45 protein-coding genes and 3 pseudogenes (2 of these 48 only partly in view) are annotated in these 57,671 nt (G+C 48.4%); 15 read left to right on the forward strand and 33 right to left on the reverse strand.

The features are described from left to right. From AC58QG_RS25230 to AC58QG_RS25305, 16 genes are all read right to left on the reverse strand, one after another. A protein-coding gene (locus tag AC58QG_RS25230) for an extracellular solute-binding protein (protein WP_497364858.1) crosses the window boundary here: on the reverse strand, positions 1-582 show its 5' end (the start). 759 nt of this gene lie to the left of the window's left edge; the window shows 582 of its 1,341 coding nt (coding positions 1-582); the start codon lies at positions 580-582; the stop codon falls past the left edge of the window. A 252-nt stretch (positions 583-834) separates the two neighbouring features. Then, complete coding sequence (locus tag AC58QG_RS25235) at positions 835-3,135, reverse strand: DUF4962 domain-containing protein (protein WP_497364859.1); 2,301 nt, start codon at positions 3,133-3,135, stop codon at positions 835-837. An 80-nt stretch (positions 3,136-3,215) separates the two neighbouring features. Continuing rightward, entirely contained in the window at positions 3,216-5,285 is a 2,070-nt protein-coding gene (locus AC58QG_RS25240; RefSeq protein WP_497364860.1) for a heparinase II/III domain-containing protein, read from the reverse strand. Beyond that, a complete protein-coding gene (locus AC58QG_RS25245; RefSeq protein WP_497364861.1) occupies positions 5,282-6,049 on the reverse strand; it encodes an SDR family NAD(P)-dependent oxidoreductase in 768 nt (255 codons plus the stop codon). Before AC58QG_RS25245 ends, AC58QG_RS25240 begins: the two co-directional genes overlap by 4 nt. 139 nt (positions 6,050-6,188) lie before the next feature. Then, positions 6,189-8,042 (reverse strand): cache domain-containing sensor histidine kinase, encoded by a 1,854-nt coding sequence (locus AC58QG_RS25250; protein WP_497364862.1) that lies wholly within the window; start codon positions 8,040-8,042, stop codon positions 6,189-6,191. Then, positions 8,042-9,079: a response regulator transcription factor gene (locus AC58QG_RS25255; RefSeq protein WP_497364863.1), complete on the reverse strand. Its 1,038-nt coding sequence runs from the start codon at positions 9,077-9,079 to the stop codon at positions 8,042-8,044. Before AC58QG_RS25255 ends, AC58QG_RS25250 begins: the two co-directional genes overlap by 1 nt. An 88-nt stretch (positions 9,080-9,167) precedes the next feature. Beyond that, positions 9,168-10,748, reverse strand: coding sequence for an extracellular solute-binding protein (locus AC58QG_RS25260; protein WP_497364864.1), 1,581 nt, complete (start codon positions 10,746-10,748; stop codon positions 9,168-9,170). A gap of 149 nt (positions 10,749-10,897) precedes the next feature. Continuing rightward, a complete protein-coding gene (locus tag AC58QG_RS25265) occupies positions 10,898-11,779 on the reverse strand; it encodes a carbohydrate ABC transporter permease (protein WP_497256339.1) in 882 nt (293 codons plus the stop codon). A gap of 18 nt (positions 11,780-11,797) precedes the next feature. Beyond that, positions 11,798-12,730 carry an ABC transporter permease gene (locus AC58QG_RS25270; protein ID WP_497364985.1) on the reverse strand — a complete coding sequence of 311 codons (933 nt, stop codon included), beginning with the start codon at positions 12,728-12,730 and terminating at the stop codon, positions 11,798-11,800. Between the two features lie 2,116 nt (positions 12,731-14,846). After that, positions 14,847-17,957 carry an MMPL family transporter gene (locus AC58QG_RS25275; protein WP_497364865.1) on the reverse strand — a complete coding sequence of 1,037 codons (3,111 nt, stop codon included), beginning with the start codon at positions 17,955-17,957 and terminating at the stop codon, positions 14,847-14,849. Positions 17,958-18,022: 65 nt separating this feature from the next. Then, entirely contained in the window at positions 18,023-18,646 is a 624-nt protein-coding gene (locus AC58QG_RS25280; protein WP_497364866.1) for a TetR/AcrR family transcriptional regulator, read from the reverse strand. A 128-nt stretch (positions 18,647-18,774) separates the two neighbouring features. Continuing rightward, on the reverse strand, positions 18,775-19,812 hold the full coding sequence (desA, locus tag AC58QG_RS25285; RefSeq protein WP_497364867.1) for a Delta(5) desaturase DesA: 1,038 nt from the start codon (positions 19,810-19,812) through the stop codon (positions 18,775-18,777). A 230-nt stretch (positions 19,813-20,042) separates the two neighbouring features. Next, positions 20,043-20,654 carry a flavin reductase family protein gene (locus AC58QG_RS25290; protein WP_497364986.1) on the reverse strand — a complete coding sequence of 204 codons (612 nt, stop codon included), beginning with the start codon at positions 20,652-20,654 and terminating at the stop codon, positions 20,043-20,045. A 30-nt stretch (positions 20,655-20,684) separates the two neighbouring features. Beyond that, positions 20,685-21,293 carry an alpha/beta hydrolase gene (locus tag AC58QG_RS25295; RefSeq protein WP_497364868.1) on the reverse strand — a complete coding sequence of 203 codons (609 nt, stop codon included), beginning with the start codon at positions 21,291-21,293 and terminating at the stop codon, positions 20,685-20,687. Continuing rightward, positions 21,290-22,249, reverse strand: coding sequence for a ring-cleaving dioxygenase (locus AC58QG_RS25300; protein WP_497364869.1), 960 nt, complete (start codon positions 22,247-22,249; stop codon positions 21,290-21,292). The genes AC58QG_RS25295 and AC58QG_RS25300 overlap by 4 nt, the downstream gene beginning before the upstream one ends. A gap of 87 nt (positions 22,250-22,336) precedes the next feature. Further along, positions 22,337-22,780: a MarR family winged helix-turn-helix transcriptional regulator gene (locus AC58QG_RS25305; protein WP_497364870.1), complete on the reverse strand. Its 444-nt coding sequence runs from the start codon at positions 22,778-22,780 to the stop codon at positions 22,337-22,339. 241 nt (positions 22,781-23,021) lie between these two features. Here AC58QG_RS25305 and AC58QG_RS25310 point away from each other — a divergent pair, with 241 nt between their 5' ends. Further along, positions 23,022-24,221 carry an MFS transporter gene (locus AC58QG_RS25310; protein WP_497364871.1) on the forward strand — a complete coding sequence of 400 codons (1,200 nt, stop codon included), beginning with the start codon at positions 23,022-23,024 and terminating at the stop codon, positions 24,219-24,221. A gap of 1,066 nt (positions 24,222-25,287) precedes the next feature. On the opposite strand, the gene AC58QG_RS25315 is transcribed toward AC58QG_RS25310, so the two are convergent. Then, entirely contained in the window at positions 25,288-27,036 is a 1,749-nt protein-coding gene (locus tag AC58QG_RS25315) for an ABC transporter ATP-binding protein (protein ID WP_497364872.1), read from the reverse strand. Positions 27,037-27,054: 18 nt separating this feature from the next. After that, positions 27,055-28,797: an ABC transporter ATP-binding protein gene (locus tag AC58QG_RS25320; protein ID WP_497364873.1), complete on the reverse strand. Its 1,743-nt coding sequence runs from the start codon at positions 28,795-28,797 to the stop codon at positions 27,055-27,057. Between the two features lie 197 nt (positions 28,798-28,994). Here AC58QG_RS25320 and AC58QG_RS25325 point away from each other — a divergent pair, with 197 nt between their 5' ends. The 4 genes from AC58QG_RS25325 (at position 28,995) to AC58QG_RS25340 (ending at position 32,719) form a co-directional block, all read left to right on the forward strand. After that, complete coding sequence (locus AC58QG_RS25325) at positions 28,995-30,014, forward strand: copper amine oxidase N-terminal domain-containing protein (protein ID WP_497364874.1); 1,020 nt, start codon at positions 28,995-28,997, stop codon at positions 30,012-30,014. Positions 30,015-30,163: 149 nt separating this feature from the next. Beyond that, entirely contained in the window at positions 30,164-31,552 is a 1,389-nt protein-coding gene (gene thrC, locus AC58QG_RS25330) for a threonine synthase (protein WP_497364875.1), read from the forward strand. 350 nt (positions 31,553-31,902) lie between these two features. After that, positions 31,903-32,028: a hypothetical protein gene (locus AC58QG_RS25335; RefSeq protein ID WP_497364876.1), complete on the forward strand. Its 126-nt coding sequence runs from the start codon at positions 31,903-31,905 to the stop codon at positions 32,026-32,028. Between the two features lie 184 nt (positions 32,029-32,212). Further along, positions 32,213-32,719 (forward strand): hypothetical protein, encoded by a 507-nt coding sequence (locus AC58QG_RS25340; protein ID WP_497364987.1) that lies wholly within the window; start codon positions 32,213-32,215, stop codon positions 32,717-32,719. A 56-nt stretch (positions 32,720-32,775) separates the two neighbouring features. Here AC58QG_RS25340 and AC58QG_RS25345 read toward each other — a convergent pair whose 3' ends face one another. The 5 genes from AC58QG_RS25345 to AC58QG_RS25365 form a co-directional block, all read right to left on the reverse strand. Beyond that, entirely contained in the window at positions 32,776-33,129 is a 354-nt protein-coding gene (locus tag AC58QG_RS25345; RefSeq protein ID WP_497364877.1) for a hypothetical protein, read from the reverse strand. A gap of 1 nt (position 33,130) precedes the next feature. Continuing rightward, positions 33,131-33,379 (reverse strand): stalk domain-containing protein, encoded by a 249-nt coding sequence (locus tag AC58QG_RS25350; protein WP_497364878.1) that lies wholly within the window; start codon positions 33,377-33,379, stop codon positions 33,131-33,133. Positions 33,380-33,533: 154 nt separating this feature from the next. Beyond that, positions 33,534-34,616 carry a dual-specificity RNA methyltransferase RlmN gene (rlmN, locus tag AC58QG_RS25355; protein ID WP_497364879.1) on the reverse strand — a complete coding sequence of 361 codons (1,083 nt, stop codon included), beginning with the start codon at positions 34,614-34,616 and terminating at the stop codon, positions 33,534-33,536. A 182-nt stretch (positions 34,617-34,798) separates the two neighbouring features. Next, positions 34,799-35,644 carry an ABC transporter ATP-binding protein gene (locus AC58QG_RS25360; protein ID WP_497364880.1) on the reverse strand — a complete coding sequence of 282 codons (846 nt, stop codon included), beginning with the start codon at positions 35,642-35,644 and terminating at the stop codon, positions 34,799-34,801. A 160-nt stretch (positions 35,645-35,804) separates the two neighbouring features. Further along, the gene (locus tag AC58QG_RS25365; protein ID WP_497364881.1) at positions 35,805-37,589 is read right to left on the reverse strand and encodes a methyl-accepting chemotaxis protein; all 1,785 of its coding nucleotides are present in this window, start codon (positions 37,587-37,589) and stop codon (positions 35,805-35,807) included. Between the two features lie 225 nt (positions 37,590-37,814). Here AC58QG_RS25365 and AC58QG_RS25370 point away from each other — a divergent pair, with 225 nt between their 5' ends. Next, positions 37,815-38,483 (forward strand): HAD family hydrolase, encoded by a 669-nt coding sequence (locus tag AC58QG_RS25370; protein ID WP_497364882.1) that lies wholly within the window; start codon positions 37,815-37,817, stop codon positions 38,481-38,483. Positions 38,484-39,068: 585 nt separating this feature from the next. Here AC58QG_RS25370 and AC58QG_RS25375 read toward each other — a convergent pair. Together AC58QG_RS25375 and AC58QG_RS25380 are read right to left on the reverse strand one after the other, a co-directional pair. Continuing rightward, positions 39,069-39,437 (reverse strand): DUF4180 domain-containing protein, encoded by a 369-nt coding sequence (locus tag AC58QG_RS25375; RefSeq protein WP_497364883.1) that lies wholly within the window; start codon positions 39,435-39,437, stop codon positions 39,069-39,071. After that, entirely contained in the window at positions 39,434-39,850 is a 417-nt protein-coding gene (locus AC58QG_RS25380; protein ID WP_497364884.1) for a winged helix-turn-helix transcriptional regulator, read from the reverse strand. Before AC58QG_RS25380 ends, AC58QG_RS25375 begins: the two co-directional genes overlap by 4 nt. A 148-nt stretch (positions 39,851-39,998) precedes the next feature. On the opposite strand from AC58QG_RS25380, the gene AC58QG_RS25385 reads away from it, so the two are divergent. From AC58QG_RS25385 to AC58QG_RS25395, 3 genes and pseudogenes are all read left to right on the forward strand, one after another. Beyond that, positions 39,999-41,222 carry an MFS transporter gene (locus AC58QG_RS25385; RefSeq protein WP_497364885.1) on the forward strand — a complete coding sequence of 408 codons (1,224 nt, stop codon included), beginning with the start codon at positions 39,999-40,001 and terminating at the stop codon, positions 41,220-41,222. After that, on the forward strand, positions 41,219-42,061 hold the full coding sequence (locus tag AC58QG_RS25390) for an aldo/keto reductase (RefSeq protein WP_497364886.1): 843 nt from the start codon (positions 41,219-41,221) through the stop codon (positions 42,059-42,061). Before AC58QG_RS25385 ends, AC58QG_RS25390 begins: the two co-directional genes overlap by 4 nt. A gap of 162 nt (positions 42,062-42,223) precedes the next feature. Continuing rightward, positions 42,224-43,780 (forward strand): annotated as a pseudogene (locus tag AC58QG_RS25395) (catalase); the annotation flags it as partial. Positions 43,781-44,166: 386 nt separating this feature from the next. Here the strand turns inward: AC58QG_RS25395 and AC58QG_RS25400 are convergent. The 8 genes and pseudogenes from AC58QG_RS25400 to AC58QG_RS25435 all read right to left on the reverse strand — a co-directional run bounded on the left by AC58QG_RS25400 (position 44,167) and on the right by AC58QG_RS25435 (position 52,509). Further along, the gene (locus AC58QG_RS25400) at positions 44,167-45,120 is read right to left on the reverse strand and encodes an SDR family oxidoreductase (protein ID WP_497364887.1); all 954 of its coding nucleotides are present in this window, start codon (positions 45,118-45,120) and stop codon (positions 44,167-44,169) included. Positions 45,121-45,206: 86 nt separating this feature from the next. Continuing rightward, positions 45,207-46,052: a MerR family transcriptional regulator gene (locus AC58QG_RS25405; RefSeq protein ID WP_497364888.1), complete on the reverse strand. Its 846-nt coding sequence runs from the start codon at positions 46,050-46,052 to the stop codon at positions 45,207-45,209. Between the two features lie 295 nt (positions 46,053-46,347). Next, positions 46,348-47,364 carry an SDR family oxidoreductase gene (locus tag AC58QG_RS25410; RefSeq protein WP_497364889.1) on the reverse strand — a complete coding sequence of 339 codons (1,017 nt, stop codon included), beginning with the start codon at positions 47,362-47,364 and terminating at the stop codon, positions 46,348-46,350. 30 nt (positions 47,365-47,394) lie between these two features. Then, on the reverse strand, positions 47,395-47,886 hold the full coding sequence (locus AC58QG_RS25415) for an SRPBCC family protein (protein ID WP_497364890.1): 492 nt from the start codon (positions 47,884-47,886) through the stop codon (positions 47,395-47,397). A gap of 163 nt (positions 47,887-48,049) precedes the next feature. After that, positions 48,050-49,090, reverse strand: a pseudogene (locus AC58QG_RS25420) (sugar porter family MFS transporter); the annotation flags it as partial. Further along, positions 49,027-50,184 (reverse strand): response regulator, encoded by a 1,158-nt coding sequence (locus AC58QG_RS25425; RefSeq protein WP_497364891.1) that lies wholly within the window; start codon positions 50,182-50,184, stop codon positions 49,027-49,029. The pseudogene AC58QG_RS25420 and the gene AC58QG_RS25425, both read right to left, overlap by 64 nt. Continuing rightward, positions 50,066-51,526, reverse strand: coding sequence for a sensor histidine kinase (locus tag AC58QG_RS25430; RefSeq protein WP_497364892.1), 1,461 nt, complete (start codon positions 51,524-51,526; stop codon positions 50,066-50,068). The genes AC58QG_RS25425 and AC58QG_RS25430 overlap by 119 nt, the downstream gene beginning before the upstream one ends. Continuing rightward, positions 51,523-52,509 (reverse strand): substrate-binding domain-containing protein, encoded by a 987-nt coding sequence (locus tag AC58QG_RS25435; protein WP_497364893.1) that lies wholly within the window; start codon positions 52,507-52,509, stop codon positions 51,523-51,525. Before AC58QG_RS25435 ends, AC58QG_RS25430 begins: the two co-directional genes overlap by 4 nt. 470 nt (positions 52,510-52,979) lie before the next feature. Between AC58QG_RS25435 and AC58QG_RS25440 the strand changes: the two are divergent. From AC58QG_RS25440 to AC58QG_RS25465, 6 genes and pseudogenes are all read left to right on the forward strand, one after another. Beyond that, a pseudogene (locus AC58QG_RS25440) lies at positions 52,980-53,693 on the forward strand (ABC transporter ATP-binding protein); the annotation flags it as partial. A 10-nt stretch (positions 53,694-53,703) separates the two neighbouring features. Further along, positions 53,704-54,498, forward strand: a complete 795-nt coding sequence (locus AC58QG_RS25445) for an ABC transporter permease (protein ID WP_497364894.1) — start codon at positions 53,704-53,706, stop codon at positions 54,496-54,498. A gap of 71 nt (positions 54,499-54,569) precedes the next feature. Continuing rightward, positions 54,570-55,268, forward strand: a complete 699-nt coding sequence (locus AC58QG_RS25450) for a response regulator transcription factor (protein WP_497364895.1) — start codon at positions 54,570-54,572, stop codon at positions 55,266-55,268. A gap of 1 nt (position 55,269) precedes the next feature. Beyond that, entirely contained in the window at positions 55,270-56,205 is a 936-nt protein-coding gene (locus AC58QG_RS25455) for a sensor histidine kinase (protein ID WP_497364896.1), read from the forward strand. A gap of 14 nt (positions 56,206-56,219) precedes the next feature. Next, positions 56,220-57,155, forward strand: coding sequence for an ABC transporter ATP-binding protein (locus AC58QG_RS25460; RefSeq protein ID WP_497364897.1), 936 nt, complete (start codon positions 56,220-56,222; stop codon positions 57,153-57,155). Then, positions 57,136-57,671 carry the 5' portion of an ABC transporter permease gene (locus AC58QG_RS25465; RefSeq protein ID WP_497364898.1) on the forward strand. Its footprint extends 145 nt past the window's final position, so the window shows 536 of its 681 coding nt (coding positions 1-536); the start codon lies at positions 57,136-57,138; its stop codon lies off the right edge, out of view. The genes AC58QG_RS25460 and AC58QG_RS25465 overlap by 20 nt, the downstream gene beginning before the upstream one ends.

Below are 57,671 nucleotides of genomic sequence, written 5' to 3' on the forward strand. Positions count from 1 at the left end.
AGCTGCAACCATATCTTCGAATGTTTTTGGTACTTCAACGCCAGCTTGTTTGAACAAGTCTTTGTTGTAGTAAACAACAGCAATGTTGTTACCATCCGGCAATGCATAGATGTTGTTGTTGAATGTATACCAGTTTAGGATACCTTCTTGGAATGTACCTTTAAGTCCGTTTTGCTCAACCATGTCATTCAAAGGAGCGAATAGGCCTGCATCAACGAATGGTTGCATTTGAGCTGCTGGGTTCACGACAGTGATGTCAGGAACTTCTTTGGAAGCTGCTTGTGTTTTCAATTTAAGTTTTTGTTGATCCGTGTTCAAGGAATCAAGTTCGATCTTGATGTTTGGATTTTTTGTTTGATAGTCGTTTACGATTTTCTTCAACATACCGTTTTTCGGATCAGTAGGATCCGGATATATGTTTTGGAACGTGATAGTAATGTTCTTCCCTGTCGCTGGCGCCGTTGTCGCTCCTGCTGCTGGTGAAGTTGTACTCTTGCTATCTCCACCTGAACCACACGCTGTTAAACTAATGGCTAGCAAGCTTGCTGCAATGACTTGTAGTGACTTATACTTTTTCACCAATGTAAATCCCCCTCGTTTGAGTGAATGTCTTTATGTTCCTATTATGCCGTGTAATTGGCACCCCTTACAATGCGTGAACTTTAGGTATGATGTTTGATTTCTATAGATTTATCTACTCAAATAACCTTCCCAAGTGGTTGTTTTTTTATGAGTTACACCATACTACGATCCCTATTCCAGGTAAAAAGACACGAAAAAGCGATCCCTCCTCAGCTCACGCTGACTTGGAATCACTTGGTTAGAATGGGTATTTTAGTAGGCCTTTGGTACCTCTACACGGTTCGTAATCCCGTCTTCGGTGAAATAGATATGGACGTCAAAGCCTTGATCATCCATAAAATACGACACATATTTCGGTTCGCCGTGCTTGATCGGCACAAGAAGCGTCGCGATGCGGTGGCTGCGAGCTGATTGCGTGGTTGCCTTCAAATGATAATGCGGCGGTAACCCTTCGATCTCAGATTGATCAATGTCGGTGAAGCTTTGATGCTGTGAAAGTGCTAGTTCACCTGACGAGCAGTAGACGAAACGACCATCCATATCCGCTTTACGGCCTTGGACCTTGAACGTTTGTCCATTCAGCTTCATTTCATACAACGTCTGGAACAGCCAGTCAACAGTGCCCTCTTGTGTGAGATCTATATGATCGACGACCACAACGTAAGTACCGAAGAAGTACAGCTCCCGGACATACCGTTCCAAATACGGTACGTATTCTTGGTATGCCGCGGTTGCGTTAGCACGGGAATACCCGTAACCCTTGCGTTGTTCGGCAATCTCAACGAACCCATTGGCCGCCATATTCAGCACTTTATTTTTCTCCGCATATTGGCCTAGACCGTCGATCAAGATGTTATTCGTCGATCGCGTCTGCCTGCGCCAATTCATATGCATGGTGGAGCTAAACGCTACATAGTAGCCGCTCTCGATAGCCAACGGCTCACCATAGGCATGCAGCAAGAAGCCATTCTGGTCACCATGACTATGGCTGACAGAGCCATATTTGCTGCTCTTCGTGAGGAGCATGATGTGACGTTCGGGGTCCGCCATATTGGAATGGAAGGCTACCCAGTCGATGTCTCGGAACCATTTGACGGACTGAATGTTCGCATCTGTAGGTGCGATTGCTTCAACCTGCGGAAAGTCGTGACGGTACACCATTTCATCGAATCGGAAGTCCCACCAACCATAGTTGTAAAACTTCATTTCCGAATCAGTATCGATTTCACGGACACGCTCGAAATACCACTGATACAAACCGTTCCCAGTAACACCGGCAAATTGACGGATGTTGAAGCCTGTTTTCAGACTGACGGGATCCCCCAATGTCGACTGATCGCCAAAGCTTGCGCGTAGGGTATCTGGACTGAACGCATAGAGCGGGAAATCGCCTGTTTTAGCGAAAAATGGTCGTTTATAAAAGTTAATGCCTGTATATTTCTTCAGCAAATTCATCGCTTCCGTGACAAACGCCATTCCCGTCGTCCAATACATAGGACCTTCAGCCCAGCCTCCGTCCGGTCCGCCCCATGGCGAGTACAGACAAGCGTAATATTCAAGTGTATAGTCTAACCACTCTTGTACTTCCGGCTCTTCCTGCAAAAGCACAATACAGCAAGGCACAAGAACGCTGGATAAGGATCGCACGGCATGGCTATCGAACGGTACGTGATGGATTTTGGAGTGCTCAATGACGTGCTGCGCGATTTGACGTGTACGTTCGAGAAGAACGTGGCGAATTTGCTTGCGTTCATCTTCAGATAGTTGGTTATAGAGCCAGTCATAGCCCCAAGCGATTGCTCCCGCCATTCGGAAAGAAGCTTCATCGTTATAGTCGCGGCTTGTCGTGCCTCTAATGTCCCACGTACAGATGTGGAGCAACCAAGTTTTGGCACGATTTAATAAGGTTTCGTCATTTAAAAGCTGACCGGCTACGGCAAGATGACGCACCGCATAGACTGCTTCTTGCGTGTCCATATACATTTGACGCCACAGCTTGGCTACTCGCTTATTTCCTGGGTAATGAAGCGGCTCCGCAATGAGGTCTCGTTCGATCCATGGTCTAACAGACTTCTCAAAGAATACATTGAATTCGCAGTAGTTTGAATCACTCGCTAATTCGGAGCGGAAGGCTTCTACCTCGGAAGCTTGGAGCCATAATCTTGGATGCTGGGCTGAAACCTCTGAGTAACGCTTAGCTCTGCTTGGCAGTGGTGTTTCCGGCAAATCGGCCGGTACTTCGAAGCGGCGAACGCAGCTCCATGCCGTTTGCTCGCCATTTTCTTCGAGCAACGCATAGCGCCAGTAGTATGTTCCCGCCTCAAGTGCCGCATCAGGTGTATATAAATTATAAGGAATGGGTTGAATGGTTTGTGTTTCTGCCGGCGAGAAATACTCCGATTGCGCAATCTGCAGCACGTAACGATCATGCTCCAGCTGTGCCGGAATCCACGTAAAGCGTGGCGGGTTTTCCAGCAACACCGTCTTCTCATTCGGCTCGTATTGTACGGTTAACACACCGCTCTGCGGTTCGTAAAGTGGAGATAATGTCATGGGAATTTCCCCTCCAGGCTGGGTTCTGTAGTGAGTTCAACATCATTGCTGCGCGTCGCGTATGTCTCCCGAGTGACAAATTACAAGATTTGTAATCCTTTATCTGTCATTAGAACGCGGACAGAGGCACCTGACCGATCAGGCACGGTAATTCTGATCTCATTATCCGTATTCTGTGAAAGCTGAACAGCACTTCCCGCACGATATACATGTATGAAATCCGCCTTACAGTCATTCCTGCGATGAAGCATCGCTGTAAGTGAGCGACTAGGATCAATCGCATCGCCTGGTGTCTGTACGGCCACGACCTCGTCGCCTGGCTGAACAAGCGCGGAATGGAAAATGGCAGCATCAGAGTCATTGAGCTTGTAAGAAACCTGAAGATGTGCCGCTCTGTTAGCTTCAAGACCTTCATTCGGTACGTATTGGCCAACGATGGGCAGCTGTTGCTCCTTGAGTGTGGTTGTTTCCCCCACCTTCTCAGCAATAAGCAACTTGTACGCAGCTTCTGGGCTAAGCGGTTGTTGCTTAGCCTCTATCGCTACTACTGGGTGCATCCACCATTCAATCGCTTGTGGTTGTTCCCCGGCAAGCTCGACTTGGAACCAATCCAACATCCACTCACTTGTAAGCAGCAAATGGCGATTCATCGTACAGCCTTCATAGCCTTCTGTCGATTGAATCCACGCATACACCGAAGCTTCTGTTGCTTCGTGATGTTTCAGGCGCCCTTCATGCGGCGCTTGAGAATGACCAGCCAGCGAAACGGTGTTGTGGCTGGCTGTCTCTGCGAACCACGATCTGCGCATGGACGAGCCGTAAGGCACCATCCCGAGATCGGGCGTCAAGGTTTGATCCTTGTGCATCAACGTAAGATGCAGCTTGTCGTAGTGGCCATGGGAACCGCCGTGCTCGCCGAAATCGGCGAGGAACGACAGCGGGTTCCCCGCCATGCGGCCTATGACGAAGCCGGCATCCGGCCAGAGCCGCGAGCTGCGCGGCTCTGCCTCAGCAGCGCGGTTAGCGCCTCCGCCATAGAGCAGCGCTTCCAGCTGCTCGTCCCCGGCGGCGCCTAGCTGCCGGTACGCTTCGCGCAGCACCGGTGCGAGACCCGCGATGCCGTAGATCGTGAGCCCCTGCTCAGCGATCTCGGCGATCTCGCGAGCGTAAGGGCCCCGCGCAAGCGGCCCGTCATGCAGGGCCGGCAACGCGCCCTGCTCGTCGGCCAAGTCGGCCAACGCTTCGAGCATGCCGCGCATGGACTGCCCCTCTGCGCCAGTCGTGGCGTAGAGATCAATATGGAATCGCTGCGCCATTTCGGCAGCGATGAGATATGCACGAAGCACGAATACATGGTAATACGTGCTTCCTTCGAATTCGAATTGATCGGCTTTCACGCCGATGGACAGATGATGAATGAAGCCGCCTTGGCCTTCAATTAGCGCTTCTAGTGCAGCTTGCTCGCCTCGAGCCGCATATACACAAGATAAAGACGCATTCAGCCAAGCGGTATAGTTGTTCTCCGCATTATTCCGCTCATGAATTAAAATATGACGGTACTCTTCCATACTCCCCGCCAATAAACCTAAGAACACGTCAATCGCTACTTGCTCCTTCGCATCAAAGGTAATACCCTCATCGCGAAGAAGCAGATAGGCGCGTATCAATGTGGTAGACCAAATCGCCTCGGTTAGGGCTTGGTGGAACGTGCGTCCCTTCAGCATCCAGCTCTGCGCTTCCGGATGCACCGGATAGTGCGGGAACTGCTCCGCGTACTCGACAAGCAAGCGTTTACTAATCTCTGCATAGGATACGTTGCCCAGTGCCGCATAAACGGCAGCGGATTGCAACGCCACTCGCGCTAAGGACTGATGCTTGAACACGAGCCAAGCACCGCGATATGCTTCGCCTGTGATCACACAACCGTGCGGGCATAGAAATTCTGAAGCATCTACACGACTCTCGTCGAACAACAGTTCGGTATGATGGTGTGGACAAACATACTGGTGCCACCAACCCCCAGGTTCTTTAGGAATGACCAGGCTGCCTGCTTGCTGCAGCCTGTCGATTTCTTCTTTCAGCCTTTGGGCGGTTTGACCCGCCCACGACATTGTCTCTACTTTTGCGCCTAATGGAATCGCGGTAATCATCGCATCATCATCCCGCCGTTGATTTCGATCGTTTCACCTGTTACATAAGCAGCTAAATTGGAAGCAAGGTATAGAACTGCTCCCGCCACATCATCCGGTGTTCCTTCACGTTGTAACGGAATGCCATTGATCGTTGCTTGGCGCGCAGCATCTGTTGTGAATGTCGCATGGAACATGGTATTGCCGATAAAACCAGGAGATACGTTGTTCACTGTGATGCCGCTAGCAGCAACTTCCTTCGCAAGACCTTTGGAGAACGTTAGCACAGCTGCTTTACTTGCAGCATAAATGCTGGATCCTGGTCCGCCGCCGTTATGAGCTGCAACCGATGTCATGTTGATGATACGACCGCAGCCTTTCTCTTTCATGCCAGCAAGCACTCGTTTGGACACGAATACCGTGCTTTTCAAGTTCACATCCATGATGCGATCGTACATCTCTTCAAACATGTCAGCATTCGGTACACGCTGTACGAGGTGACCTGCGTTATTCACAAGGATATCGATCGTTCCGCCTAGCGCCTGCTCAACTTCAGTTACAAGTCTATCGATTTGCTCTACATTCGTTACATCGGCTTGTACAAGTACCGCTTGCCCGCCCAATGCTTGGATTTCAGCAACAACTTCCTGTCCTTGCGCTACATTGTTCAAACAATTCACGCCAACTTTCGCACCGTTACTAGCCAAAGCTAGTGCAATCGCGCGCCCAATCCCTGCATTAGATCCTGTTACAAGTGCAATTTTCCCTGTTAAGTTGATGTTCATTGTGATATCCTCCCATGGATGTAAATCTATTATTTTTATTTGAATCGCTGCTAGTGCAGCGTAACTACCTGTAGTTCTAATGGACACGAACTTCGCTATTGGTATCAGGTGTTCCCGCTCTTTGCATCCGCGTCACCACTCACCCACGCAGCCGTGGCCGCACCGTCTCCGGCATCGTCATCGTGACTCTGGTGCCGCGTCCCCACTCGCTGTCGACGGACAGCCCGTAGGCTTCGCCAAACACCATTTGAATCCGTCGGTGGACGTTCATCAGACCAATACCACCACCACGCTTGGTCCCGGTGCTCGCTTCTTCCGGCTCCGCCAAGCGGTTCTCCTCCAGCTTCCTGCGCAGTTCATCGAGTCGTTCCGGCAACATGCCTGTGCCATTGTCCTCTATGAAGACCTGGAACAAGCCGCCCTCTTTGCGGGCATCAATACGAATTTTGTGATGCTCCTCCACCCCATCCGGAAAAGCATGCTGAAAAATATTTTCAATCAACGGCTGCAACGTCAAGCGAACCATCTTCTCGAGCAGCAGGCTCGGTGGGATCGCAACGTCAATCTCGAATTCCCGCTCCGTTCGATGCTGCAAAATAATCATGTAGTTCCGCACATGATTCAGCTCATTCGCAACCGTGATTTCCTCCAGGTTGGTCTGAACGGAGTAGCGGAGCATGAAAGCCATCGCTTCAACCATTTCCGTAATCTCACCGGAATCTTGAACAATGGCGTAACAGTTAATCGTTTCCAACGTGTTATATAGGAAATGCGGGTTAATTTGCAGCTGGAGGGACTGAAACTCCGCCCGCTGACGTTCAAGCTTGGATTCGCCAAGCTCCAGGGCATTCTTTTGCTGTTCCAGCTCGGCCTCATATACCCGCTCGATCATATCGGACAAGCGCGTTACCATCAGGTTGTAACTATGAATGAGTCCACCCATCTCATCTGTTCGACCTGCGTCTTCGATATACTGCCAGTTCCCTTTCTCCGTTTCCCTCATGCTGTCTTTGAGATCCCGAATCGGCCTAATGATGGAGCGACCAAATCGTGAAGCAAGCCAAAGCGCAGCAGCCAAGGTAACGAGACCCACGAATATTGTCGTTGTCCGAATGGTATTAGCGGGACGGCGAAGCTCCTCAACGGGCATGGATGCAACAAGATTCCAATCCGAGTAACCAGACTTTCGAGACACAAACATACGTTCTTCTCCATTGTATTTGGACAAAAACGTTTGATTACCGCTCGACAGCACTTGAGAAGCAAGCTCGTCTTTCGGTTTGCGCTCACTCATTGTCCGCGGATAAATGTAATTACCCGCATCATCCACGATGAAGAAAAACCCCTCTTTCCCCAAGCTCACCCGATCCCAAGTCTTCGCAAGTTCATCTAACTTGATCTCAATAGCCACGACACCACGGTTCGCATCCCCATACGAAGGACCTCTTACCTTGCGAGCCATTGTGACAACGGATCCTTGATCCACAGGCCGGATACTCAAGTTGAGCAGCGCAATTTTGCCATCGCCAGGCGTTGATTTCATCAAATTTTCGTATTTCTCACGCACAAGCACAGGATCAAAATTCAGCAAGTTCTGGTTCTCATAAATAACCGATCGACCATGCTGACCTACGACATAGGCCATATTTAACTGTTTGTATAAGGTAATGATGGACGTGACCGAAATACGGGCGAATTCCTTGATTTTATCCGAATACACATAATACTCATACGAATCATCCGGCTTAATTTCCATGAACGCTCGCACGTCGGAATTTGACGAAAAGGCATTGCTGAGCAGCTCATACGCCTGTAAATAGCTATCCGTTTGATAGTTCGCACTATCGACCATCTGCTCCATATATTGCTTCACTTGATCATCCAGCGCTCGCGAAGATTGCCAGTAGGAAACAGCCCCAACAGACACCAACGAGAGCACAATAACGATGAGAAAATACGCATAAATTTGACGCGAGAGCGACTTTCTCTTCATTAACGGATCCCCATTCGGTGACGGTATTCCGAGGGCAGACAGCCTTCATACTTTTTAAATGTTTTTGTAAAATGCGGATGATCCGCATACCCAACCTCACCGGAAATATCAGTAATGCGCCAATGCGGCTGTTGCAGCAGCTTCTTCGCCTTTTCCATACGGCGACGTGTCCGATACTGAACGAAGGTTTCTTGTGTATTTTGCTTAAATAATTGGCTAAAGTAAGAAGGGTTCAACCCAATGAATTCAGCTACTTCTTCTAAAGAAACTTCTTCAGCCAGATGCTTCTCCATGTACTGCTTCGCTTCTTCAACAGGATCCTTTTGCTTGCCTTTACGCTTGCTCTTGAGCTCTTGCAGCAGACCATTCACAGCTGTCGTAAACCACAGCCACACATCCTCCTCGCTTAGCGAAGCGGAAATCTTCAACTCTTCCTGAATCACATACACATCACGAACGGTAAGCCGCCCATGCACAAGTGTATAGATTTCCTGCACAATATCACTGACGCGGTTAAGCTTTAATTTATAGGTGCCCAGCTCAGATTGGATCTCCTCTAAAACACGTTCAAGCTCCTCTTGCTGCAGCATCCACACGGCTTGTTCAAGACGAGTAGCCCAGCCTTCCAGCTTGGTAACGGCGACAAAGGACTCCGAACTTACCTTGCTTTTGTTCACAATGAGCTTCTCCAACACCTGCTTAAATCCCTTAATGTTGACCGGCTTTAGTAAATATTCTTTCACGCCGTAAGACACGCACTTCTGCGCATATTCGAAATCCCCATAACCGGAAATGACGACCACTTGAATGTCGGCATCCATCTGGGCAATTTGAGCGCAAAGCTCGAGACCATCCATCTTCGGCATCCGTATATCTGTGAATAGAAAATCAGGTCGTTCCTCCTGAATCCGCTGCATTGCGACAACACCATTCTCAGCCGTTCGCAAGCTTTCAATGGGCAGCTCCGATTGTTCCACAAGCTTCTGTAATCCTCGGCGTATCATCGGTTCGTCATCGACAATGAGTATGCGGTACATGGGGAACTCTCCTTTCAAAACCTGATGAAATGCACGCTCCCCACGTACCGTTGGGTACGTGAGGAGGCGGCATGCTCAGGAGCTGAGCTTATTTTCTTGGCATCGACACAGTCGTACCAGAATCTTTGCTATTAAATTTCTCATTTGCTTCCTTGATTACATCATTTCCACCTTTGGACTTCCACTCTTCCAACACTTTCGGCCAGTCGGAAATCGGTTCTTTTCCGTAAACCATTTTAACCATGTGTTGAAGAAGTACAGGAGGTGCTTGGTCAGAAATAGGTGCAATGTCAGGATTCTTTGCTAATGAGTCCAAACGAGGTTCGAATTCGATGCCATCGCGGCCTTCATTTTTCAAAGTTGTATCGAAAATATTCATCAACTTCTTACCTTCATCAGTCAAGCCAAGTGTCCCTTTATTATAAGTTGTATCTTGAACCATCCACAAGAAGGATTGACGGTAGCGCTCTTCATCTACAGCTGCCGTATCGGTTGGCTGTTTGTACTCGATTTTGCCATCTTTTTCTGTGTACGTGTCGCCTGCAATACCGAATGTGAAGAATTTCTCTGCTTCAGGAGACATCATCCAGTCGAAGAATTTGATGATTTGCTCAGCATTTTTCACATTTTTGTTAATGAAATAAGCGCGCGGTGCTGCTCCATACAGGTAGTGACCACCTTTGCCATCTGGTCCTGTTGGTGCGGAAATGATCTCGATGTCACCTGCTGGCACGTTAGCTTTCAACTGTGTTTCCCATTGCAGCATTTCATTCGCGTTCATGGACCACATACCCGCTTTACCAGCAAGAATCGTGTTCTTGAACACTGTTGCGTTGATCGTTGCGAATTCTTTATTGATCAAGCCTTCGTCAAACATCGTTTTGTACGTTTGAAGAGCTTTCATCATATTTTCTGTATCATAGAATTTCGGCAATACTTGATCGCCTGACTTCTCAAACATGGACAAGTAAGGGTAGACGTCATAAGCACCGAAGAAGGAATCAGCGTACTTGAAGTTCTCACGACCCATATAAGGGTTCTCTACGCCCATTTCCTTGAACTTGCGAAGTACTTTCATGTACTCATCAACCGTTTTCGGAACGCCTAGGCCTGCTTTGTCCAGCAAGTCTTTACGAACGAAGATCGCACGGCGGGATGGGTTGGACAAGTATTCAGGAATCGCGAAAATTTTACCTTGATACGTCACTTTATCCCAAGCTTCTTTAGGCACTTTTTTCAGCAAATTCTGACCGTGTTTCTTAAGCAAATCATCAAGCGGCATGAACACGCCAGCTTTCACGGAACCTGCCATTTCTTTACCGTTTACACCGCCATTAGCCTGAACAACATCAGGAATGTCGTTCGTTGCAAACATTTGGATCATTTTCTGTTCATATTCTTTGTGTGGAACAAGCACGATATTCATATCTGAGTTCGTTAGCTCTTCAAGCTTCTTCACCCATTTGTCTTGATTGATATCAGGCGATTTCTCAACATGTCCGAATGCTAGTGTACGCATGGAGATGGAGAATTTCGTTTTTTCTGCAGGTTTAGCACTTGCTGCGCCAGCTGCGCTTGATGCAGGTTGATCATCTGTTTTCGCGCCGCAAGCAGCCAACATGGAAGCCATTAAAACGGTAGCCATTGTGACCGGAATCCATTTTTTCATTTCTACCCCTCTTTTCATCTCACTAAGTTATGAACACTTCCTGCTCTCATTGTAAAAGCGTTTACAATTCACTGATATGGACTGTCTTTAGTTTGGATTGTCTTTTTTTTAGAATTTTGTAAATATTGATCATTTCAAGCAGATTATGTCTAGGACTTCACCGATCCAACCATCATACCTTTGACGAAATGACGCTGTAAGAATGGGTAGATGATAATAATCGGAAGCGTCGCAATGATAATGGTAGCCATTTTAATACCCTCTGGGTCCATATGGGCAAGCCCGCTGAATTGAGCGGCATTCGGATCGATACTAATATCCTCGGATACAATCAATTGACGCAGCTTGACTTGAAGTGGCCAAAGGGCCGGCTTATTTACGTAGTACAATGCGCTTTGATACGTATTCCAGTGGCTGACCGCATAGAAAATCCCTAGAGAAGCCATAACCGGTTTGGATAGAGGCAGCACAATGTTCCAGATCATTCTAAGCTCAGAACATCCGTCGATACGTCCGGAATCAATCAATTCACTCGGAATTTGCATGAAAAACGACCGCATAATGAAGAAGTTAAAGGCGCTGATCGCACCTGGAATCATTAAGGCCCAAAGTGAATTGGTCAGGTGTAAATTTTTCATCAAAATAAAGTTAGGAATGAGTGGCGCTGTGAAGACCATCGTAATCAAAACCATAATTACGACAGCATTACGGCCAGCATACTCAGGGCGCGACACCGGATAAGCCAGTGAGGCGGTTGCAATCAGATTGATTAGTGTACCCAACACCGTAATATACACCGTTACTCCGAAAGAACGCCAGATTGCCGCATCACTAAATACATATTGATAGTTGATTGATGTAAATTCAACAGGCCAGAACAATACCTTCCCATTGACAATAGCTTCCGAGGAACTGAACGATTGAGCCAGCACGTTTAAGAACGGCAGGAGCATCGCTAGCGATAAAAGAGAAAGAAATAATATATTGAAGCCGTTGAACATTTGCCAGCCGGCTGTCGGCTTGCGATTCATATAGCGTTCACCTCCGTCTTAGTACAAGCTTTCACCCGTTGTTTTTTTGCTTAGAACATTACCTGTTACGATAAAGATCACGCCTACTACGGCTTTGAAAAGACCAATCGCAGTTGTATAACTAAATTGTTGAGATAGTAATCCTTGGGTATAGATGTACGTATCTAGAATTTCACCGTTATTTTTGTTTAGCGGATTCAAGAACACGAAAACACGTTCGAAGCCGAAATCTAAGAATTTACCAATATGAAGCAGGAATAGAATCATGATCGTAGGCAGCAACGATGGGAGCGTAATCGAAATTGTTTGTCTCCAACGGTTAGCGCCATCCACCTCAGACGCTTCATATAAATCGGGATTAATCCCAGCTAAAGCCGCTAAGTAAATGATGGTTCCATACCCGGAATCCCGCCAAATTCCCGAAGAAATTAGCACGGTACGAATCCATGATTCTTCACCTAAGAAATAAATAGGTTCAAAGCCTAACCAAGTAATGAAGTGGTTGACAGCCCCCGTAGACGGTGAAAGAATGCCAATTGCGATCCCGCTCACGATAACCCAGGACAGGAAGTGAGGCATGTATACGACCGTTTGAAGCACACGCTTGTACACCACTAGGCGAAGTTCGTTTAATAGTAAGGCGAGAATGATTGGCGCTGGAAACCCTAGCAGCAAATCATAAACACCGATGAGTACTGTATTCTTCAAAATATTGATAAAGTCATAGTGTGCAAACATCCGTGTAAAATGTTCAAGACCTACCCATTTGCTGCCTGTGAAGCCATCGAAAATGTTGTAATCCTGAAATGCAATAACAGAGCCTAATAATGGTACGTACTTGAAAATAATAAAATAAATAATGCCCGGCAGCGATATTAGATATAGTGCCCTATACTTCCAAAACGTTCGCAGCAAGGCCTTACCCTTACTCACCTGCGCACGCTGATTCATTTGCTTTACCGCTTGTGCGTTGACCGCCATCCTCTGGCCCCCCTCACTTATCTTCGTCGATGTTATAGGTCTATCGTACCCTGATATAGCGCTTTCAACTATGGAATGGCTTTTCACTCACTTGTGTTTTTTTTAGGTTTTTGGGGCTGCGAGGGACAGAACAGGTCCTACCACCCTCGGTCCCCACCCGTTGAGTTTAACTGGAAAAACTCCAACTAATCTCGTCGAATCAGCCGAAATTTGCTGATTAGCTGGAAAACCTACAGCTAAAATAGCTGAAATCAGCCACTTCAACGAAATCTGGTGAAATTAACTACAGGAAATCCAGTTAGTTTATCTGATGTGGGAAAAGTGGCAAGATTAGCTGTAGTTTTTACAGTTAATGCGCGGGTTCCTAGAGAAATTATATAATTGCCCCCTCGCAGAATACGCTTAGCGGCCCAATATTAAATTTGTTTAAAACACGCCTGCACCAACAGCACTTTTAAGCACAACAACTCACTATTACCCTACTAATACTCACTAAACTCACCATTTACTTGCCCCGCGTAAGTACATTAACTGCTCAATAGTCCGCAATCCCACCAACAAGCTAATCTATTTCCAACTGCCGTCGAATTTAACTGGAAAAACTCCAACTAATCTCGTCGAATTGGCTGAAATTTGCTGATTAGTTGGAAAACCTACAGCTAAAATAGCTGAAATCAGCCATTTCAACGAAATCTCGAGAAATTAACTACAGGAAATCCAATTAGTTTGTCTGATGTGGGAAAAGTGGCAAGATTAGCTGTAGTTTTTACAGTTAATGCGCGGGTTCCTAGAGAAATTATATAATTGCCCCCTCGCAAAATACGCTTAGCGTCCCAAAATCAAATTTGTTTAAAACACACCCGCACCAACAGTACTATAACGCACAACAACTCACTATTACTCCACTACTACTCACTAAAACTCACCATTTACTTGCCCCGCGTAAGTACATTAACTGCTCAATAGTCCGCAAACCTACCAACAAGCTAATCTTTCTCCACCCGCCGTCGAAATTAACTGGAAAACCTCCATCTATTCTCAACCAAATGAACAAAAATAGCCGATTAGCTGGAAAACATACAGCTAAAATCCCTGAAATCAGCCACTTCAACGAAATCTGGTGAAATTAACTACAGGAAATCCAGTTAGTTTATCTGATGTGGGAAAAGTGGCAAGATTAGCTGTAGTTTTTACAGTTAATGCGCGGGCAGAATACGCTTAGCGGCCCAAAATCAAATTTGTTTAAAACACACACGCACCAACAGTACTATAACGCACAACAACTCATTATTACTCCACTACTACTCACTAAAACTCACCATTTACTTGCCCCGCGTAAGTACATTTAACTGCTCAATAGTCCGCAAACCTACCAACAAGCTAATCTTTCTCCACCCGCCGTCGAATTTAACTGGAAAACCTCCATCTATTCTCAACCAAATGAGCAAAAATAGCCGATTAGCTGGAAAACATACAGCTAAAATAGCTGAAATCAGCCACTTCAGCGAAATCTCGAGAAATTAACTACAGGAAATCCAATTAGTTTGTCTGATGTGGGAAAAGTGGCAAGATTAGCTGTAGTTTTTACAGTTAATGCGCGGGTTCCTAGAGAAATTAGATAATTGCCCCCTCGCAAAATACGCTTAGCGTCCCAAAATCAAATTTGTTTAAAACACACCCGCACCAACAGTACTATAACGCACAACAACTCACTATTACTCCACTACTACTCACTAAAACTCACCATTTACTTGCCCCGCGTAAGTACATTAACTGCTCAATAGTCCGCAAACCTACCAACAAGCTAATCTTTCTCCACCCGCCGTCGAAATTAACTGGAAAACCTCCAACTAATCTCGTCGAATTGGCCGTAATTTGCTGATTAGCTGGAAAACATATAGCTAAAATAGCTGAAATCAGCCACTTCAACGAAATCTGGTGAAATTAACTAGAGGAAATCCAGTTAGTTTATCTAATGTGAGAAATTCCGCAAAATTAGCTGTAGTTTTTACAGTTAATGCGTGGGCCCAACAAATCAAAAAAGCCCTCCCACACAAATACCACGTGTGGGAAGGCTTTATACGTGTTACGCCGTGCGACTTTCCGTCGACACCTTGTGCGCCGTGACGCCGCGCTTCGCCCGTAGTGCCTCTGGCATAGCCAGCAACGCAGGCAGCAGCATCGGCAGCAAGATGAAGCAGAGCACGATGAGGCCAACGATCACGGCCACAGCCAGCTCGATCAACAGAACGAGGCCGGATGGTACAAGTGTGGCGAAGGTTCCGCCAAGGATGACCATCGCCGAGATCACCACGCCGCCGATGTGCTTGGCGGCTTGAACGATCGCTTTCGATGGCGATAGCTCGCCAAGCTCTTTGTAACGCATCATCAGGAAGATGCTGTAGTCGACGCCAACAGCAATAATAATGATGAAGGAGAAGAACGGTACGAAGGAGGAAACCCCGTCGGCACCGATGATTTTATCCGTTACGACATTCGTCGCCGTCATCGCCACATAGTAGGAAATCACTAAGCTCAAGATGATATAGACGGCTGGCCAGAAGGCTCTAATGACGAACAACAAGACGATGAACACACCGATAATTACGATAATCGCGGTGCTATTGAACGACTTCAGCTGCGCCTTATTCGTGTCGTACGTCGTCGAACTCGGTCCCGCAGCACCGACCTTCGCATGCTCGAGCACCGTGCCCTTCACGCTGGCTGCCAGCTCTGCGTTAATCGCTTCAATCGTATCCATCGCAGCCGATGAATACGGATCATCCTTCAGGATGACGATCATCTTCGTCATCATCCGATCCTTGGACATGAAGCTGTCCAAGGACTTCCCGAAATCCGCACTCGACAGCGCTTCTTTCGGGATGAAGAACGTCTTCGAGCCGTTCAGCTGCGTCAAGAACTGGCTCGTTTTCCCAAGCCCCTCGGACACGTCACCGAGTCCGTTGCCGCTCTGACCAAGGCCGTCCTTTAGCTGGCCCATGCCGCCGCTGAGACCCGACAAGCCTTCGCTCAGCTTCTGCTGACCGTCTTTGACGCTGCCTAGCGCAGCGTTCAGCTTCGCCATGTTGGCAGCGATCTCGTGGCTGCCCGCGCTGCCTTGCTTCAGCCCTTTCGCGAGCTCACCCGCCCCGCTCTCCAGCGAAGCCAACCCTGCCGCTAGCTGCGCTTGCGCGCCATTCACTTGCGCTAGGCCTTGCGTCGCCTCGGCAAAAGCACCGTTCAGCTTGGCAGCGTTCTTGCCAAGCTCGCCAAGTCCTCCGCTCAACTGCGTCAGACCGGAGGCAAGCCCTTCGCCCGTTTGCTTCAGCTTGATGTAGTCAGCATCGGTCGCCAGCTGGCTGTACTTGCTGCCAAGCCCGCCAATCAGCCCATTCATGCCGACAAGTCCTTGCTGAATGCCCGCAAGCTGCCCCTCAATTTGGCCGTAGCCATCTGTCATGGCGCTATAGCCTTGCCCAAGCTGTGTCAAACCATCAATGATTTTCCCCGTATTGCTCTCGACTTGCGACATGCCATCCTTCAGCGCAGCAATACCCGTACTTAGCTCACCAGCACCACCGGCACCCTGTGCGATGCCGCTAGCCACCTGATCCAGCGCAGTCGTCAACTTGCTATAACCATCCTGCACTTGACTTGTGCCATCTACAAGTTGCCCTACACTTGACGTATCCGGCGCTGCCAGCTTGCTTTGCATCAGCGTAAGTCCGTCGCGAATTTGGTTTACCCCGTTCTGTGAAGCGGTAATGCCGTCAGCCACGGTTTTCGTTTGGCTAGAAATATAGAAAGCATCAATCGGCTCCGATTGCGGCTGCGTTACGCTTGATACTTTAGCGACACCAGGTAAGCTCTTCAACTTCTCCGTTACCTTATCGATCGCTGCTAAGCCATCATTCGTGTTAAGAGGTTTGTCATTCTCCATAACAACCATCGTTGGCAGCGCCTGACCACGGCTGAAATGCTCCGCAACAAGGCTGAAGCCTTTGGTGGATGGGTGATCATTCCCCAACTCCTTCAACTGGTCAAAAGACAGCTTCTGATGATTCGCAAGAGCAAGCGGAATCGTTATAATCAGAATGATTACCGTCGTAATAATCGGTCTTTTCACCGCAATTTTCGTCAAACCCGCCCAGAATTTACTCTCCTTATGCCCCGTTGTTCCTTTGGAAGGCCAAAAGAGCTTATTCCCGAGCATTTTCATGAAAAATGGCGTTACCGTTACGATTTGAAGCAGGAGGATCGCTGTACCAATCGCAACCACATTCCCTGATTGATAAATACCGAAATCGGAGAATGTTAATGCGGCAAACGCAATAAACACGGTCAAAATACTATAGAAAATCGTTTTACCCGCTGTACGGTAGGTCACACCGATTGCTTCATCCACAGATAAGCCATGGGATAATTCCTCTTTGAATCGATTAAATAAGAGAATGTTATAATCGGTACCAATTCCGAAAAGAATCAAAATTAACAACATTTGCGTGACACTCGTCACTGGGAAATTGAACTTATCGATAAGCTGCGCGGCAATCCCCATGGACACGAGGTACGAAATACCAACCGCTAGCAAGGAAACAACCGGAATAATAACAGATCGGAACATAATCACCAGGACAGCTAGGATGAAAATCACCGTTAGCGCAGCACTTTTTTCAACACCGGACTCGGAAACTTTAATATAATCATCCTGGATAAAATCCTCCCCAGAGAGGTAATACTCCACCTTCATGTCCTTCAAAACATCTTCAAATTCCACTTTGATGTCTTCGACGTGACGCCCTCTTTTATCCAAAGAGAAACTCGCCATTAAGGTGGTGCCATCCTCAGAAATCAGCGATGACTTCGCCTCAGGCATAGTAAACGGATCGATCAATTGATCGAATCCAAGCTGATCTTGATTTTTTTTCATATTCGTAATGCCAGCTTCGATCGCCTTCATATCCGCATCCGACAGCTTGTTTGGGTTATGGAAAACCACGATATCACTCGTGCCTTCAACCCCATTGATTTTGTTCAAAATCGCTGATGCAACCTTAGACGGCGCATCGCTGCGCAGTGGATCTTGCCCTCTTAAGCCAAGGATCGCATTCACATTCGGTTGGAAAACCGTCAGCAACACCGTCGCCACCAACCATGCCGCCAAAATCGCCCAGCGCCATTTAATAATTGATTTCATCTCTCTCTTCTCCTCCACTTGCCCAACCGATAGTAAACAAGCGTTCATTATTGGGCCAAAAAATTTTAGGACTGGCTAAGCTTTATTTTTTCTGAAATACCTGTGCAATACAGGTACAACAGTTCATCAACTAGCATTTTGATCGTATCGCCATCCTCATGGTCCCGCAAAATAAGACAAATACTCTCAATCATTGTTGTCGCAATCATGCGCGCAGCTAACTGATCCTTCTGTGATAGCGTGCCTGATGGCGCCAATTCGGCTGTAAATACTTCCGAGATAATCTGATGCACCAATGAAATCATATCTTGTTTGGCCGAAGCAAATCGAGAGCCTTCACTCAGATTAAGTAAAATCGTAAGCTCCGTGCTGGACTCCTTGAAAAGCAGCATCAGAGAAGCATCAATTCGACGAAGGATTAGTAAATGATCGGATAAAGCCGTACAAAGGGTATTATCCACCTCTTGCTTGCAGACCCGCAGCACTTCGGCTAATTGCTCCTGTATGGGTTGAATGAGCTCATCGAACAGATCATCCTTGCTCTTGAAGTAGCGATAGATATTGCCAGGTGTTATGCCTGCGGCATCTGCAATTTGCCGAATGGAGGCTTTCAGATATCCATGCTTCTTGAACTCGGCCATAGCCGCTTGGCGGATACTCTTTTTGACTTCATCTTTTAAAATTTGCATTAATAAACACCCGTTCACTTTTTGACATCATAGTAGGATTATACAGCGCCCACTTGGGCATTTCAACGCTATTTTGATAAAAAAAAAGAGTCCAACCTGCAGATTATCACAGGTCGGACACAAGTTTCTTATTCAACATCTACAGCTTTAATAATACGCGGCTTCACTTTCACGCGGAATTGCTTCAAATCCTTGAACTGAATGAACTTTTTGGACTCCTCGTTCCAGATACGGAATTTCAGAGATTCCAAGCTCGTTTTCAGTGTAATCGTCTGCACATTGCGAAGTGCTGCGTTCTTGTTGTGAACCTTTTGCAAATGATAATTAGGAACGCGCGGGCTTAAATGATGAATATGGTGATATCCGATATTGCCTGTGATCCAATGTAGAATACGCGGCAAATTGTAGAACGAGCTGCCATGCATCGCGGCTTTGACATAATCCCATTCTTCATCGTTCTCGTAGTACGTTTCTTCATAGTTATGCTGAACGTAGAACAGCCAAATTCCCGCCATACCTGAGAAGAAGAACATCGGTCCTTGAATAAGTAGGAACGACTGCCAGCCAATGCCCCAACAAAGCAACGCAATGCTGCCCACAATACCGATATTAGTGATATACGTATTCATTCTTTCTTTCATGCCGACATTCCGGCGGTTAAACCGGTAATCAATTAAGAAGATGAAGATCGGTCCGATAATAAACATCACAAACGGACTGCGGTACAGGCGATATGTCATTCGTTTGAGCCATGTTGCTTGCATATATTCATCCACGGTTAGCGTCCAGATGTCACCAACGCCTCTTTTATCCAAGTTGCCACTAGATGCATGGTGAACAGAGTGTGTATGGCGCCACTGATGGTACGGCACGAAGGTTAATATTCCGGTTAGTGTGCCAACAATTTCATTGGCGAGTTTGTTTTTGAAAAAGGATTTGTGACAGCAATCATGAAAAATGATGAAAATGCGGATCAAAAATCCTGCGGCAATTAGATCAATCACGAAAGTTAGCCAAATAGAAACGGAAAGACTTAGAAAAGCAAAATACCAAAGCACGAAAAAGGGTCCCACTGTATTGATGATTTGCCACACGCTATGCTTCATATGTGGTCTTTCGAAAGGCGCGATATCTTTCCGCCACCCACCCTTATCCTCATGCTTCATCCTGTTAGAACTCCCTCTCTCCGTGTCGTGTCGGATCTTGTAAGTTTATATCCCTTGAAGTAGTACGTGACGAATCGAAATAAGTTCCCGTTATAGGATAACAAATATTACATAGCTAACTCATCATACGTGGGTAAACCCTTTTTGTAAAATGCAATATAAGTAATTGTTATAAAAAAGAGACGAATCGCCTCTCGTTCTGCATTAGAACGAAGCTATTCGTCTCTCCTTCATTTCGGTCGATCTATTGAAAAAAGCTCACCAAGCTTCGCATACGAGTTGCCCGCTAACCGACTCACAGGCTTCACCTTCTGCGGATCAATGTGTCCGTTGTCAACTAAGTTGCCATCGATGTGAAAATAAACGACACGTCCGATTAACAAATCTGTCGCGGGTGCATCCGGTGTTCCGCCGAGCGGAATCGCCTGCTCGAGGACGCATTCCATGCGGATGCTCGCTTCGGCTATGCCAGGAACCGCGATGTGGCGGCTCGCGACAGGCGTTAGTCCCGTCAGCGTCACTTCGCTCTCCTCTGGCGGCAATGCAGCGGCGCTCTGATTGATCTGGTCGATATAGGATTCGTCTGCGATGTGCACGACGAATGCTCCTGTATCGACCGCATTGCGGGAGGTGTCCTTACGGACACCTGACTTCCGCTGCACGGAGACGGCAACCATCGGGGGATCCGCCGTCACGATGGTGAAATAGCTGAACGGAGCTGCGTTCAACACGCCATCAGCCGATAAGGTCGAAACAAAGGCGATCGGTCGAGGAATAATGCTGCCAATGAGCAGCTTGTAGTTCTCTCGCTCGCTTTGTACGGATGGATCAATACCTAACATTGTCATTGTGACAATCCCCCTCTGTATCTATTAGAGTGAGAGCCCTTTGAGCCAGTCTGCTGCTGCCAAAACCTCTGAGCGGGTCAATTGGTGGCCAGCATTCTCCCAATGTACATGGACATCCGAGCCTGCATCACTCAGTAAGCGCTCAAGCTCCTCTGACTCCTCTGGGGAGCAGATCGGATCGTTCTTCCCTGCGCCAATGAAGACAGGCGTATCTGTGAGATCTGGCAGTTGCAGGCCGCGAATCGGCACCATCGGATGATGCAAGATAGCTGCCCGGAAAGCATTCGGGTAGTGAAACAAAAGGCTGCCCGCGATATTCGCGCCGTTCGAGTAGCCGATCGCAACGACATTACTGCGATCGAAGCCATGCTCTACCGCTGCTTCGTCGATGAAATCGTACACTTCCTTCGTGCGGAAGATGAGATCCTCCTCATCGAAGATGCCTTCAGCCAGCCGACGGAAGAACCGCGGCATGCCATTCTCTAGGACATTCCCCCGTACACTAAGTACGGAGGAGGTTGGTGAAATCGCCTGCGCCAAAGGCAGCAGGTCTTGCTCTGTCCCGCCCGTTCCGTGAAACAGAACGAGCACGGGTGCAGTCAGATCAGATCCTTGCTGATAGATATGTCTCATTGCCCATCACCTTCCAATACCCGCACTTCAATCGGCGGAAGATTTTTCACGATTTGATCGCGGCTTGCTTCAAACCATTCCGGCAGCATTAATTTTTCGCCAAGCGCCTCTGGCGCCTCATCTCTTGCAAAGCCTGGAGGATCGGTAGCAATCTCAAATAGGATGCCGCCTTCTTCACGGAAGTAGATCGCATTGAAGTATTGACGATCTACGATCGGGGTAGGGTGGTAGCCGTGACTCGCTACATGACTTCTCCAGAGCGCATGCTCGGCATCATCTTTCGCGCGCCATGCGATATGATGCACCGTTCCCGCTCCACCAGCGCCGTAATCCATCGGCGTTACGTTGATATCGACGATGTTGCCTAAGTCGCCGAAGGAGGAATAGCGTGCATAGGCACCTTCTTGCCCTACTTTTTGCAGACCCATAACGTTCACGAGGAGCTCCGATGTTTTGTCAGGTGCAGTGCTGTAGAGGACAGCGCCTCCGAAGCCTTTAATCGCTTTTTCCACTGGAACACCGCCAAACGCCCATTGACTTGGCGCGCCTTGTTCGCGCTCGACGATTTCAAGTCTCAGACCGTCTGGGTCTTTGAATTGCAGATAGGTTTCGCCGAATCGAGCATTTTTCTCATAAGCGACCTCGAATTTCGCTAGACGTGCTTCCCAGAAAGAAAGACTACCTGTTGGCACTGCGTAAGTCGTAATGCCGACCTGACCGCCGCCGACCCGACCTTTACGGGATCCCGCGTATGGGAAGAAGGTAATGATCGTGCCTGGGCTGCCTGCTTCATTACCAAAATAGAGATGGTAGACTTCCGGCGCATCGAAGTTAATCGTTTTTTTGATCATACGAAGTCCTAAAATACCTGCATAGAAATCAACGGTTGCCTGTGCATGTTGAACGAAAGCGGTGATGTGGTGGATACCTGCGGTTTGTTGTTGTGTTGTTGTCATAATAGCCAACTCCTTCATATTTAAGATTCTTTATTTTAAGATACTAGATCTGGGTTGATACGAGACAAGAAATGAGGGACATTTCTACTATTTAAATCCCTCTTGCGCATACCTGCCAAGCTTCTTCAGCAGTTGACTCGCGACCTTCTTCTCTTCGTCCGTCAGCCCCGCCACTGCCTGCTCGATCACTTCGGCGTGCTTCGGAAATACATCCTCAATAAATTGTTTCCCTTTTTCCGTTATTTCAGCAAAAATCAATCTGCGATCTTCCGTCGATGTATTGCGTATAACGAATTCCTTTTTCACTAGCTTATCGACGACATAGGTAATGTTCCCACTACTCATCAATACCTTACTGCCAATTTGTTGAATCGCTTGTGCTCCCTTGTGGTAAAGCAGTTCCAGTACACCAAACTCTGTGCGGTTCAGTCCATGCTTGCGAATATCTCGGTCCCCGTGGGCGTTCACCCACTCACTCGCTCTAGAAAGGGCGATATAGAGATCTAGAGAATTATTTCTTGCTTCGCTCATGTTGCTTCACCTCGTTTCTTGTTTGCCTCGTTTATCTTAATTTAAAGATACTTTATTTTGAGATAAAAGTCAACAGCTATTTTAAATACAACCTTATCCCTTTCACAGCCTAATTTAGCTTTCCCGAGCTACCCTTCCTATACAAATGGAAAAATAATGAACAGAATGTCACACCTTTTCCAATACGACTCGTGGTATGATTAAGCCTTTAAGAATGGTAAGAAAGGTTGGTTATACAGCTATGAACACTTCACAAGTCTTACACGGGGCAGTGGCTGAGAAAGAACGGTTCCCTATTTCCCTTTTCTCTCTAACGGTTGGCGCTTTCGCCATCGGTATGACCGAGTTCGTTATTATGGGCATTCTGCCTAATGTGGCCGATGACTTGAATGTTAGTATTTCGCAAGCGGGGCAATTGATCACGGGTTACGCACTTGGCGTGGCATTCGGTGCTCCTATTCTCGCTATGTTGACCCATAAGCTGCCGCAGAAGCGCCTCCTTCTGGTGCTCATGCTCATTTTCATCCTTGGCAATGGCTTAGCTGCGCTAGCTCCCTCCTATGGGATTGTACTCGTAGCGCGACTGATTACTGCTTTGGCTCACGGTACCTTCTTCGGTGTCGGCTCTGTCATCGCGGCGAACTTGGTTCGTCCTGAAAAGAGGGCCAGTGCCATTTCGGTAATGATGGCTGGATTAACCATCGCAAATATTCTTGGCGTACCGCTTGGAACTTATATCGGTCAGCATCTCGGCTGGCGGGCATCCTTCGGCTCCGTTGTCATTATGGGGATCATCTCTTTCATTGGTATCCTCATCTTCATACCACAGATTACACAGAAAACGAATAGCAGCCTTGTAAAGCAGGTCCGCTCTCTTTTGCAGCCGCGATTGTTACTCGTTTTTCTGATTGGAGCATTAGGTTGCAGCAGTTTGTTTGCGGTGTTCACCTACATCGCACCAATTCTAATCAACATAACAGGGTTTAAAGAGAGTAGCGTGACATGGATTCTCGTCTTGTTCGGCTTTGGCGTAACTCTTGGTAACATCGTAGGTGGCAAAATGGCTGACTGGAAGCTCATGCCGTCCTTGATCTTCAACTTTGCCGCATTGTCGCTCATTCTCGTTGTATTCGCGTATACGGATCAATTCCCGATTGCCGCGATTATCACCATATTCATATGGGGGATTGCTTCTTTCGGGATTTTGCCTGGGCTGCAGATTCGCATCATGAATCTGGCCAAAGAGGCGCCAGAGCTGGCGGCCACCTCAACGCATTCTGCGTTGAATCTTGGCAATGCTGGCGGTGCCTTTCTAGGTGGCTGGGCGATTACGCACACCGGCCTGTCGTCTTTGCCTTGGATCGGCGCGGGATTGACCGGGGCGGGGTTTGTTTTGATGCTGTGGAGTTTCCTGCGGGAGCGTAAGTTGAAGTCAATATAACGAACCAGCGGCAGCTAGGACTTGATCGTAAAGTCTTAGCTTGCCGCTGGTTTTTTGTATGGTGGGTAAAGGGCGTCTTGAGGGATACGTGTTGTTAACAAATAAGCATTGGGCCTGTTCTCTTTTACGCCGCATTCCAACCTTACTCCCCCTCCGCCCATATGCTAACTGGATAAACTACAGCTAATTGTGACACTTACCGCTAATATGAGAAACTAACTGGATTTCCTACAGTTAATTTCGTCCGATTTTGCTGAAATGGTCAATTCCGGAGCTTTTAACTGTATATATTCCAGTTAATCAGCTAATCCGGGCTTTTTGGGCGAAAATAGATGGAGGTTTTCCAGTTAATCTAGACGGCCTGTTCCTGTGGCGGGGTCGGAGGGCAGGGTGGTGACTCTAGAGCGTAGTCCACTCAATCCTGATCCAACCGAACCCCACCGAAAGGAATTGACATCGACGGGTTATTACTGATGCTATCGAGTTATCTGGAGGGTTTAAGTAAGTTTCTACTGAAAAGTGGAAGGGATAGCTTGTTGGTATCGGGGTGCAGTATGTGGAGTGTGAGCTACTGCTGGCTGGGATGTGGACTATTGAGGCGATACTTGTTTTAAACAAATTACTGTTTTGGCTGCACCACCTCCTATCAATTCTTCGTCCCCCTCGCCTCCCAAACACGTTTAACTTGAAAAACTACAGCTAAATTTTCTGCATTCCTCAATTTGAATAAAGTAACTGGATTTCCTACAGATAATTTCATCCGATTTCACTGGAATGGCCGATTCCGGAGCTTTTAACTGGAGGTTTTCCAGTTAATCAGTTATTTCGGGCCATTTGTGCAAAATTAGATAGAGTTTCTCCAGTTAATCCAAATGGACGGTCGCTCCTTTGGTGGAGCTGGTGACAGGGGGCGTGGTCGATTCTAGAGCGAGGCGCCCCACTCCGCCGCTCCTGAGAGAGACGCCGGTTCGCGTCCGCTCCTGAGCCCGTTTCACGCTCAGCCGACGCACCGGCACGCCCCAACACAAAAAAGGCGCTTCCTCACATTCCGAGGAAGCGCCTTTTCTTACCCACTAACTGCCGAGGTTCCCTTCTGCAGTTGGTACATTTTCGCGTAGCGCCCGCCTAGCGCCATGAGCGTCTCGTGATTGCCCCGCTCGGCGATCTCGCCGCGATGCAGGACAAGAATTTGATCCGCATCGCGGATCGTGGACAACCGATGCGCGATGATGAGTGTCGTCCGCCCTTCGCTCACAACCTGCAACGCTTGCTGGATGAGCCCTTCCGTCTCACTGTCGATGCTGGCTGTCGCCTCATCGAGGATCAGGATCGACGGGTCGAACGCCAACGCGCGCGCGAACGAAATCAACTGCCGCTGACCGGAGGACAGCGTGCTTCCCCGCTCGACGACCTGCTCGTCGTAGCCGTTCGGCAGCTGTTCGATAAAGCCAGCCGCCCCAACATCACGCAGTGCAGCCTTTACTCTGTCCAGTGAGATATCTTGGTTGTACAGACTCACGTTGAACTTAATGTCCCCCGCGAACAGGAACGGATCCTGCAACACGATCCCCATATGCTTACGCAGCGCCTGTTTCGACATCCCCTTGATGTTATGCCCATCAATCGTAATGGCGCCCTCATTCGGCTCGTAGAAGCCCAGGAGCAGGTTCAGGATAGAGCTTTTGCCTGATCCGGTGTGCCCGACTAGGGCGATGGTTTCCCCTTTTCGGGCTTCAAAGGAGATTCCCTTCAATACGTTTTCCCCTTCTTTATAAGCAAAGGTAACGTTGTCGAACTTCACAATGCCCTCGGGGCGGCGAACGTGATCCGTTTTCTCCACTTCTTGACCTTCCATATCAAGGATGGTGAATACCTTTTCCGCGGATACGAAAGCCCGCTGCGCATTCGTCAACTGATCGAAAATCCCAATGATCGGTTGAAAAATCCGGCCCAAGTAATCAATAAAGGCATAAAATACCCCGAAGGAAATAGCGGTCTCTAAGGATTTTCCGCCAAAATACCAAATTACCATCGCCGTCACCAAGCTGCCTATCGTCCCCACCACGTTGCGAGTAGAAAGGCCGTAAATCCGAAACTGATTCCGTTGGTTGACATATCGATCCATGTTGAGCACTTCGAACTCATCCAGCGTAACTTTCTCCCGACGAAAAGCCTGAATGATCGGCATCACGACAATCGACTCATTGATCATCGCGTTCATATCGCTGAGTCTAGCGCGCATGATGGTAATAAAAACTTTAGAATATTTGAGATGAATGTACATAATCACCACAAAAATCGGCGGCAGCACTAAGCAGAACATCGCCAACTGCCAATCCAATAGGAAAAGTGCGATGTAAATACCGACTAGCTGCAGCATGCTAACAACGAAAGTTGCCATGAAGCTCATAAAGAGATCGCGAACAGCCTCCGTATCATTGGCGATACGAGATACAACCTGACCGATCGGCGTGTTATCGAAATAACGCAGCGAAATGCGCTGAATGTGCCCCATCAGATCCATTCGCATGTTCTTAATAATTTGCAGAGCGGTAGATTGAAGGATATAAGCCTGTGAGTAATTACATAGACCCGCTGTTACCAGTAAACCCAAATAGATACCGAGCAATTTAAGCACAGGAGCTATTTCATTCGCACCGGTTGAAAGATACTTATCAATAATTGTTTTCGTTATATAAGGCCCGCCCAGCTCGGCAGCTACTGAACAACAAAGAATCAGCAGCGCTCCGAGAATTCTGAACTTGTAGACGAGAGCATATGAAATCAGTCGTCTAGCCGTTGTCGGTTTAGACAAAATAGTCGTCCTCCTTTCTCAATCTTCGAGACTGGCTTCCATCTGTTGGCGATCCCATTGCTCGCGGTACCAACCTCCGAAATGCATGAGCTCCTCATGGGTGCCCTCTTCAATGACTCTGCCCTCATCAAGAACGAGAATCCAGTTTGCGTGGCTCACCGCAGACAGTCGGTGCGTGGAAATGAGTGTCGTACGTCCCGCACGTTCCTTACGAATATGCTGGAGAATACGACTTTCCGTACGTGCATCTACGGCTGAGAGCGAATCATCCAGCAGCAAAATCTCCGAATCAATCAGTAACGCTCTCGCAATCGCTAGTCGCTGTTTCTGACCACCGGACAACATAACACCATTCTCACCGACGATTGTGGATAAACCATCTGGCATCTGAGCTATATCTTGGGTAAAAGAAGCCATTTCCACGGCGTGCGCAATCTCTTCCGGCGAAGCCGTATGTTTCCCTAACGCGACATTATCGCGAATGGATTTCGATAGCAATAGATGCTCCTGCGGCACGTAGGCCACCCAGCGTTTCATTTGATCAATGGCAATTTGCTCAATCGGTACACCCGAAATGCGCAACTTATCTGGCTCTAGCGGATATTGACGCAGTAGTTGCTTGAGCAGCGTGCTTTTGCCACTGCCGGTTCGACCGACAATACCCAGCGTTTGTCCGCGCTCTAGCTGAAAAGAGACATGAACGAGACTCGGATGGTTCGCAGTCGGGTAAGTGAACGTCAAATCGTTCATCTCAATACGTTCTGGCACAGCGATGTGGATTGGTTTATCCGTATCAACTAGATCGGCCTTCTGCGACAGCGCCTTATCCAGACGATCTGCTGAAGCACTGCCGCGTTGCAGAACGTTAATAAACTCGCCAAAAGAAATCATCGGCCAGATCAGCATGCCGAGGTAAATATTGAAGGAGATCAGCTGTCCCAGCGTGATTTCGCCTTGAAACACAAGATACGAGCCGTATCCGATGCCGATCGAATAACTGATGCCAACGATCAACGAGGTCAACGGTTGGAACAGCGCATTGAGCATCGAGACGCGGCGGTTTTTGTTCATCACATCCGATGTAACGTCATCGAATGCTTTCAAATCCTGTGCTTCTTGCACATAGGAGCGAATCACTCGGATGCCGGAGATCGATTCCAACGCATGATCGTTCATTACACCGAAGGAAGCCTGTGCTGCCAGGAAACGCACGCGCACCTTTTTGCCTAGCAGATTAATCATCAAGGCAAGACAAGGCAGCGGAATTAGCGCCGCAAGCATTAATTTGAAGGAGATCAGCGACACCATCGTAATGATGACGACAGACGCGCCAACAATCGTTGAAACGAGCGTCATCACCCCGTAACCGGAGGTTTGACCAATCGCGAGAATATCATTCGTCGCCAGCGCCATCAGCTGTCCCGTTGAGTTGCGTTGGAAAAACGGTGGAGACATTTTGGACAAATGCGTCAACAATCGCCCTCGAAGTAATTTCTCTACCAAAGCAGAGTTACCGAAGAGGTTCGTGATCCACAAAAAGGTCATGACATACAGAAGCAGCGAAAGTCCAATCAGCAAGTAAACCGTATGATGAAGCCCGGAAGCTGTTAAATTCCCATTACGAATATGGTCGATGATATTCCCAATCATTTTTGGCGGAATCGTCGCTAATAAATTCACACCGATTAATAGGGAGACTGCCAGTACATAATACTTCCATCTCTCTTTGAAAAACCAGCGAAGCTTCATAACAAAAGACACATTTCCCACCTCTTTTTGAATTTCTTGGCATACTCATTGATTCTATAGTTTAAGCCAAGTGAAGTCCACACCCGATCTTTTTTAAAATGAAACTTTCAGCTCTTATGCAACCTTGTCATAGACACGACCGTCAGAGAGAGCAGAATAACTACCATATTTTACATGCAGAAAGGAAGTTACCCACTACAATGAAACCGATGATGAAAAAAACACTCGCGATCCTCTCCCTATCCAGCATGCTGACAACAGGAGCGGCTTATGCGGCTACCACGGAAGCTGTCGTTCCCGATATGCACGCGAAACAAATTCAGCCTGTAAAAACCCAGCTCGATGTTACCATTCAAGTTAACGGAGAATCAACAGAGGGTGGATATATTAAATCCGGTGCCACGGAGCCCATGCTCCCACTTCGCGCTGTTGCTGAAGGCCTTGGCTTCACGCTCACATGGAATCCAACGACCTATGCAGTCGATCTGACGAAGGGTAATCTTTTTACAACAGTGAAAACAGGCGAAGATCGCTATGCAATTAATAAAATGCTAACTCAGCTCGGCACGGCACCTGAATTGGTGAACAGCAAGCTGTATGTGCCTGCTTCCTTCTTTGGTACCATTCTACATGGAACCGTCACTTCTAAAGGAAACTCCATCGGCATCACGATGAAGGAGGAGGCCAAGAAAGTGCAATCGACAGGCGTCATTACTTCTATCCGCAAGACAGGCGATAACGCACAGATTCACATTCAAGATACAGGTTTGGGCGGTATTGTTCTCAACGTAGGACCAGACACAACCTACCAAATGCTAGATGGCTCCAAACTAACACTTGCTGACCTTCATGTAGGTTTGACGATCACTGCGGAGCATTCTTTGGCGATGACGATGAGCTTGCCTCCTCAAACGTCTGCATCCAACATCACAGTGCTCGATACAGCGGTCCATAAAGGTGCCCTAGGTACAGCCGGTGTCATTGATGCTGTGCGTGAAGATGGCAGCATTCTTGTTAAGGGCGAAGGTCTTACGGAAGACGCTCAAGATGAGATCGTTCTTACGGTTGGCGCTGACACGGCTATTGTAGACGGTAAAGGTGATCCTGTAGAGAGATCCGCCCTTGTGAAAGGTGCGAAAGTTATCGGGTTCTACAGCCCTGTGATGACGAAAAGCCTGCCGCCGATCAGCAACGCATGGAAAATCGTTATAGCCGCTACGGAAGAGTAGGCTTTGCATAACGGAACTTTCAGAACCTTCCCTATTCGGAGGGTTCTTTTTCGTTTCTAAGAATCCCGCATCCGTGGCGGATGTACACTGTCCAAATGTTCTGTTTTTTGATACAATAACTGAAAATTCAATCGTATAAGGGGACTCATATGGAATACATTAGCACTCGCGGCAAAGTTGCACCCATCGGCTTCATCGATGCGATCCTAATGGGATTGGCCAATGACGGCGGTCTACTCGTGCCGAATAACATCCCACAGCTATCCGCTGACACACTTCAAAGCTGGTCGAAACTTTCCTACTCAGAGCTAGCTCTAGAAATTTTCTCTCTCTATGTGAACAATGAAATTCCTCGCGAAGAGCTGAAGCAGCTCGTTGATGAAAGCTATGCAACATTCCGTGACGAAGCCGTAACACCGGTTAAACGCCTGAGCGATGACACGTATGTGTTGGAATTGTTCCACGGGCCTACGTTTGCTTTCAAGGACATTGCTCTGCAATTCCTTGGTAATCTCTATGCGTACGTTTCACGCAAAACGAATTCCATCATCCATATCCTCGGCGCTACTTCCGGTGATACTGGTGCTTCTGCGATCGAGGGCGTTCGCGGCAAAGAAGGTATTCGGATTTGTATCCTGCATCCGCATCAGAAGGTTAGCCAAGTGCAAGAGCTGCAAATGACAACTGTCAATGACGCGAATGTATTGAATCTTTCCGTTGAAGGCACCTTCGATGATTGCCAACGCATTATCAAAGAGCTTTTTGCTGACGTAGAGTTCAAGCATCGCTACCACTTGCGCGCGATTAACTCCATCAATATTGCCCGCATTTTGGCGCAAACGGTGTATTATTTCTACGCGTACTTCCAATTACCACAGAAGCAACAGGCAGCGAAGGTGAATTTCAGCGTGCCGACGGGCAACTTTGGCGATATCTTTGCTGGCTACCTAGCTCAAAAAATGGGGCTTCCTATCCATAAGCTTATTCTTGCTACGAATGAAAACAATATCCTTGAGCGCTTCGTGCAAGAAGGCGTGTATCAACCTGGTGAGTTCCGCGGCACCTACAGCCCGTCCATGGACATTCAAGTAGCAAGCAACTTCGAGCGCTACTTGTTCTATCTGTACGGCGAAGACGCGGCGGCTGTTAATGCCATCATGGAGCAATTCAAGGCCGAAGGCCGCGTGGTTATTCCTGCCGACAAGCTGCAAGCCGTGCAGGCTGACTTCGCTGCGTATGGCGTGAAGAACGACGAGTGTCTCGACACGATCAGCGCCTACCATGCGAAATACGAATACCTGCTCGATCCGCACACAGCGTGCGGTGTAGCAGCTGCAGATAAGCTCGCCGCTCCTGGTGAGGTAACGGTGTCCTTGTCCACCGCGCATCCGGCGAAGTTCGATGAATCGATTCGCTTGCGCGGTATTGCGCAGACGTATCCGGAGCAAATCCAAGCTCTATTCGACAAACCACAGTTCCAGAAGGTGGTTGGCGGTTCGAACGACGCGATCAAGGATGAGCTCGTGAAATTTTTCTAGTAAGGGTTTAGAGGGGCTTCTGCCCCATATGTAGAAGCCTTCCTTCCACGTTGTGGGGGGAAGGCTTTTTTGGCGTGTGCGGAACCTGCGTACCCTACTGCTACTACACCTGAATTCCCACTCCCTCCATCTCCACTTCTCCAGCTACTCTGCCATTCCCGTACCTATCCCACTCCCGTATCCAGTTCCTCCTCCCAGCACACAATTAGCACGCTTCGAGAACTTAAGTAGATTGGAATTGGATGAACTGGAAAAACTACATGTAATCAAGCGCTAATGGACAGTTTTGTTCAATTAGATGGAATTTAGGTAGTTAAATTTCATTTTTGAGGCGATTTGAAATGGAATGCGTGAAATTAGCTGTAGGAAATCCAGTTATTCTTTTATTAATGACGTTTCGGGTGAATTTAGCTGTAGTTTTTCCAGTTAACCGCGAAAAGAGAGCGAAGGGATGGCAGTACGCGACTGCTGAGTGACCACACGGGGCACGGGCGAAGCCAGTATCCTTTCGGCTCACTCCCCCATCTACAACACAACATTAACCTAACAAATCAGTCCTCAGACCGATCTTCGTCCTTCCCTATAGTCGGAAGACACTTGTACCCTGTCATGGTATTCTTAGAGTAATGAATCCAAACAGTAGGAGTGAACAAATTGAATATGAATATGAATCGCAGCGCTTTTCTCGGGCCGATCTTGATTCTGCTAGGTGTTTTTATGTTTCTAAAAGGGGATGTATCGTTCAGTTCAGGCACTATTTTTGAATATTTCTGGCCGACACTGTTCGTTATTCCCATCGGAGTCTTCTTCCACTGGTTATACTTCTTCATCATGCAACGACGTGGCGTAGGCGTACTCGTTCCCGGAGGCATTCTGCTAACAGCAGGCATCGTATGTCAAATCTCCGCCCTGTTCGATATTTGGCACCTCATGTGGCCAGGTTTCATGCTGGCGGTTGCCGTCGGCTTGTTCGAACTGTATTGGTTCGGCGACCGTAACAGATACTTGCTGATTCCGATTAACATTCTAACGGTGATGTCGCTGCTGTTCTTCGCGATCTTCTCCATCGGTTCTATCTTTGGAACGCTCTTCCATAACAATTCGATCATCGCTATCGGGCTCATTGTAGTTGGCGGCCTGATGATGATCCTACGTAGTCGAAACTAGTCTCACATTTATGCCAGAAGCCGTCCTGCAGTTTATCTGCTAGGACGGCTTCTTTGTTATGGGTACTTATATTTGCCAATCGAGACGCTGTCACGCTCATGTACGCTCAATATATGTAAAAGCGATAACGTACCTCCCTCGTTAGTTAACAAACCAAACCGCGCGTTCAACCCCGACCAGCCCTCTAACCCATCCGCTTGATATTCCCCAGAAACATACGCCTGAGCAAGCTCTTTATTGGACCAGAACTCGATACGCTTATTCGGTAGATCCCCTATTTGATCAGCTAGCAAGAGGAGAAACAGCTTTTGAAAATCTGTATTTTCAGGTACATCCACATATCCGTCCGCGAACACAACCGTCGTATCTGAATGAGCGCCTAGGTTCTCTCCCAAGACCTCAACTTTCAAGCTATATCTTCCGTGAAGGAGTACGAATGTCAACTCTGTTCAAAGGTTCGTTCCAGTTCACTTCTGCACCAAGCGCCTCCGCAACAGCCCGCGTAGAGGTCATTGTCGTCCCATCTTCGGTAACTTGCGCATCGAGTAAGGTCCCATTCACCGCAACTAGTCGGCTCGTATGAATCATATCTGACGCAGAAGCCACTGTCACACCTGTTAAAACAGCACCGCAGATCGCACCGAGGATCCATGCTTTCACCAACGACCACTCTCCTTCTCCTAACTTGAAAAGCTAGTTACGCATCCTAACGAAGAAGTTGCTGCTATTTCATTGTATGCTGAATTTGTCCACATCAGGCATACCATGTATGCAAAAAGGCCTGCGAATGACATTTCATCCACAGACCTTTATGTTAACCCGCCACAACGTTATCCCCTGTGGATTGTTTGATTTGTTTGCTTCGCAGTTGTCCACAAGCGGCATCAATATCCGTCCCGTGCTCCAAACGCACGCTGCAGGAGATACCTTGCTTCTTGAGCGTATCGTAGAAGGCGCGTACCGATTCACGCTCACTTCGCTGATATTGGCTGTGCTCATCCACCGGATTATATGGAATCAAGTTCACATTCGCCAGTTGGCGGATATGCTGAATCAACTCAGCCAGTTGAAGCGCATGCTCTCTGCCATCATTCACATCTTTCAGCAAAATGTACTCGAGCGTAATTCGACGATTCGTTTTCTCCAAATAGTACTCGATCGCTTCCATCAACGTCTCAATCGGGATCGCCTTGTTGATTTTCATAATGCGTGTACGAAGCTCGTTCGTCGGCGCATGCAAGGAAATCGCTAGATTCACTTTCAGATCCGAGTCTGCAAACTCTCTAATTTTAGGCGCAAGACCGCTGGTGGATACTGTAATGTGCCTTGCAGCAATATCCAGGCCCTTCTGATCCTTCACGACACGGATAAAATCAACCATATTCACAAAGTTATCGAACGGCTCGCCAATCCCCATGACAACAATATGGCTAACGCGTTCGTCTTTACCCATAGTGTCCAAATGGAACTGAACCTTCATAATTTGTTCCACGATTTCCGCGGCGGACAAATCACGGCTTTTGGCCAGCAAGCCACTTGCACAGAAACTGCACCCAATGTTACAACCCACTTGCGTCGTCACACAGACGGATAAGCCGAATTTATGACGCATCAGTACCGTCTCGATCAAATTGCCGTCCGCCAGTTTGAACAGAAACTTCATCGTGCCATCGGCCGATTCCTGTCTCGTATGTTCATTCAAGGTATGGATGGCAAAATGCTCATTTAATGTTGCTAGGCAATCCGCTTTCACATCCGTCATTTCCGCAAACGAAGCGACCCGCTTACGATATAGCCAATCCCATACTTGCAGGGCGCGCGACTTTTTGTAGCCTTTTTCGGCCAGCCAAGCGACCAGTTGATCAAAAGTTAATCCATAAATGGATGAAAGTTTCATTCCGTTATCCTCTTTTCGAGACTATCACGTGCAGTCTAGTTCTTCTAAGCAGCCGAAGCGTACCATCTATATAGGTATTGTGCCAAAAATCCTCCCCGAACACAAGGGAAGGCACTCATTTCCACAAAGAAAAGGCACCTCCGGATCCGGGGGCACCTCATATTCCGCTCATTTTAACCGAATTAAGCGCTAGTTACTTCCACCTTACGTTCCTCTTCCGCCACGACTTCATCATCGGACACTAAGCCATAAGGAATACAGAGCGGGACACCGGCCCGTTTATCCACGATAACATCCGCATGGATGGCGAACACGTCGAGCAGCATTTTTGGAGTTACGATATCCATCGGTGCGCCTTCGTAGACGACATTCCCTGATTTAATCGCGATCAAATGATCGGCATAACGCGTCGCATGATTCAAATCATGCACAACCATTACGATTGTCGTATTGTGACGCTCGTTAATTTCTTTGAGCAGACATAGCACCTCAAGCTGATGCGCCATATCCAAATAGGTCGTCGGCTCATCCAAGAACAACATATCCGTCTGTTGTGCTAACGCCATCGCGATCCATACGCGTTGACGCTGCCCGCCTGACAAATGATCGATCGGACGATCCTTGAACGGCGTCATTCCGGTCACTTCGAACGCCCAGTTGATGATCTCGCGATCCGCGCTGGACATCTTCTGAAAGCCGCGCTGATGCGGGAAACGGCCATATCCCACTAATTCTTCAGCGGTAATGCCTTCCGGAGCTGAGGGTGATTGCGGCAAAATCGCAAGTTTCTTTGCAATTTCCTTCGTCGATTGGTGATGAATGGAATGACCATCGAGGAACACGGTCCCTTCCGTCGGCTTTAATAGTCGCGACATCGCCTTCAAAATCGTCGATTTCCCTGAACCGTTCGCTCCGACTAATGCCGTAATTTTACCCGTAGGGATCTCAATACTCAAATCATTAATGATTTTCAATTTATCGTAAGAAACATGCAGCTGTTCAGTATATATTCTCGTTGCTATCGCCATGAGGAACATCCCCTTTTCCAATATGTATACAGGGTTGAATGATTGGTTAATTTCTCTCCATTAAATAAAAATGATAATCATTATCAATGAAAATGTCAAGGTTTTTCATACAAAAATAGGATGCCCACAGGCATCCTACTTCTTCCATCCTATCTGACACTTACACCTTAAATCGAGCCACAGCCAATTGAAGGTCATTCGACATACCGCTCAACTCGTTAGCCGTCCTGGAAACTTCCGAAATCGTCGCAAGCTGATGCTCCGTTGCGGCTGCAACAGCTTGTGTAAGCTCCGTTGTCATGCGAGTTAATTCTGCCATTTCCACAATGCCAGCCAATACTTCCTCCGAGCTTGCTGACATTTGCTCCGATACAGCAGATACATCGGTCATCTGATCGACAACCTCCTGAACCGTGCCAGAGAGGTCCTTGAACGTACCGTCTGTTTGTTCAACGACAGCCTGCATGGCCTCCACTTCTCCCAGACCGTGATCCATCGCGACCACAGCCGCACCCGTCTCATGTTGAACGCGCTCTACGAGTTCAGCGATACGCTCTGTCGCGAGTCGAGACTGGTCCGCAAGCTTGCGAATTTCCGTGGAAACGACAACGAAGCCTTTGCCGTGTTCGCCTGCTCTCGCTGCTTCAATCGATGCGTTCAACGCAAGCAAATTGGTTTGTCTTGTCACATTCGTAATGAGGACTGTGATCTCGCCGATTTCCTCGGACATCGATTTCAGGCTCTGGATCGCTTGCACCGCTTGTTGCACGGAACGCAGCGCTTCACTAATTTGCAGCATGCTTTGTCCCATTCGCGCATTCCCTTCACTCGTATGGGTACGTGCATGTCCTGAAATATCTGTCGCATGTCCTGCTGATTCCGCTACGCGCTGAATCCCTACAGCCATCTCATTCATGGCATGACTGCTTTCCTCCGTGCCCTGACGCTGCTGCTCCGAATGCGAAGCAAGTTGCCCCATCATATCCGAGACAGATGCTGTAGATTGACTTGTCTGTTGAGCACCTGTTTGTAAGGATTCCGCTGCCGCCGAGACTTGTTGTGCGGCTTGTGCGATCTGAATGATGAGTCCCCGCAGGTTCCCAACCATATCCTTCAAGTGATTGCCCAATACACCCAATTCATCCTTGCTTTTGCTTTTGGTCAGTGATGAATCCGACAAATCTCCTGCTGCCGCCGCCTGTGCCAGCTTAACCAACGGGCTGATCTGACGCAGATACAGTCGTACAATAATGACGATGAAAAGGGTCCCAATTACAATCGCGATTAAGCCGATCCATAGCGACTGCAACGTATATTGGTTCATCTGCGACTTAATAACGCCGTAGTCGAAATCTAACCCTGCGAAAGCAACAAGCTTGCCATCCTTATCTCGAATTGCACTTACGGCACTCACCCATGTTCCTAGTGAATCTGAGTAGGTACCCGTAATACCGAAACCTGTTTTTTCTGCATCCTCAAGCGCAGTACGCAACTCAGGAACTGGCACATAAGGTTCTGCCGGCTTCTCATCAGCATATAGCTCCGAATTGGATAACAAATTCAAAAGGGCTGGTTCTCCCTCGGACGTTATCCATTCTGGGTAAAATAAGTACGCGTTCTCGACCAATTCCCCTTGTGAAACGCGGTCCATATCCTCTTGTACGTTCATAATAGCAGGCTCATATTTATATGCTTCCTGATTTTTCTTTAACTCTGTCTTTGATTTCTCAATGTAATCTATTTTCTGCATGAGGGGTGCATGGAAAATCCCTTCAAGTGCGGTCAAATTATCTGACATTTGCTGCTGATGCTGTTGATACGAAACGAAGGTAAGCAACACGCAAAGTAGAATATAGCAGGCCGCTGTCCAGGCAGATATTTTGAAAGAAAGTGATTGAAAAAACCTTACAGATGCTTGCTTGCCTTGTGAATTAGCTTGTGACATGATTAACAAAAACACCTCCAGAGTTGTACAGCACAGCAGTTAGGCAAATATTGGTCATACGGGCTAGTCTTCTAGATTTCGACAAAGTTTTTAGAAACCCTTCCCTTTTTTTATTTAGAATTTGTTTTCAATTCGCTCTATGAGAAGGTAAATGCAACCTTTGTGCAAAGGTAGGGAAGCAACACGACTAATGGTTCTATTCAGACCCCTGAGGAGGATGGTAGTTTGTCTACGATAAAAGCACTTATTTTTGATTTTGACGGTACGATTCTGGATACAGAGACGGCCTGGTATGAGGCGCTCCGCCAGATTGCTCTCGAGCATGATATTGATCTGACCTTAGAGATATACGGGCAATGCATCGGCACTTCTCTACATGTGTTCGATCCCTATGACTATCTGATTACGGATAAAAAAATACCGATGGATCGTGAAACACTCGGCAAGCATGCTCATACGAGACATACACAAATGATGGCCGAAGAAGGAATTCGTCCGGGAATTCTTGATTACTTAGCGGGGGCTAAGGAGTTAGGCCTGCGCATTGGCTTAGCCTCCAGCTCTAAGCGCTCTTGGATTGACAAGTATCTGGCACAGTTGGGGATTGGCCACTATTTTGAAACGATTCGCACCGCAGAAGATGTGGAGCTAGTGAAGCCCCACCCTGCGCTCTACGAACTAGCGTTGCAAGACCTTGGCGTACAGCCGCATGAGGCGGTCGCAATTGAGGATTCCCCGAACGGCGCTCGGGCCGCGGCCGCGGCAGGCATGCACTATATCGTGGTGCCCAACCCGGTTACGAAGTTTCTAACTTTTGACGGAGAGCCGCATCGATTGCAGTCTTTGGCAGAGCTTTCGTTGCAGGCCATGTTGGATCGGGTTGCAGGTACGTAGATGGGAAGCAGTTGGTTTGATGTGAAAAAAGTTCGGCCCGGCCAGTTCGGGCGATATGAAGGTGGCGCGGGGGTGACCCTGCGCTGCTTTTTTGTTAGTTGGGGGGTGCGAGGCTGAGTGGATATTGGGCGATACCCTGCCTCTTGGGGCCAGTGAGAGCGATTAGATGGAAAAAGTACAGCTAATTTAGCGGATTCCCCGATGTAAATACGATTAACTGGATTTCCTACAGCTAATTTCGAGATATTCCCCCATTTGCTCAGAAATCATCAGATTAGCTACAAAATTTCCAGTTAAATCGCATCTTGGTGAAAAAGCGGCCGAATTAACTGTAGTTTTTCCAGTTAAAGTTGCCGCGGAGGCTGCTTGGCGGGTGTAATGGTGCAGGTAGTGGGGTGTTCGGTGCTCGGGATTAGCTATTCGTTTTGATGTTGGTGTTGGGTGTTGGGTGTTAATGTTGGTGCTGGTGCTGGTGCTGGTGCTGGTGCTGGTGCTGGATAAGTATGCGTAAGATGACGAGTAGATAAATGTGTTGGGTTTATTTTTTACGTGTTTGGTGTCTAGGGCACTGGTGCGAAAGCCGCCCTACTTCACACCATGCAGCGCATCTAACGCAGCCTGCTCGTCCTTGACGAAAAAGAATTGCTTACCTTGGTTGCATTCGTAGATGAAATCGCGGAGGCTTTTGCTGTCGTATTGGTCGAAATCGCCGATGATGGCCATTTTCATATGATAGTTCGTGTATTTCTGGAGAACATCGCCAGCGAGCTTTGTTTTGAGCTCGAAGAAATCCTCGGTCACATTCCACTGATGAATGATAAACTTGTCGCATCCCGACAAGTAGCGGACGTTTGCCATTAGATCGAGCGCATCCTGACCGTTGCTAATGAGAATGTCCGTGCTCTCCACGATGGCAACTTGGGAGTCGCCCTTCTGATTGATCGTTGTATTCATGTCACTTCTACCTCTTCCTCCATAAACTCGTGGACTAGTACTTCTTCGTCCCGTCTATTCAGTTCATTTTCCTCAAGTACAGCGAATTTATCACCGTATTCTTTAATGATATGCGTTTCCCCCCACATACAGAGCGAATCCAGAATCGGTTTCAAGCTTGACCCATAGTCGCTTAACTCATACTCCACTTTAGGCGGTACTTGATTGTACACGATCCGCTTCACGATTCCGTCATCCTCAAGCTCTCTGAGTTGTTGGGTCAGCATTTTTTGTGTGATTCTCGGCATGAGTCGCTTGAGATCACTTGTCCGCTTCTTACCATGGGTCAAATGGCAGAGTATGACACATTTCCACTTCCCGCCAATCACTTCCAGGGTAGCTTCAACGGAAATATTGTACAATTTTTTACCCATATGCGCTTCCCTCCTGCCCCATCTTCATTCTCAACCTATAGGCACTAAAAAGTACCTACCGTACTTAAAAGTACGTACTGGTCAATCTATCTATAATGTCTGATAATAGCACTTACCGGCCGGGACATACAAGTTTGGAGTGATTGCTATGAAACAAGAAACTAAAGGAAATACGCTGGCGCTGCTTGCCCTTGCGGTTAGCGCCTTTGCCATTGGCACAACCGAGTTTATCAGTGTCGGACTCCTTCCGCTCATTGCTGAAGACCTTCATATATCCATCACAGGTGCAGGGTTAACGGTGACCTTATATGCCCTTGGCGTTACTTTCGGGGCTCCGATCTTAACTTCCCTGACCTCAACCGTCTCACGCAAAACGCTGCTGCTCTGGATCATGCTTGTCTTTATCGCAGGCAATCTGCTAGCTGCCACCGCAGGCGGCATCGTTATGCTGTTGATTGCTCGCGTCGTATCCTCGCTGGCGCATGGCGTCTTCATGTCGATTGGCTCGACCATCGCCGCCGATCTCGTACCCGAGAACCGCAGAGCCAGCGCGATTGCGCTAATGTTCTCGGGGCTTACAGTCGCCACCGTGACCGGTGTGCCGATCGGGACTTACCTCGGCCAACAGCTAGGCTGGCGAGCCGCTTTCTTCGCCATTGTCGCGGTTGGCGTTCTTGCACTCATTGCGAACTTTATCTTAGTGTCCGCAAACTTGCGTAAGGGAACGCGCACAAAGCTAGGCACACAGCTGAAGCTGGTTACGAACGGACGTCTGCTGCTCGCCTTCTCAATTACAGCCTTAGGCTACGGCGGAACCTTCGTGGTATTCACGTATCTATCTCCGTTATTACATGAGATCACTGGGTTTAAAGAGCATACCGTAGCGTTAATACTACTCCTCTATGGCGTTGCCATTGCGATCGGTAATGTCATCGGAGGACGCGCCGCGAATCGTAAACCGAGTAAAGCACTGCTGATCATGTTCTTATTACAGTCTCTTATATTGTTCGTGTTTATGTTCACAGCACCATTCAAAGCCGCGGGCTTAATCACCCTCTTTTTCATGGGATTACTCGCATTCATGAATGTGCCTGGGCTACAGATTTATGTCGTTCAGCTCGCTGAGCGATTCGCCCCTGAGGCTAAAGATGTCGCATCAGCCTTCAACATTGCGGCTTTCAACGCTGGTATTGCTGGCGGAGCGTTCCTCGGCGGTCTAATTACCGACTCCATCGGGCTGATTCACACCACTTGGGTGGGCGGATTGATGGTGTTCGGCGCCGTCATTCTCACAATTTGGAGTCGAAATCTCGAAAAAGCCGATAAAAAAACACAATCACAACCCATTATTCTAGGAGGAATTCCACAATGATTAACAACCTTCAACAATCAATCACACTTCACAATGGCTTAAATATGCCTTATCTTGGTCTTGGTGTTTTTAAAGTAGAGGACGGCCCAGAGGTCGTGCAAGCTGTGAAAGCAGCGATGAAAATTGGCTATCGCAGTATCGACACCGCGGCAATTTACGGCAATGAAAGCAGCGTAGGGCAAGGGATTCGCGAGGGATTGGCAGAGAACGGCCTAACCAGAGATCAACTTTTTGTTACTTCAAAAGTATGGAATGCCGATCTCGGCTATGAATCCACGATTGCTGCCTATGAAGCAAGCTTAGAGAAGCTGGGCTTGGACTATCTCGATCTTTACCTCATTCATTGGCCTGTTCAAGGCAAATATGTAGAGGCGTGGCGAGCGCTTGAGACACTCTATCAAGATGGGCGCGTCAAAGCGATCGGTGTGAGCAATTTCCAGATTCATCATTTGGAGGATGTGATCCGCACAGGGACGATTAAACCGATGGTCAACCAAGTGGAGCTTCATCCACTCCTAGCTCAAACGGATATACACGATTTTTGCAAGGAGCATGGCATTCAGTTAGAAGCTTGGTCTCCCCTCATGCAGGGTCAGCTTTTGGATAACCCTACGCTGAAGGCGTTGGCTGAACGTTATGGCAAATCCATTGCCCAAGTCATCTTGCGTTGGGATTTCCAACGGGGCATCGTCACAATTCCGAAGTCGACGAAGGAACATCGTATCTTGGAAAATGGTTCGATCTTCGATTTCGAGCTAACGAACGAGGATATGGCGGCGATCAATGGCATGAATCAGAATCTGCGTGTCGGCCCGGATCCGGATAATTTTGATTTTTAATCAACGTGTAGTGACGAAGCCCTGCTTCCTTTCTTCGGAAAGAGGTGAGGGCTTTTTGTTAGGAATAATTTCCCTCAACTAGGTAAAAGTTACTTGTAATAAAGGTTGGGAGGATGCATGAGCGACATGAGTAATGAACAAATAGGAAACAGCGAACAAACAAATCAAACTAATATGACCTTAACGAACCGTCAAGGCCATCCGATTTCCGATAACCAGAACATCCGCACGATTGGCAATCGTGGCCCTTCGACACTCGAAAATTACCATTACATCGAGAAGATTTCCCATTTTGATCGGGAGCGTATTCCAGAGCGTGTCGTGCATGCGCGCGGCGCGGGGGCTCACGGGTATTTTGAAGCGTATGGACAAGTCGGCGAAGAGCCAGTCTCTACGTATACGCGGGCTAAACTTTTTCAGGAGAAGGGGAAGCGTACCCCTGTTTTTGTTCGGTTTTCGACCGTGGTACACGGCACGTATTCGCCAGAAACATTGCGGGATCCGCGCGGCTTCGCGACGAAATTTTACACTGAGGATGGCAACTGGGACTTAGTCGGCAATAATTTGAAAATCTTTTTCATCCGCGATCCGTTGAAATTCCCTGATATGGTGCATGCGTTCAAGCCTGACCCTGTTACGAACCTGCAGAACCCGGAGAAAATGTTCGATTTCGTCTCGAATACACCGGAAGCGACACATATGATTACTTTCCTCTTCTCGCCTTGGGGGATTCCGGCCAACTATCGGCAGATGCAGGGATCGGGCGTCAATACGTACAAATGGGTAAACCAGAACGGGGATGCCGTGCTAGTAAAATACCATTGGGAGCCGCTGAAGCAAGGGATGAAAAACCTCACACAGTCCGAAGCCGAGGCGATTCAGGGTAAAAATATCAGCCATGCCACGCAGGATTTGTACGAAGCGATTGCGCGCGGTGATTATCCGGAGTGGGAGCTGTGTGTGCAGATTCTAAGCGACGACGAGCACCCTGAGCTCGATTTCGATCCGTTAGACCCGACGAAGCTGTGGGATCATGAGAAGATTCCTTTCCGGAAAGTGGGTAAAATGGTGCTGGATCGCAATCCGGAGAATTATTTTGCTGAGGTAGAGCAAGCAGCTTTCGGAACAGGAGTACTCGTCGATGGCCTCGACTTCTCGGACGATAAGCTGCTGCAAGGCCGGACGTTCTCCTACTCGGATACCCAGAGGTATCGCGTGGGCACGAACTACCTCCAACTGCCGATTAATGCGCCGAAGTCACCTGTAGCCACGAATCAGCGGGATGGGCAGATGACGTTGATGGTTGATAAGGCCCCTGGCCAAAATCCACATGTGAATTACGAGCCCTCCTCGCTCGGCGGCTTACAGGAGGCGAAGCCTACAGGCAAAGAGCATCAGCCGATGTACAATGATCGTTTGGTGAGGGAGAAATTGAGTCGCACGAACGATTTTGGGCAGGCGGGCGATACGTACCGCAAGTTCGAGGATTGGGAGCGCGATGAATTAATCGCGAATTTGGTGGATGCTTTGAAGATCTGTAAGCCTGTGATTCAGGCGAACATGATCACGTACTTCACGAACGCCGATCCCGATTACGGAAGGCGCGTGTCAGAGGGGCTCGCTCAAGCGAAGGTTGAGACGGAGCACCTTGGGTCTGAAGCAGCGAAGGCGGGAGCTGAGCTGGCGGAGAACGCCGGACAGCGGACGGACGGCTATTAGGCTTTTAGACGAGGAAAGGCACCCGGGATGGGTGCCTTTCTTTGTTGTGCGTCGCCGTCTGCGTAAGCACGGCGATTGCGCGCGCGCCGGTGGCGGCTGACACCGGGGCAGGGCATCATGCCGGGGGAATAATTCGTGGTGCGGCGGCGGCTCTGGTTAGCTCTCGCGGATTAGCTGGAAAATCTACAGCTAATTCCAGCCCGCTCCGCCCGAAATGCCGACTAACTGGAAAAACTACAGTTATTTCGGCGGCTTTCGGACATTCCGAGAGAACTGCGCCGAATTACCTGTAAGAAATCCAGTTATTCTCTCAAAGATGGCCTATCCGACCAAATTAGCTACAGAAAATCCATCTATTGCGGTCGCCCGTCGGCTACCGGCTTCATCTACTTAGCCGCCTGCCTCATCTCCTTGTACCACCGTACCGTCTGCTTGATTGCTTCCTCATGCGGAGTTGTCATTTGCGGGCCGAAGGCCGCTACAAATTTACTGTGATCGAGGATGAAAGGCTGCTCAAACTCGTAGAAAACCTCTTTAATTTCCTTCAACATCGGATGAAAAAGGCCGATCATCGTAACCATGCCGCGAGATAATGTGCTAATCTTGCTTGCGGCGCCCAGTTCGTCAAAAATCAGCCCCAACATCTCCCGCGTGGTGAGGGTCTTCGCACTCGGGATATGCCAAACTTCACCCAAAGCACGCTCCTCTTGACCGAGTATCACGAGTCCTCTGGCAAAGTCATCTATATAGGTGTAAGTATGCGGTACATCCAAGTTACCTAATAGACCTACAGGCTTGCCGCTCAAGGCAAAGCCAAAGACGCGCTCGCCCAGAGAGGACTGCTTAACCCCTGGCCCATAGAAATCCGATGCGCGGCCTATCGCCACGCGGACCTTGCCCGATTGATGCGTTGACAGCAACTCCTCCGCCATCTGGGCGCGCGTTAGTCCCTTTTTCCCCGTTGCACGGTTCGGCAGGCTCTCGGTTAGGGGCTGATTCACTCGACCATACATGTAGAGGTTGTCGCCATAAATCAGTTTTGCTCCTGCTGCGGCAGTCCCCTCCATAATCCCCCGGGTTAAGGTTGGGAATTGTGTTGGCCAGTTCGTATAGCCTGGATGTGCACAATGGTATACCGCGGAAGCACCTTTGCAAAGTGCTGTCGCATCAGCCGGCTGGGCAGCATCGCCCTTTACTATTTCAACAGACGCATCACCCACGGACAACTTGCCGCTGCGATTCACCATTCGAATCCGCTGTACGCCGCGACGCTTCAATTCCCGCATAACGGCCATGCCTAATGGTCCCGTTCCAAAAATCACATTCACCTGTTCACTCATATTTCATGCCCCCTCGTCTTCGATATCCTAACGATATTGTCTACCGTAACGGGAGAGTCAAGAGGCATCTTGCAATTAGATACAGCCTATTTAGAAATGGGGACTTGCAGTTCCACAACAACATTGTTGTAGTCATGAAGGTGATTTTCTCTGCCAAATAGATGCAGCTCTCGAACTGGACCGTTCTGCGAATAGCCGTTGACCCCGAGCCATGTAAAAAGTGCCAATATACCATCTCCAACTCCCATAAAGGGACCTTTGTAAACAAGGCTAGCCACTTTTGACTCCGCTGGAATTTCATATACGGTGATGGATTCCTTCGGATAAACGTTCGCTAAAGAATGGAAGCTGAACGCTACCTCGATGTCGAAATTTTCCTCAATAAACTCTGTCATATGATATAGAACGTACTCCTGCTCCATGTTGGCAATGATAGCACTTCCGCCTAACCCCTCTTCGAGCTCTTCAAACATGCGGCAACGATAGACCGGCATATCCTGTAGCTGTGGAACAATTCGGCGAAGTCCAGCCACGTAAAGTGCAGGCACTTGCTTGATCCCAACCTCATAGACAGGGTTCTCTCCCAGTTGTTCTAGCTGATGCAACCTAGCTTCAATTCGCGTCATTTGCTGAGTCGCCTCTTCAATTTGGGTAGCTAGCTCCACTTTCTTCTTTTGCATCATACGCTTCATATCGTCCATCGTGAGCGCTTGATCAATCATCGTCGCGATTTCATCTAGCGAAAATCCCGTTTCCTTCAGTACCACAATCTGATGAATACGGATGAGCTGTTCATAAGTGTAATAGCGGTAGCTTGTCGTGGAATCGATATAAGCAGGCCTTAATAAGCCTCGCTCATCGTAATGGCGTAGTGTCCGTATGGTGACCTGTGCGATTTTGGAAAATAGTCCGATTCTAATGAAATTCGACATCGTTACCCGCCTCTCCCATGTGTGTCCTAGTATTCCTATTATACGGATTCCATGGAAAAAGGGGGAGCAAGTTGGTGCTACTGACTGTTATTTGGCATTCTGCTGAAAAAACGCCAATAAATCGCGATGCTACGTTTCGACTTCCACTGCTCCAAAAATCAAAATCCGTTCACCTGTATCTGATATCTATTTATTTCCCTTCTATGATCAAAATTCGTCATCTATCGATCTCCATCTCTGCCTCTTCGAACACAAAAACACCCTCAGCCTGAGGGTGTCTACTTGCATCTATTTGTTATGCGAGAATTGCTTGACGAGCAGCCTCTAGCGCTCCAACTACTTTATCGCACCACACATCAAATTCTGGATCTTCGCGCTGAAGCTCCGGATTGGCCAGAATGTTCGCAATCGTCCGCTTCATCCCTTGATCAAATCGTGTTGTAGCCACGAATTCGGGAACAAGCCGCTTCAGCTTCGAGTTGTCAAAAACAACCGAATTGGACTTATCTCCGAGCAGCCCACCTCGGTAGTCCTGCGTACTGCTAGCATCCAAGAACTCTGACGCTACATGTACGGCATGCAGCTTCACACCAAGCGCATCTGCGATGGCTTCGTAGATTTGATTCCACGTCAATGTCTCATCAGACGTGATATGCACGGACTCTCCAATGGCGTGAAGATTGCCCATGAGACCAATGAAGCCTTTGGCAAAATCGCTATTGTGCGTCATTGTCCATAAGGACGTGCCGTCGCCGTGGATGATCACCGGCTTGTTCTCCAGCATGCGCTTCGCTACCTGCCAGCTCCCTTTCGTGCCGTGCACACCAAGAGGAATCGAACGCTCATCATAGGTATGACTCGGACGAATAATCGTGATCGGGAAGCCTTGTTCTCTATATTGTTTGATCAAATACTCTTCACATGCGATTTTGTTTCTAGAATAAGCCCATAAAGGATTGGATAATGGCGTTCCTTCCGTGATGCGATAATCGGATAACGGTGTCTGGTAAGCGGAAGCAGAGCTTATGAAGATGAATTGCTTCGTTTTACCCTGAAAAAGCCTATAGTCCCGCTCCAACTGCGATGGTTCGAAAGCGATGAAATCCGCGACAACATCAAACGATAAGTCTTCAATCAGCCTCGCAACGCGCTCCTCATCGTTAATATCCGCTTGCAGGATGCGTGCACCCTCTGGTAAATCCGCATTACGTGTGCCTCGATTCAACAGATACAGCTCACAGCCTGTGGCAAGCAATTGTTTCGTAATCGCCGAGCTGATCGTGCCCGTTCCGCCAATAAATAGTGCCTTCATGATATCGCCTCCATTACTTTTATCTATGTATTACGCCTGGTTCGTTAGGACTGCATCTGTCAGCTGTTTATACTTCACATACCAAGCATTCCACATCTCTTTACGCGAAGTAATGGTTCTTCCCTCCAACAAAGCCTCCATCACATCAAAGCAAACGTGCCAACCTGCTAAATCTCTTGGTGTGTGCTCCGTAATTTTATGTAAATATTCACTGAATACGAAGTGACATCCACCGTCTGGCTCCGCTTGGAGTTCGAAACGAACGCGATCTTCGTCCCAGGTAAAGGCCAATACACGAAGTGTAGTAAGCTCCAGAATCTCCATGGGAATAAACGTGCCGTCTGGCATATTAAACTTGATCACGCTGCCCTCGCGGAGCTCCTCCACTTCTAACTCGGGGAACCATTGTGTAAGCTTATCGTTTTCCGTCAACCATGACCATACATCCTTCACATCATGCTGCCAATGACGCTCATATCGAGCCAAATATCCACCTTGGGCGGGTTGCAGATCAGCTATCATACGATGCCTCCTCTATCTTTTCCTATCTTAAAAGGACAACACTACTCTTAACTTCATCTTACCTGTAGATGCTTGTTCAATCAAGAAATAACGCCGATCGCACTACTCAACCAATATAGCAAAAAAGCCGAGGTTAGGGCCCCGGCCTTTCTGTTTCACGCTATTATGCTTTTTTCGCGGACCATAGCGACTCAATTTCTTCCAGTGATCTGCCCTTCGTTTCAGGCACAACACGCATGGTAAAGACGAACGTCACTAAGGAGAGGACACCAAAAATCCAGAAGGTCATCGCCGGACCTGCAGAGCTAAGCAATGGTGGGAACGTCTGCGAGACCACATAATCTGCGATCCACAGCGCCATCGAAGCAATCGCTGTTGCTTTGCCGCGAATACGATTCGGGAAAATTTCGGACATGATCACCCAAACGACGGGCCCTAAGGACACCGCGAAGGAAGCTACATAGAGTAGGATAAAGACGAGAACAAGATTTCCTGAAGTATGACCCGTGTGGAACGCGATCCCGATCACCGCTAAGCAGATTGTCATTGAAGCGGATCCGACCAGCAATAGCACCTTCCGACCCACTTTATCAATGAGCCATATCGCAAGGATTGTAAAGAGGAAGTTAATTAATCCGACCAGAATAGTCTGCGTCAACGCAGCATTGGTGCCTGTGCCTGTTTGTTTAAATATCTCAGGCGCATAGTACATCACCGCATTGATGCCTGTAACTTGTTGGAGAACAGCCAAACCAACACCAACGATTAGCGCAAGCCTTAACGCCGGGCTGAACAGTTGGCGGATCGAGCCATTTTCTTGTTTAAAAGATTCCTTAATCTCCAGCACTTCTTTCTTAGCCAGTTCTTCCCCATGAATGCGCAATAGGATCGGCAGAGACTCCGCCGCTCTACCTTGCTTGATTAACCATCTTGGGCTTTCGGGTACGAAGAACAGCAGCACTAAGAACACTAAACCAGGGAGTGCCCCGAAGCCGAACATCCAGCGCCAGCCTGTCGCAATATTCCATGCCTCATCCGAATGATTCGCAATGCTGGTATTGATGAAGTAAACGAGGAAAATCCCTGTTACCGTTGCAAATTGGTTCAATGCCACCAGACGGCCTCGATATTTCGCAGGTGCTATTTCCGCGTTATAGAGCGGGCAAAGCGTCGACGTAATCCCAATACCGAGTCCTCCACGTAAGTGCGCTCCGACGAATTATCAGCTGCGCGCGGGTCGACCAAGCCTCGCTCCCTTTCCGCAGGGAGACCTTTCAGTTCCTCGAAGGACCGCAGGTTGCCCCACTTTTTATCATATGTCGCAGCAAATACGGCTTCAAAGTAGGACGTCCGGATGCCCTCTATCTCATGCCGAGTAGAACCAATGCCTATATTAACGTCAATCCCGCGTACCTGACGCAAATGTTCTATGAGCTTTGCACCAAGAGCAGCAGCTTCTTCGCGCAGCGCATTGGCTTTCTGCTGCGCCCGATCCAATAGAAAAATGGCCATATGCCCATGCACCATCGAGCTAACCACACATCCAATGCGATTCTTGAGATAACCCTTCGTGAAGGTTTTGACGGTTTCGTACATTTTCTTCTTAGCGGCACCTAATTCCTTATCGGATGTATGCCCAAGCTCGGGCAGAGCAAGGACTAGCCCACACCCTTGTTCGATGGATAGCTCCAAAATATCCGCCAAATACCCGGCATCCGTTTCATTCACAGTGTCGGACATAATGACCAGGGCCATTTCGGTCTCTGCCAGCGGGAGCAGCTGGAAGTACTTATCCCGCATCGCGAGCTCCCCCTCCCGCTTCCGTCCTTCCTGCTCAATTTCAGCAACTAAGCGCTGCAGAAGCTCAACGATCTGATCCCGTTTTGCCGGTTTGACGAGGTACTCCTTGACCCCTAAGGATAGGGCTTCTTGGGCATACTCGAACTGCTCATAGGCGGTTACTAACACCATTTTCGTCTGTGGATGCCCCGATTTGATTTCTTTTAGGGCTTCCAAGCCCTGAATACCCGGCATACGGATATCCATCAGGATGATATGCGGACGGAGCTCATCCGCTTTTTGGATCGCCGTGCGGCCATTCTCCGCATGAATGACTTCGAACGTATTCGGCATCATACGATTGACAATCCATTCGATGCCTTCTCTCTCTAACGCCTCATCATCGGCGATCAGTAGGCGATACATCTCCAACTTCCTTTCCTTCGGCAGGCAGCCGCAGGACAACCGTCGTCCCTTGGCCAGGATCACTTTCAATGCGGACGAGATCCTTTTTGCCATAAAATAAAGCTAAACGCCTGAACACATTCCGTGTTCCTAAGCCCGTAGACTGGCCATGAGCATGAGAAAGCTGCGGATCGCCTTCCAAATCAAGCAGAGCTGCACGGACCTCCTCGCTCATCCCCACCCCATTATCCGATATCGCGACTAGTGTCTCATCGCCCCCACGAGTAATCGTGAGCTGAATCACGGCTCCTTCTTCAATGCCCTCGATGCCATGCACGAATACATTTTCAAGTATCGGCTGCAACGTAAGCATCGGTACGGGAACATCCAGTCCACCTTCATCAATTTCCATCACGAACTGAATACGATTCCGGAACCTTGCCTGCTGAATGGTGAAATATTGCTTCGCATGCTCCACTTCATCCCTGAGCCGCACGGGGCGATCCAGCTTTCGCAGGTTATAGCGGAGCAGATTGGACATGGTGACCGTCAAATCACTCGTCTGCTCAGCGCCCTCCAACAGGGCGAGCTTAGATAGCACATTCAAGGAGTTGAAGAGAAAGTGCGGGTTCATTTGATTTTGCAGCACCTCGAGCTCCATTTCTTTCAACTGCTTGTCCTTCTCCAGTCCCTCGGTTTCCTTCACAATGAGCTCCTTGAGGTTATCCTGCATGTGCCCAAAAGCTTTTGCTAACACGCTGAACTCATGCTCTGAGCTCAGTTGAGGAATGGGGGCATGCAGATCTCCGTCCGACATTTGCTGTGCCACGTGTGCTAGCTGTCCTATTGGCCGCGAGATGCCCAGAGAGATGCGATAGGCAAGTACGATACTAATCAAAGTATTGAGGATGAAAATCACGACACCCCATTGGTTCATCCCTTCGGTTTGAATCAGAATTTGCCGATAGAGCGGCTGATAGTAGCTCAACTCCAAATCGATCAATTGGTAGCCTTCCTCCTGTATGAATGCAGCTGTCCGCTCTGCTTCTTCATAGAAGGCCGTATAGGCCAATGTATCTGGACTGCTGGCTGCTTGGATAACACCTGCTTCTTGCGCGATGAATGTGTCTACCATATGGGTATAGCTGCGGAAAGTGAGGTCAGTAGCCGGGATTGTGTTTTGTGCCGCTAATTTCTGCTGAAGTACCTGCAGTCCATCCTTCTGATGCAAGAACGCCAACCGGCTGTCTTCACTCCGATCCACTAAGTAGCTATTCATAGCACCGAGGTTATCCTGCGTTTGCCCGGCAATTTGTTTGTATAATAATACCCGATCGAGCATTACATTGTAACTTTCCTGCACGGCTCTGCCGCTATGAAAGATGAAATACGATACCGCATTATTCAAAATAAACAGCGCTGGCAGCACAATAAACAGCATCCGGCGTATGTTCATGGGGAGCTGACCGGGGCTAGCGTCGTCGCATTTAGGATATAGGTGCCTGTAAAATACTGCTTAGGTAATGTGCTCCCTTGGAAATGAGAAGCTAATAGCTGTACAGATACTGAACCTATTTCATGGGGTTGTTGCACGACGGAAGCCATGATGGTTCCTTGGCTGATTCCCTGCCTTGTCGCTGTGATATCATCGAAACCGAACACAAGCGTGCCCTCTCGATGCGCCGCCTTCACCCCTTCCACGATGCCTGCGGCATCTAAGGAGCTGAACCCCACCATCGTCTGAATGGTTGGATATTGCATCAGCATGGCCTCCGTATGCTTCGCAGCCTGAATACGTGAAATATTCGATGCGCGGATATCCACAATCACAAATTGAGGCATATTCGCAATGACAGAGCGAAATCCCTCTAGGCGTTGCTGCTGATTCTCGGCCAGCTGACTGCCGATAATGACACCGATGCGCCCCTTACCGACTGCAGCTCCTACCACAAGCTCCCCTAACCGTTTGCCTGCTTCCCGATTATCCGTGCCTACATAGGTCAATCTTCGGCTGGCTGGCTCATCTGCATCTAACGTGATCACTGGAATACCTTGATCGATCGCTTTGCTGATAAGCACGTCATACTGCGGCTCCCTAATCCCTTGCACAAGAATAGCATCCGGCTTAGCTGCGATTGACTTCTCCAGAAGATTGGTTTGCTCCGCAGGGTTGATCCGAATTGGACCCAAGTAGTCGATCTTCATGCCACGGCTTGCCGCGGCCTCATTCGCGCCCTTCTCTACCGTTCGCCAAAACGGATTGTCCAACTCTTGCGCGATGAGCACCACGTGCTTGAACGGCTTCTCAGCCTCGCTATTCTGCTCCATCTGCCCAACGAGCTGGTCAATATTCAGCGTGGACGTGAGAAATTGGTACATGACGTAGCAAATAAGAAGAAATAAGCCGAGCAGTCCCAGCGTCCAGCTTCTACTTCGCATTCCGTCACCTCCTCATCAGCGCATTCGTCCTCCAGGAGGAACGCTTGGTGATTAGTATGAGCACGGGGAGAGCTGCACATGCAATGTTTTCCACGCGACGGGCGTAAGCTTAGCTGGAAAACCTCCATCTATTTTCGCCAACATCGCCTCCGATTGTTGATTAGATGGATTTCCTACAGGTAATTCCTCCATATCAGGCTCAATTGAACACATGCCGTCGAGTTAGCTGTAGTTTTTCCAGTTAATCGCCGGCTTACGTTACAATCCGCGGAATTAGCTGTAGTTTTTCCAGTTAGTTGAAACCGGCGAGTCTTCAGAATCAGAACAGAATACCTAGGTACGCTAACACCTCCTTGTATTCCTTGGATTCCTTTCATTCCGAAAGACTTTCGTAAGATTTAGGAAAGAGTCCTGCATGATGTGTCTAGTAAGATAAGCGTATGAAACTTATTGGAGGTACGCACATGAACATGCAACCGGTAGTCGAAGTACGCAATCTGACGAAACGGATTCGAAATAGAAACATTGTGGATCAGATTACTTTTGATCTTTTCCCTGGGGAGGTCTTCGGCTTCCTCGGACCAAATGGGGCTGGCAAAACGACGTCCATCCGCATGATGGTCGGCCTGATCGAGATGAGCGACGGCGATGTCATCATTCATGGACACAGCATTCGCAGCAGCTTCCAGGACGCGATTCGGCACGTCGGTGCTATCGTCGAGAATCCCGAGCTGTACAAACATCTGACAGGGATGCAGAATCTCAAGCAATTCGCCCGCATGGCGCAGGGTGTCCCGCAGAGCCGCATCGACCAGATCGTGCAGCTAGTTGGGCTTACCGCCCGTATTCACGATAAAGTGAAGACGTACTCGCTTGGCATGCGCCAGCGACTCGGGATTGCTCAGGCCTTGCTGCATAAGCCCTCTGTGCTCATCCTCGATGAGCCAACCAACGGTCTTGACCCCGCAGGCATTCGTGAAATGCGCCAGCTCGTCCGCCAGCTGGCCGCCGAAGAAGGCATCGCGGTGATGGTTTCCTCTCATCTACTCGCCGAAATGGAGCAAATGTGCGACCGCTTCGGTGTCGTATTGGAAGGCCGCTTCCGATCGACCTTCACCCTTGCTGACTTACAGACTCCGACGGAAACTCAGACACTTGAAGAGAAATATATCAGGCTTACGGAGGTTGCTACCCATGCGTAATATAGGAACACTACTTCAAAATGAATTCATTAAAATCTTCACCAAAATCGGTAGCTGGGTAATGATTACCTTCATTCCGATACTTGTTATCGCGGCAGGCTTCCTGTGTAAATATGCTAACCAAGATGAGCTTACGGTGAACAATGTGTGGGAGTTCTTAGATTTGACTCTCTCCGCCATTCCGAATCTCATGGATATTGTCACCTTGTTTACGATTATCGTTGCCGCCGGTATTGTCGCATCCGAGTTCTCTGGAGGTACCATCAAAATGCTGTTGATCCGCCCCTTCAGCCGCTCCACGATCTTGTTTTCCAAGTTCGCGACCGTCCTCTTGTTCGGGTTGGGCCTTACGATATTGCTGTTACTGACCACTTTTCTGACAGGTGGCATCCTTTTCGGATTTGATGGTGCTTCCGAGCTTCATAATGGGGCTCAAATCTCAAACGCTTCTTACGTCTGGCAAGCAGTTGGCTACAGCGGTATTGAATTAATCGTCATGGTCACACTTGCATTCATGTTCTCATCTGTGTTCCGCGCGAGCTCCATGGCCATCGGGATTTCGCTATTTTTCTTATTAACAGGTGGACAGCTTGCTTACGTCCTCAAAAAATTTGAGTGGTCCAAATTCCTGATTTTCGCCAATACGAATTTGCTGAGTTATTTGGATGGAAGACCGCTTATGGCCAGTATGTCTTTGTCTTTTTCATTGATGATGTTAGCCTGTTATCAGCTGCTATTCCTCGCTCTAGCTTGGTTGGTATTTGCGAAGCGCGATGTTTCTATTTAAGGCTGCATCCGTTTCATTATGAGTGGGTAAAGCAGTATACTGGAAGCAATTGAAGTAAAGGTGGAAACGAGATGCCTAATCACATTTTGCTTGTAGAAGATGACCCCGCTATTGCTGAAATGGTCCAAAATCATTTGCTCAAAGAGAGTCTCACCGTTCGACATGCCCCAGATGGGGAAGCGGCGCTGCGGCTCTTTGCCGAGGAAGCCTTCGATCTGATCTTGCTCGATCTGATGCTGCCTGGGGTGGACGGCATGGAGGTGCTGCGCAGGGTACGAAGTGGAAGCACCGTGCCGGTGCTCATTCTGTCCGCGAAGGACAGTGATGTAGAGAAAGCGCTGGGGCTCGGCTTCGGGGCTGACGACTATTTGGGGAAGCCTTTCTCCCTCATCGAGCTGTCAGCACGGGTAAAAGCAATTCTGCGGCGGGTTTCCCAATATGCCTCACCTCCGGCAAGTGTTGAACAAACTCTCTTGCGTATCCATGAACTGACGCTACATCCAGATGAGCATCTCGTGACCAAAAATGACACGCCCCTTAGCCTCACAGCGAAGGAGCTTTTAATCTTAAAGCTATTAATGTCTCATCCCAAACGCGCCTTCTCCAAGGAGCAAATTTATCGCTCGGTCTGGAATGACGCTTATTATGATGATGTCAATGCTATTCAGGTCCACATTTCCCGACTGCGAGATAAGATTGAGGATGATCCTGCGCACCCACGGTACATCAAGACCGTATGGGGGATCGGTTACAAAATGGGGGATTTCTGAGATGAATCTTGTGTGGCCCAGCCTGTGTATCCTTCTTGGGATACTTACCATCGTTCAATTGAAGATCAGAGTCGACCAATCACGTCATCTCCGCTATTTGCAAACGAAGCTAACTGACATTCTCACTCAGGAATCCTCAGAGAAAGTTCATATCCATACCGATTCCAGTCAGCTCCAAAGCTTACTCATTGCCATAAACCGACTCCTCGATGCCAATCGCAAAGTGGAAGCCGACTATACCCGCAAGGAAAATGCGATCAAGAAAATGGTTGCCAACATGTCCCATGACTTGAAAACACCACTTACGGTTGTACTGGGTCTGGCAGAGACCCTTGCGTACGATCTCACTGCGAGCGATGAGGAGCGCAAGCGACTCTCCATCAAGGTTCACGAGAGAACGCTCGACATCCTCAATCTGACGAACCAATTTTTCGATCTGGCGCGTCTGGAATCAGGTGATCGACCTGTCCCATTGTCCAAAGTTAATCTGAGTGAAGCCTGCCGAAACGGCATTCTGTTCTACTACGAGCTCATCGAGGCACACGGCCTCGATGTGGACGTCGCGATACCAGAAGAGCCGATCTATGTGTACGGCAATACCGAAGCACTCGGACGTGTGCTGCAAAATCTCCTATCCAACGCAATCCGTTACGGAAAGGAAGGCGGTATTGTGGGCATCGCGCTGCGGCAAGATGAGACAAGTGTCTATATCGAGGTCTGGGATCAAGGTAAGGGCATTGGCGAGCGAGATCGCCTGAATGTATTCGAGCGGCTTTATACGCTGGAGGATTCCAGAAATCAAACCTATCAAGGCAGCGGCCTGGGTCTCACGATTACGAAGCGGTTAGTCGAACTCATGGAGGGGCGTATTTCCCTGCAGAGTATTCCCCATGTGAAGACCGTATTTACGGTCCGTTTTCCCACTATCCGCTTTTGAAAGGAACCTGACCCATGAGTATCATTCTCCAAACCAAACAATTGTCTAAAACATATAAAAAGACCGAAGTTGTCTCCGGTGTCAATATGCGCGTTCGTCGTGGCGAGATCTACGGTTTTCTCGGTCCGAATGGTGCGGGCAAAACAACCGTCATGCGTATGATTACAAATCTAATCGCGCCAACCAGGGGAGAAATCGAATTGTTCGGCGCTCCACTTACCCCCCGCTCTTACGAAACGATGAAACGGATGGGCAATATTATTGAGTATCCTATCTTCTATGACCATCTGACTGCACACGCTAATTTAAAGCTGCACTGCGAATATATGGGCTATTACGATAAAAATGCCATACGTGAAACACTGGATCTTGTTGGACTACCCGACATTGGCAATAAGCCTGTGAAGGACTTTTCACTGGGTATGAAGCAGCGTCTTGGCATTGGCAGGGCCATCTGCACGAAGCCCGAGCTGCTCATCCTTGATGAGCCTGTCAATGGCATGGATCCATCAGGGATTCGTGAAATCCGTGATCTGTTTCGTATGTTGAACAAGGAATTTGGCATGACACTGCTCATTTCTAGCCATATTTTACAGGAAATTGAGCAATTGGCCGATACGATTGGCGTCATCAACCATGGCAAGTTGCTTGAAGAGGTATCCATGGAACAGGTTCGTGGACGGCATAACGAGTATACAGAAATTGTCGTTACGGATGTGCCGCGTGCTGTGCTTGTTCTAGAAGATAAGCTGGCTATCCTCAATTATAAAATTATGGATCGCAGCACGATACGGATCTATGATCCACGCCTTGCACCTGTCGAGCTGAATCGCTTACTTGTGCAGCATGAGATTGGCGTTGAGGCGCTGAACAAAAAGACCCGCTCGCTCGAAGACTATTTCCTCGGGGTCATCGAAGGAGGAAACCGTGATGCTATGGAAGCTCATTAAGCTGGAGCTAAAGAAAACGAAGTGGCGAGGGCTTTTGCTTAGCGCCGTGATCACCAATCTTATGGTAGCGCTATGGGTCATAGGTAACGACGTGCCAAATAATGAAATCAGAAGCTATGACCGAGCATTCCTGAGCATCATGAACTATGCTGGAATTACCTTCATTATTTTCGCTTCCGTACTTATGTCCCGAATGGTCATTGACGAGTATCGGAACAAAACGATTACCCTTCTCTTCGCCTACCCTGTGCCTCGTAATCAGATCTTCTTGGCCAAATTGATCATTATCGGAGCTTGGACCTTCGCTACGGTGTTAATCGACAATATTTTCGTAGTGTGCTCACTCCTGGTAGCCAATTCACATAATCATTACATTACCGAAACACTGACAAACGATCGGCTTATGAAAGAAGCGATTCGCATGCTGATCTTCGCCTTTACCTGCGGGAGTATATCGCTGATTCCGCTCTATTTCGGCATGATACGGAAGACGATGCCTGCATTAATTGTAAGTTC

The organism is Paenibacillus sp. J22P169 (assembly GCF_059691995.1).

Bases quoted from the DNA above. Each gene is read 5' to 3' on its own strand.
- AC58QG_RS25235 (WP_497364859.1), bottom strand. From the start codon at position 3,135: ATGACATTATCTCCACTTTACGAACCGCAGAGCGGTGTGTTAACCGTA.
- AC58QG_RS25240 (WP_497364860.1), bottom strand. From the start codon at position 5,285: ATGATTACCGCGATTCCATTAGGCGCAAAAGTAGAGACAATGTCGTGG.
- AC58QG_RS25245 (WP_497364861.1), bottom strand. From the start codon at position 6,049: ATGAACATCAACTTAACAGGGAAAATTGCACTTGTAACAGGATCTAAT.
- AC58QG_RS25250 (WP_497364862.1), bottom strand. From the start codon at position 8,042: ATGAAGAGAAAGTCGCTCTCGCGTCAAATTTATGCGTATTTTCTCATC.
- AC58QG_RS25255 (WP_497364863.1), bottom strand. From the start codon at position 9,079: ATGTACCGCATACTCATTGTCGATGACGAACCGATGATACGCCGAGGA.
- AC58QG_RS25260 (WP_497364864.1), bottom strand. From the start codon at position 10,748: ATGAAAAAATGGATTCCGGTCACAATGGCTACCGTTTTAATGGCTTCC.
- AC58QG_RS25265 (WP_497256339.1), bottom strand. From the start codon at position 11,779: ATGAATCGCAAGCCGACAGCCGGCTGGCAAATGTTCAACGGCTTCAAT.
- AC58QG_RS25270 (WP_497364985.1), bottom strand. From the start codon at position 12,730: ATGAATCAGCGTGCGCAGGTGAGTAAGGGTAAGGCCTTGCTGCGAACG.
- AC58QG_RS25275 (WP_497364865.1), bottom strand. From the start codon at position 17,957: ATGAAATCAATTATTAAATGGCGCTGGGCGATTTTGGCGGCATGGTTG.
- AC58QG_RS25280 (WP_497364866.1), bottom strand. From the start codon at position 18,646: ATGCAAATTTTAAAAGATGAAGTCAAAAAGAGTATCCGCCAAGCGGCT.
- desA (WP_497364867.1), bottom strand. From the start codon at position 19,812: ATGAAGCATGAGGATAAGGGTGGGTGGCGGAAAGATATCGCGCCTTTC.
- AC58QG_RS25290 (WP_497364986.1), bottom strand. From the start codon at position 20,654: ATGTTAGGTATTGATCCATCCGTACAAAGCGAGCGAGAGAACTACAAG.
- AC58QG_RS25295 (WP_497364868.1), bottom strand. From the start codon at position 21,293: ATGAGACATATCTATCAGCAAGGATCTGATCTGACTGCACCCGTGCTC.
- AC58QG_RS25300 (WP_497364869.1), bottom strand. From the start codon at position 22,249: ATGACAACAACACAACAACAAACCGCAGGTATCCACCACATCACCGCT.
- AC58QG_RS25305 (WP_497364870.1), bottom strand. From the start codon at position 22,780: ATGAGCGAAGCAAGAAATAATTCTCTAGATCTCTATATCGCCCTTTCT.
- AC58QG_RS25310 (WP_497364871.1), top strand. From the start codon at position 23,022: ATGAACACTTCACAAGTCTTACACGGGGCAGTGGCTGAGAAAGAACGG.
- AC58QG_RS25325 (WP_497364874.1), top strand. From the start codon at position 28,995: ATGATGAAAAAAACACTCGCGATCCTCTCCCTATCCAGCATGCTGACA.
- thrC (WP_497364875.1), top strand. From the start codon at position 30,164: ATGGAATACATTAGCACTCGCGGCAAAGTTGCACCCATCGGCTTCATC.
- AC58QG_RS25340 (WP_497364987.1), top strand. From the start codon at position 32,213: ATGAATATGAATCGCAGCGCTTTTCTCGGGCCGATCTTGATTCTGCTA.
- rlmN (WP_497364879.1), bottom strand. From the start codon at position 34,616: ATGAAACTTTCATCCATTTATGGATTAACTTTTGATCAACTGGTCGCT.
- AC58QG_RS25360 (WP_497364880.1), bottom strand. From the start codon at position 35,644: ATGGCGATAGCAACGAGAATATATACTGAACAGCTGCATGTTTCTTAC.
- AC58QG_RS25365 (WP_497364881.1), bottom strand. From the start codon at position 37,589: ATGTCACAAGCTAATTCACAAGGCAAGCAAGCATCTGTAAGGTTTTTT.
- AC58QG_RS25375 (WP_497364883.1), bottom strand. From the start codon at position 39,437: ATGAATACAACGATCAATCAGAAGGGCGACTCCCAAGTTGCCATCGTG.
- AC58QG_RS25380 (WP_497364884.1), bottom strand. From the start codon at position 39,850: ATGGGTAAAAAATTGTACAATATTTCCGTTGAAGCTACCCTGGAAGTG.
- AC58QG_RS25385 (WP_497364885.1), top strand. From the start codon at position 39,999: ATGAAACAAGAAACTAAAGGAAATACGCTGGCGCTGCTTGCCCTTGCG.
- AC58QG_RS25390 (WP_497364886.1), top strand. From the start codon at position 41,219: ATGATTAACAACCTTCAACAATCAATCACACTTCACAATGGCTTAAAT.
- AC58QG_RS25400 (WP_497364887.1), bottom strand. From the start codon at position 45,120: ATGAGTGAACAGGTGAATGTGATTTTTGGAACGGGACCATTAGGCATG.
- AC58QG_RS25405 (WP_497364888.1), bottom strand. From the start codon at position 46,052: ATGTCGAATTTCATTAGAATCGGACTATTTTCCAAAATCGCACAGGTC.
- AC58QG_RS25410 (WP_497364889.1), bottom strand. From the start codon at position 47,364: ATGAAGGCACTATTTATTGGCGGAACGGGCACGATCAGCTCGGCGATT.
- AC58QG_RS25415 (WP_497364890.1), bottom strand. From the start codon at position 47,886: ATGATAGCTGATCTGCAACCCGCCCAAGGTGGATATTTGGCTCGATAT.
- AC58QG_RS25425 (WP_497364891.1), bottom strand. From the start codon at position 50,184: ATGGCAAAAAGGATCTCGTCCGCATTGAAAGTGATCCTGGCCAAGGGA.
- AC58QG_RS25430 (WP_497364892.1), bottom strand. From the start codon at position 51,526: ATGAACATACGCCGGATGCTGTTTATTGTGCTGCCAGCGCTGTTTATT.
- AC58QG_RS25435 (WP_497364893.1), bottom strand. From the start codon at position 52,509: ATGCGAAGTAGAAGCTGGACGCTGGGACTGCTCGGCTTATTTCTTCTT.
- AC58QG_RS25445 (WP_497364894.1), top strand. From the start codon at position 53,704: ATGCGTAATATAGGAACACTACTTCAAAATGAATTCATTAAAATCTTC.
- AC58QG_RS25450 (WP_497364895.1), top strand. From the start codon at position 54,570: ATGCCTAATCACATTTTGCTTGTAGAAGATGACCCCGCTATTGCTGAA.
- AC58QG_RS25455 (WP_497364896.1), top strand. From the start codon at position 55,270: ATGAATCTTGTGTGGCCCAGCCTGTGTATCCTTCTTGGGATACTTACC.
- AC58QG_RS25460 (WP_497364897.1), top strand. From the start codon at position 56,220: ATGAGTATCATTCTCCAAACCAAACAATTGTCTAAAACATATAAAAAG.